The 53,701-nt window shown below is 38.6% G+C and carries 49 protein-coding genes, 1 tRNA gene and 1 pseudogene (1 of these 51 only partly in view); 29 read left to right on the plus strand and 22 right to left on the minus strand.

All coding sequences use genetic code 11. The features are described 5' to 3' along the window. A protein-coding gene (gene pyk, locus H5117_RS02835; RefSeq protein ID WP_024596643.1) for a pyruvate kinase crosses the window boundary here: on the minus strand, nt 1-806 show its 5' portion. Its footprint begins 631 nt before the window's first position; 806 of the gene's 1,437 nt are visible here — the first part of the coding sequence; the start codon lies at nt 804-806; the stop codon falls past the left edge of the window. A gap of 377 nt (nt 807-1,183) precedes the next feature. Between pyk and gndA the strand changes: the two genes are divergently transcribed. Then, nucleotides 1,184-2,557, plus strand: a complete 1,374-nt coding sequence (gene gndA / locus H5117_RS02840; RefSeq protein WP_024596644.1) for an NADP-dependent phosphogluconate dehydrogenase — start codon at nt 1,184-1,186, stop codon at nt 2,555-2,557. 68 nt (nt 2,558-2,625) lie between these two features. Here gndA and ansA read toward each other — a convergent pair whose 3' ends face one another. Then, on the minus strand, nt 2,626-3,636 hold the full coding sequence (gene ansA / locus H5117_RS02845) for an asparaginase (protein WP_002962901.1): 1,011 nt from the start codon (nt 3,634-3,636) through the stop codon (nt 2,626-2,628). A gap of 82 nt (nt 3,637-3,718) precedes the next feature. Further along, entirely contained in the window at nt 3,719-5,584 is a 1,866-nt protein-coding gene (gene sppA / locus H5117_RS02850; protein WP_182736095.1) for a signal peptide peptidase SppA, read from the minus strand. 219 nt (nt 5,585-5,803) lie between these two features. Here sppA and H5117_RS02855 point away from each other — a divergent pair, with 219 nt between their 5' ends. From H5117_RS02855 to H5117_RS02885, 7 genes are all read left to right on the plus strand, one after another. Beyond that, nucleotides 5,804-7,765 carry an FAD-dependent oxidoreductase gene (locus tag H5117_RS02855; protein ID WP_182736096.1) on the plus strand — a complete coding sequence of 654 codons (1,962 nt, stop codon included), beginning with the start codon at nt 5,804-5,806 and terminating at the stop codon, nt 7,763-7,765. Between the two features lie 93 nt (nt 7,766-7,858). Beyond that, nucleotides 7,859-8,542, plus strand: coding sequence for a DoxX family protein (locus H5117_RS02860; protein ID WP_182724310.1), 684 nt, complete (start codon nt 7,859-7,861; stop codon nt 8,540-8,542). Between the two features lie 129 nt (nt 8,543-8,671). Next, on the plus strand, nt 8,672-9,220 hold the full coding sequence (locus tag H5117_RS02865; protein ID WP_138489000.1) for an NAD(P)H nitroreductase: 549 nt from the start codon (nt 8,672-8,674) through the stop codon (nt 9,218-9,220). A gap of 203 nt (nt 9,221-9,423) precedes the next feature. Further along, nucleotides 9,424-9,801 (plus strand): hypothetical protein, encoded by a 378-nt coding sequence (locus H5117_RS02870; RefSeq protein ID WP_024596649.1) that lies wholly within the window; start codon nt 9,424-9,426, stop codon nt 9,799-9,801. A gap of 144 nt (nt 9,802-9,945) precedes the next feature. Beyond that, a tRNA-Ser gene (locus H5117_RS02875) sits at nt 9,946-10,036 on the plus strand. A gap of 53 nt (nt 10,037-10,089) precedes the next feature. Further along, on the plus strand, nt 10,090-10,476 hold the full coding sequence (locus H5117_RS02880; RefSeq protein WP_024597253.1) for a hypothetical protein: 387 nt from the start codon (nt 10,090-10,092) through the stop codon (nt 10,474-10,476). 69 nt (nt 10,477-10,545) lie between these two features. Then, the gene (locus tag H5117_RS02885; RefSeq protein WP_002962890.1) at nt 10,546-11,166 is read left to right on the plus strand and encodes an FKBP-type peptidyl-prolyl cis-trans isomerase; all 621 of its coding nucleotides are present in this window, start codon (nt 10,546-10,548) and stop codon (nt 11,164-11,166) included. Between the two features lie 361 nt (nt 11,167-11,527). On the opposite strand, the gene H5117_RS02890 is transcribed toward H5117_RS02885, so the two are convergent. Together H5117_RS02890 and H5117_RS02895 are read right to left on the minus strand one after the other, a co-directional pair. Further along, nucleotides 11,528-13,903, minus strand: coding sequence for a TonB-dependent receptor domain-containing protein (locus tag H5117_RS02890; RefSeq protein ID WP_182736097.1), 2,376 nt, complete (start codon nt 13,901-13,903; stop codon nt 11,528-11,530). 215 nt (nt 13,904-14,118) lie between these two features. Continuing rightward, on the minus strand, nt 14,119-14,508 hold the full coding sequence (locus H5117_RS02895; protein WP_182736098.1) for a YkgJ family cysteine cluster protein: 390 nt from the start codon (nt 14,506-14,508) through the stop codon (nt 14,119-14,121). 280 nt (nt 14,509-14,788) lie between these two features. Here H5117_RS02895 and H5117_RS02900 point away from each other — a divergent pair, with 280 nt between their 5' ends. Beyond that, a complete protein-coding gene (locus H5117_RS02900) occupies nt 14,789-14,968 on the plus strand; it encodes a hypothetical protein (RefSeq protein ID WP_002961145.1) in 180 nt (59 codons plus the stop codon). A gap of 199 nt (nt 14,969-15,167) precedes the next feature. Continuing rightward, nucleotides 15,168-15,596 (plus strand): hypothetical protein, encoded by a 429-nt coding sequence (locus tag H5117_RS02905; RefSeq protein WP_002961147.1) that lies wholly within the window; start codon nt 15,168-15,170, stop codon nt 15,594-15,596. Between the two features lie 137 nt (nt 15,597-15,733). Here the strand turns inward: H5117_RS02905 and H5117_RS20605 are convergent, their stop codons facing one another. The 3 genes from H5117_RS20605 to H5117_RS20615 form a co-directional block, all read right to left on the minus strand. Continuing rightward, nucleotides 15,734-15,895, minus strand: coding sequence for an alpha/beta fold hydrolase (locus H5117_RS20605; protein ID WP_259395030.1), 162 nt, complete (start codon nt 15,893-15,895; stop codon nt 15,734-15,736). After that, nucleotides 15,868-16,266, minus strand: coding sequence for a hypothetical protein (locus tag H5117_RS20610; RefSeq protein ID WP_259395932.1), 399 nt, complete (start codon nt 16,264-16,266; stop codon nt 15,868-15,870). Before H5117_RS20610 ends, H5117_RS20605 begins: the two co-directional genes overlap by 28 nt. Nucleotides 16,267-16,362: 96 nt before the next feature. Then, entirely contained in the window at nt 16,363-16,722 is a 360-nt protein-coding gene (locus tag H5117_RS20615) for an alpha/beta fold hydrolase (protein WP_259398710.1), read from the minus strand. Nucleotides 16,723-17,007: 285 nt separating this feature from the next. Between H5117_RS20615 and H5117_RS20620 the strand changes: the two genes are divergently transcribed. Continuing rightward, nucleotides 17,008-17,481, plus strand: coding sequence for a hypothetical protein (locus tag H5117_RS20620; RefSeq protein ID WP_182720845.1), 474 nt, complete (start codon nt 17,008-17,010; stop codon nt 17,479-17,481). Nucleotides 17,482-17,508: 27 nt separating this feature from the next. Next, nucleotides 17,509-18,096 carry a DUF1287 domain-containing protein gene (locus tag H5117_RS02920; RefSeq protein ID WP_182720846.1) on the plus strand — a complete coding sequence of 196 codons (588 nt, stop codon included), beginning with the start codon at nt 17,509-17,511 and terminating at the stop codon, nt 18,094-18,096. Between the two features lie 35 nt (nt 18,097-18,131). Here the strand turns inward: H5117_RS02920 and yfaE are convergent, their stop codons facing one another. The 5 genes from yfaE to ubiG all read right to left on the minus strand — a co-directional run bounded on the left by yfaE (nt 18,132) and on the right by ubiG (nt 23,681). Next, the gene (gene yfaE, locus H5117_RS02925; RefSeq protein ID WP_039489790.1) at nt 18,132-18,404 is read right to left on the minus strand and encodes a class I ribonucleotide reductase maintenance protein YfaE; all 273 of its coding nucleotides are present in this window, start codon (nt 18,402-18,404) and stop codon (nt 18,132-18,134) included. Further along, nucleotides 18,404-19,534, minus strand: coding sequence for a class Ia ribonucleoside-diphosphate reductase subunit beta (gene nrdB / locus H5117_RS02930; RefSeq protein WP_002961159.1), 1,131 nt, complete (start codon nt 19,532-19,534; stop codon nt 18,404-18,406). Before nrdB ends, yfaE begins: the two co-directional genes overlap by 1 nt. 65 nt (nt 19,535-19,599) lie before the next feature. Beyond that, nucleotides 19,600-21,882 (minus strand): class 1a ribonucleoside-diphosphate reductase subunit alpha, encoded by a 2,283-nt coding sequence (nrdA, locus tag H5117_RS02935; RefSeq protein ID WP_002961160.1) that lies wholly within the window; start codon nt 21,880-21,882, stop codon nt 19,600-19,602. 408 nt (nt 21,883-22,290) lie between these two features. Continuing rightward, entirely contained in the window at nt 22,291-22,971 is a 681-nt protein-coding gene (locus H5117_RS02940) for an HAD family hydrolase (protein WP_182736099.1), read from the minus strand. Further along, complete coding sequence (gene ubiG, locus H5117_RS02945) at nt 22,971-23,681, minus strand: bifunctional 2-polyprenyl-6-hydroxyphenol methylase/3-demethylubiquinol 3-O-methyltransferase UbiG (RefSeq protein ID WP_182736100.1); 711 nt, start codon at nt 23,679-23,681, stop codon at nt 22,971-22,973. The genes H5117_RS02940 and ubiG overlap by 1 nt, the downstream gene beginning before the upstream one ends. 176 nt (nt 23,682-23,857) lie before the next feature. Between ubiG and gyrA the strand changes: the two genes are divergently transcribed. From gyrA to H5117_RS02995, 10 genes are all read left to right on the plus strand, one after another. Then, nucleotides 23,858-26,557 (plus strand): DNA topoisomerase (ATP-hydrolyzing) subunit A, encoded by a 2,700-nt coding sequence (gene gyrA, locus H5117_RS02950; protein ID WP_002961163.1) that lies wholly within the window; start codon nt 23,858-23,860, stop codon nt 26,555-26,557. A 158-nt stretch (nt 26,558-26,715) separates the two neighbouring features. Continuing rightward, nucleotides 26,716-27,798 carry a 3-phosphoserine/phosphohydroxythreonine transaminase gene (gene serC / locus H5117_RS02955; RefSeq protein WP_024595544.1) on the plus strand — a complete coding sequence of 361 codons (1,083 nt, stop codon included), beginning with the start codon at nt 26,716-26,718 and terminating at the stop codon, nt 27,796-27,798. Continuing rightward, nucleotides 27,798-29,075 (plus strand): 3-phosphoshikimate 1-carboxyvinyltransferase, encoded by a 1,278-nt coding sequence (gene aroA / locus H5117_RS02960; RefSeq protein ID WP_182736101.1) that lies wholly within the window; start codon nt 27,798-27,800, stop codon nt 29,073-29,075. Before serC ends, aroA begins: the two co-directional genes overlap by 1 nt. A 106-nt stretch (nt 29,076-29,181) precedes the next feature. Then, nucleotides 29,182-29,892, plus strand: coding sequence for a (d)CMP kinase (gene cmk / locus H5117_RS02965; RefSeq protein ID WP_002961166.1), 711 nt, complete (start codon nt 29,182-29,184; stop codon nt 29,890-29,892). A 95-nt stretch (nt 29,893-29,987) separates the two neighbouring features. Beyond that, a complete protein-coding gene (gene rpsA / locus H5117_RS02970; RefSeq protein ID WP_002961176.1) occupies nt 29,988-31,655 on the plus strand; it encodes a 30S ribosomal protein S1 in 1,668 nt (555 codons plus the stop codon). Between the two features lie 67 nt (nt 31,656-31,722). Then, entirely contained in the window at nt 31,723-32,010 is a 288-nt protein-coding gene (gene ihfB / locus H5117_RS02975) for an integration host factor subunit beta (protein ID WP_002961178.1), read from the plus strand. 21 nt (nt 32,011-32,031) lie between these two features. Beyond that, complete coding sequence (locus H5117_RS02980) at nt 32,032-32,313, plus strand: lipopolysaccharide assembly protein LapA domain-containing protein (RefSeq protein ID WP_039489780.1); 282 nt, start codon at nt 32,032-32,034, stop codon at nt 32,311-32,313. Between the two features lie 2 nt (nt 32,314-32,315). Continuing rightward, the gene (lapB, locus tag H5117_RS02985) at nt 32,316-33,452 is read left to right on the plus strand and encodes a lipopolysaccharide assembly protein LapB (RefSeq protein WP_002961182.1); all 1,137 of its coding nucleotides are present in this window, start codon (nt 32,316-32,318) and stop codon (nt 33,450-33,452) included. Between the two features lie 44 nt (nt 33,453-33,496). Beyond that, complete coding sequence (gene pyrF, locus H5117_RS02990) at nt 33,497-34,201, plus strand: orotidine-5'-phosphate decarboxylase (protein ID WP_149602755.1); 705 nt, start codon at nt 33,497-33,499, stop codon at nt 34,199-34,201. Nucleotides 34,202-34,294: 93 nt separating this feature from the next. Next, nucleotides 34,295-34,669: a hypothetical protein gene (locus H5117_RS02995; protein ID WP_024595713.1), complete on the plus strand. Its 375-nt coding sequence runs from the start codon at nt 34,295-34,297 to the stop codon at nt 34,667-34,669. A gap of 39 nt (nt 34,670-34,708) precedes the next feature. On the opposite strand, the gene H5117_RS03000 is transcribed toward H5117_RS02995, so the two are convergent. Both H5117_RS03000 and H5117_RS03005 read right to left on the minus strand, forming a co-directional pair. Beyond that, a complete protein-coding gene (locus H5117_RS03000; protein WP_002961188.1) occupies nt 34,709-35,542 on the minus strand; it encodes a S1 RNA-binding domain-containing protein in 834 nt (277 codons plus the stop codon). A gap of 2 nt (nt 35,543-35,544) precedes the next feature. Further along, nucleotides 35,545-36,873 (minus strand): DEAD/DEAH box helicase, encoded by a 1,329-nt coding sequence (locus H5117_RS03005; RefSeq protein ID WP_182736102.1) that lies wholly within the window; start codon nt 36,871-36,873, stop codon nt 35,545-35,547. 208 nt (nt 36,874-37,081) lie between these two features. Between H5117_RS03005 and H5117_RS03010 the strand changes: the two genes are divergently transcribed. From H5117_RS03010 to H5117_RS03020, 3 genes are all read left to right on the plus strand, one after another. After that, the gene (locus H5117_RS03010; RefSeq protein WP_002961191.1) at nt 37,082-38,089 is read left to right on the plus strand and encodes a rhodanese-related sulfurtransferase; all 1,008 of its coding nucleotides are present in this window, start codon (nt 37,082-37,084) and stop codon (nt 38,087-38,089) included. Between the two features lie 148 nt (nt 38,090-38,237). Next, nucleotides 38,238-40,133 carry a DUF294 nucleotidyltransferase-like domain-containing protein gene (locus H5117_RS03015; RefSeq protein ID WP_182736103.1) on the plus strand — a complete coding sequence of 632 codons (1,896 nt, stop codon included), beginning with the start codon at nt 38,238-38,240 and terminating at the stop codon, nt 40,131-40,133. Nucleotides 40,134-40,136: 3 nt separating this feature from the next. Continuing rightward, nucleotides 40,137-40,847, plus strand: a complete 711-nt coding sequence (locus tag H5117_RS03020; protein ID WP_182693286.1) for a 3'-5' exonuclease — start codon at nt 40,137-40,139, stop codon at nt 40,845-40,847. An 80-nt stretch (nt 40,848-40,927) separates the two neighbouring features. Here the strand turns inward: H5117_RS03020 and H5117_RS03025 are convergent, their stop codons facing one another. Then, the gene (locus tag H5117_RS03025; protein WP_182693287.1) at nt 40,928-42,508 is read right to left on the minus strand and encodes a BCCT family transporter; all 1,581 of its coding nucleotides are present in this window, start codon (nt 42,506-42,508) and stop codon (nt 40,928-40,930) included. Nucleotides 42,509-43,402: 894 nt separating this feature from the next. Here H5117_RS03025 and egtB point away from each other — a divergent pair. After that, nucleotides 43,403-44,674: an ergothioneine biosynthesis protein EgtB gene (egtB, locus tag H5117_RS03030; protein ID WP_182736104.1), complete on the plus strand. Its 1,272-nt coding sequence runs from the start codon at nt 43,403-43,405 to the stop codon at nt 44,672-44,674. Further along, nucleotides 44,671-45,645: an L-histidine N(alpha)-methyltransferase gene (gene egtD, locus H5117_RS03035; RefSeq protein WP_182736105.1), complete on the plus strand. Its 975-nt coding sequence runs from the start codon at nt 44,671-44,673 to the stop codon at nt 45,643-45,645. Before egtB ends, egtD begins: the two co-directional genes overlap by 4 nt. A 283-nt stretch (nt 45,646-45,928) precedes the next feature. On the opposite strand, the gene H5117_RS03040 is transcribed toward egtD, so the two are convergent. The 6 genes and pseudogenes from H5117_RS03040 to pxpB form a co-directional block, all read right to left on the minus strand. Continuing rightward, the gene (locus H5117_RS03040) at nt 45,929-46,804 is read right to left on the minus strand and encodes a PhzF family phenazine biosynthesis protein (RefSeq protein ID WP_182736106.1); all 876 of its coding nucleotides are present in this window, start codon (nt 46,802-46,804) and stop codon (nt 45,929-45,931) included. Then, nucleotides 46,788-48,461, minus strand: coding sequence for an asparagine synthase B (gene asnB / locus H5117_RS03045; RefSeq protein ID WP_138489011.1), 1,674 nt, complete (start codon nt 48,459-48,461; stop codon nt 46,788-46,790). The genes H5117_RS03040 and asnB overlap by 17 nt, the downstream gene beginning before the upstream one ends. 153 nt (nt 48,462-48,614) lie before the next feature. Beyond that, nucleotides 48,615-49,283: a pyroglutamyl-peptidase I gene (gene pcp, locus H5117_RS03050; protein ID WP_182695009.1), complete on the minus strand. Its 669-nt coding sequence runs from the start codon at nt 49,281-49,283 to the stop codon at nt 48,615-48,617. Beyond that, nucleotides 49,276-49,556, minus strand: a pseudogene (locus H5117_RS03055) (5-oxoproline transporter, DUF979 family subunit); the annotation flags it as partial. The gene pcp and the pseudogene H5117_RS03055, both read right to left, overlap by 8 nt. 44 nt (nt 49,557-49,600) lie before the next feature. Continuing rightward, nucleotides 49,601-50,527 (minus strand): biotin-dependent carboxyltransferase family protein, encoded by a 927-nt coding sequence (locus H5117_RS03060; RefSeq protein WP_182720859.1) that lies wholly within the window; start codon nt 50,525-50,527, stop codon nt 49,601-49,603. Beyond that, a complete protein-coding gene (gene pxpB / locus H5117_RS03065; RefSeq protein WP_182736107.1) occupies nt 50,520-51,185 on the minus strand; it encodes a 5-oxoprolinase subunit PxpB in 666 nt (221 codons plus the stop codon). Before pxpB ends, H5117_RS03060 begins: the two co-directional genes overlap by 8 nt. Nucleotides 51,186-51,433: 248 nt before the next feature. Between pxpB and msrA the strand changes: the two genes are divergently transcribed. Together msrA and H5117_RS03075 are read left to right on the plus strand one after the other, a co-directional pair. Continuing rightward, a complete protein-coding gene (gene msrA / locus H5117_RS03070; protein WP_039489755.1) occupies nt 51,434-52,723 on the plus strand; it encodes a peptide-methionine (S)-S-oxide reductase MsrA in 1,290 nt (429 codons plus the stop codon). Between the two features lie 135 nt (nt 52,724-52,858). Beyond that, a complete protein-coding gene (locus tag H5117_RS03075) occupies nt 52,859-53,635 on the plus strand; it encodes an amino acid ABC transporter substrate-binding protein (RefSeq protein ID WP_182736108.1) in 777 nt (258 codons plus the stop codon). The last annotated feature ends 66 nt before the right edge of the window (nt 53,636-53,701 follow it).

The following is a 53,701-nucleotide window of genomic DNA, read 5'->3' on the forward strand; positions in this document are numbered from 1 at the left end:
CGACGAATAATTAGTTTTTGCTTGCCCATAAGAGCTGCATCACCAATTTCAACACCTAAATCACCACGGGCAACCATTACAGCGTCAGACGCTAGAATGATGTCATCAACAGCTTCTTGTGTTTCAACGGCTTCAGCACGTTCAATTTTTGCAAGTAGTTGTGCTTTTGAACCAGCAGCTTCAGCAAGTGAGCGTACGTAGCGCATATCGTCGCCACTACGTGGGAATGATACGGCAATGTAATCTACGTCAATTTCAGCGGCAGTTATTAAATCTTCTTTATCTTTTTCAGTAAATGCTGGAGCAGTTAAGCCACCACCTAAACGGTTAATACCTTTATTGTTAGATAAAACACCGCCAACAGTTACAGTACAATGTACTAAGTGCCCAGCTACTTCATCAACAGTTAGTTGAATAAGGCCGTCATTTAGGAGTAGTAAGTCGTTAGGGCTAACGTCGTTAGGTAATTCTTTATAATCAATACCTACAGAGTTAACATCGCCTTCGCCTTTTTCCATTTTTGCATCAAGAGTGAACTTTGCACCCACAGAAAGCGTTACTTTACCTTCTTTAAAAGTAGAAACGCGGATTTTAGGGCCTTGAAGGTCAGCAAGAATAGCAATATGCTTGCCTAATTTTTTTGCAATATCGCGTACAGCTTGCGCACGGTCTTTATGATCTTGGGCAACACCATGTGAGAAGTTTAAACGTACTACATTAGCCCCAGCGATAATAATTTTTTCTAAGTTGTTATCTCTATCGGTAGCAGGTCCAAGGGTAGCGACTATTTTCGTGCGTCTTAGCATCAATTTCTCCTGTTTGCTTGGTGAAAGCATGTTGACGTTATTTTGTTGAATTAAAATATCTATATTAGATTAAAATATTTTAATTATGTGCAAACTTCAAAGGTTTGCCACTATTTTATACAAAACTATTGTGTCATCATTATGACACCGGTGTCAGAATGCGTCAATGATCTTAATTTCAATTAGCGTTGCTTTTAGTCACCCCGAGAGCATTGATGTTTGATATAATTACGTAGCTTATTTATCTGTAATAAAAAAGCATGTTGTATGGGCTCATAGTTAGTATTTTATGACTGTATGAGTATAATGCACGCGGTATTATTTAATTTATACACTGAATTTTCTAACCAAATAGTTGTTACCGAGGAGGACACTAGATGCAAGTTGCATTAGTAGGGTTAGGCGTTATGGGAAAAAATCTTGCCCTAAACTTGATTGAAAAAGGGATAACGCTAGTCGCTTATGATAAAAACCCACATGCGGGTGAAGAGTTACTAAGTTGTGCCAAATCACAAGGCATGGCTGATAGGCTTCACATTGTCTCTGATTTAAGTGACATGGTAAGGCGTTTAGAGGCACCTCGTTCTATTTTATTACTTGTTCCTGCTGGTGAGTTAGTTGATACAGTTTGTAATGAACTTGTAGAGGCCGGCGTTAATTGTAACGATATGATAGTCGATTGCGGCAATAGTAATTATAAAGACGGTATAACGCGTAAACTCAAATACCAAAATAAATTTGAATTTGCCACTATGGGAATTTCTGGCGGTGCAGAAGGCGCTCGCCATGGTCCTGCAATGATGGCAAGTGGTTCTGAAGGTGGTTGGGAACGTATTGAGCCATGGTTTGAAAAAGTAGCTGCTAGCTATAATGGCGATTCATGTTTTGCACGTGTTGGCCAATCAGCAAGTGGTCATTTTGTAAAAATGGTTCACAACGGTATTGAATACGCACTGATGCAACTTATTGCAGAAGTGTACCAATTACTTCGTTTAGGTACTAATCGTTCTCCAAAAGAAGTAGCTGAGATATTTAATGACTGGTCAGAAGGTCAATTAAATAGTTACTTACTGTCTATTTCTAGCCATATATTGTCACTTGAAAATCATAATAATGTACCGCTTGCGGACTTAATTGATAATAAAGTTGGCGCTAAAGGCACTGGTCTTTGGACTGCGCAAAATGCACTCGAACTTGGTATTGCTGTCCCTTCACTTGTTGCTGCTGTTCAAGCTCGTCATTTAACTAATGCATGCAACACAACGGCTGCACAAGAGATGACATATGCATCTAAATCAACGAACAATGTTGAAATTGATTTAGAAGAGCTAAAAGACGCGTTCTTACTTGCAAGCTTACTTGCGTATCGTCAAGGTTTAGCGCTAATTAAAGGTGCATCACGTACTCATCAGTGGAAAGTAGATTTATCTAAAACGCTTCAAACATGGCGCGCTGGTTGTATAATCCGTGCTGACTACCTTGATAGCGTTGCACAAGGTGTTGAATTTATTGACACTCTTGAAAAAGAGTCTAACTCTTTGCGCAAAATTACCGGTCAAGCAATAATGACTGGTTTAGCATTCCCTGTATTGGGAGCTACACAAACGTATTTAGCAACATTAACTACACCGAGTAATGGGCATTTAGTTCAAGCCCAGCGTGATTACTTTGGTGAGCATGGCATAAAAACCCACAGTGGTGAAATGTGTCATTTAACTGATTTAGTAGATATAGACGCTAAAGTTAGATAAAAAACAGTTGTTTAAAACGATAAAGGCACGCTATTTAGCGTGCCTTTTGTATTTTTAGCCCGTAAAAATTAACGGCTTAACTCACCACGCAAGTTATCTTGCATTAAATGACGAATCGTTTCGACTTCAAGCTTTTGGCTAAATAAATAATGTAACTTAGTTAAACATGCTTCAAGGGTCATATCGTACCCACTTATTACACCAATATTTAATAGCGCATTACCTGTTGCATAGCCACCCATGTTTACATGACCTTTTAAACACTGAGTTAAGTTAACAATTACGACGCCACGTTTACTTGCTTCTTCGAGTATTGACAAAAAGCTCGGATCTTGTGGTGCATTACCTACACCAAAACTCAGTAGCACCAGTGATTTAATATTGCCATTGACCAAGCTTTTAACTACCTCTTGGCTAATGCCAGGATACAAATAAAGCACCCCGATAGGTTGAGGTGTAATAGGTGTAACTTGCAGCTCATTTTCAACATATGGGCTAAGCTGCCCCTTAATAAGTTGAATATTAATACCCGATAACGCTAAGGGGTCTAGATTCGGCGAGGCAAAAGCATTAAACCCATCCGCGTGTGCTTTAGTTGCTCTATTACCTCTAAACAGTTGGTTATTAAAAAAGAGACTTACTTCAGCAATAGGATAATTTGCAGCTAAATACATGGCATTAAGTAAGTTTACTTGGCCATCAGAACGTAATTGTGAGAGCGGAATTTGTGAGCCGGTTACAATCACTGGTTTAGTCAAATTTTCGAACATAAATGACAGCGCTGAGGCTGTATACGCCATAGTATCAGTGCCATGGAGCACCACAAAACCATCATAATCTTGGTATTTATCTTTGATATCATTAGCAATGAGTTGCCAATGCTCTGGTGACATGTCTGAAGAATCTATAAGAGGGCAGTATTCGTGAATATCAAACAAAGGCATTTCATCACGATTAAATTCTGCGTTATTCACTACGGTTTCTGTTAAAAAACCTTCAGCTGGAATATAGCCTCGACTCGATTTTTTCATACCTATAGTACCGCCAGTATAAGCGATATAAATGCGTTTACGTTTCATAAAAAAAGCCCAGTAAAAAAACTGGGCCTAGTATAACGTTAAGCAGCTTTAAATACAGCTGATTAGGTGAAGCTATGCACTTTTATTGTGCAACGTTACACACTAAACAGCGTGCGTATACACCTTGTGGATCGTTGTAATCTTTAAGGTTTTCAACTTCAGTACTTAATTGGTTAATAACACTTTGTAAATTAGCTTGTGTTGCTAACACAGATGTTTTTTGTGTTTGCAAACCAAGCATTGATTTAATAGACGCATTACCAAAAATGTTTTGAATCATTTTTTCTTGCGAGCTTAAATCTTGTTTAATAGTTTTAACTTCATAATGATTAAGCTTGGCAAGTGCAGCAGCGGCTTCAATCGCACCTTGTTTGTCGCCTAGCTTATCAACCAAACCTAGTTCAAGTGCTTGAGATGCAATCCATACACGGCCTTGGGCAATTTTGTCAACCTGCTCAGGCGTCATATTACGCGCATCAGCAACAACATTTAAAAAGCGACCGTATGCTTCCTCAACGTTCATTTGAATTACTTGACCCATCTTTTCATTTAGTGGACGAGTGATAGAAAAGCCAGCCATTTCGGTTGTTGCAACGCCATCTGAATAAACACCAATTTTCGATAAGGTTTTCTCAAATGTCATAAACGTACCAAATACACCAATTGAGCCTGTAATTGTACTTGGTGCTGCCCAAATTTCGTTTGCAGCAGAGGCAATCCAATAACCACCTGATGCAGCCACAGAACTCATTGAAGCAATAACAGGTTTACCAGCAGCCTTAAGGGCTAATACTTCAGCACGAATAACTTCAGAGGCAAACATACTACCGCCACCAGAGTCTATACGTAGTACAACCGCTTTAACTTTATCATCTAGGCGTGCTTTACGAAGTAGGGCGGCTGTAGAGTCACCCCCAATTTCGCCTGCTTTACGCTCACCATCAACAATCGTACCTTTAGCAACAACTACCGCTACTTTTTCGGTAATAGGGTTATCAATTTCAATAGGCGGTTTAATTAAGCTTAAGTATTCACGAAATGAAACTTGCTTAAATGTCTTACCATCTTCTTGTGTGCCTACTAAATCAATTAATTGTTTACGAACTTGCTGATTTGTTTTTAAAGAGTCAACCCACTGGTGATCAAGTGCATATTTACCTGCATCGCCATCGGCAGCTTTCATTTTTTCTAGATATACGTCCATTGTTTCGTCAAAATTTGACTCATCAAACGGGCGAACAGCGGCAACATCTTGTTTGTATTCGCTCCAAAGAGCGCCTAACCAAACGCGGTTAGCTTCTTTAGCTGCTTCAGACATGTCGTTACGAATAAAAGGTTCTACTGCTGACTTAAATGTACCAACACGGAAAATATGCTGCGTTACTTCAAGCTTTTCAAGTGCATCTTTAAAGTAAAGCGGGTACATGCCATAACCTTCAATACCTACGCTGCCGTATGGGTGCATAGCTATTTCGTCAGCATGCGATGCAATATAGTATTGTGCTTGAGTATAGTAATAACCCGATGCAATTACTTTTTTGCCAGCTTGCTTGAAGGCATCAATAGCCTTTGTAATTTGCTTAAGTTTATTTAAATGTGCTTTAGGCATCTCTTGTAAATCAAGCAATATCACCGAGATACGATCGTCTTTAGTCGCTTCGTTTATTACTTCAACAATATCGTCGAGTAATATTTCGCTTGGTGCTTCAGAACCAGAAGTTGCATCACTAATTGCGGCTTCAACTGGGTCTATATATGTTTTCTCTTCAACAATAGGGCCATTTAAGTTAAGCCTGAGTACAGAGCCATTTTCAACTATTATTTGATCATCGTCACTTGAGAGTGACACAAAGAAAACAATTACCAGTAATAAAAACAAAATGTTTAGTATTAAGCGACGAGAAAAATTAATTCCAGCCCAAATACCTTTAAATACCTTTGCTATCAAAATAGCTCCTTAATTTGGTACAGTTAATACATTAGTTCCATCTTAGCCTAGAATAAAAATAAATTTAACTGCTAAATCGTAACGAAGTGTTTATGAACCTATATAAACGTAAGTTTTTACAGCTATTTTTAATTAAATGCATGCACATATTGCTTATTACTTGCCATTAAAGCAGAATTAGCTAATGTATACAGGTTAGACCAGTTAACGGGGCACAAGATGTTAGAACAACAATTACAACTAAAACACACACAATTACGTAACCGCTTGGTTATGGGCTCAATGCATACAGGCCTTGAAGAGGGCTGGCATAACCGCAAACGCTTACGTGCATTTTATGAAGCACGTGCAAAAGGTGGCACCGCGATGTTAATTACAGGCGGATACAGCCCTAATTTACGTGGCAAGCTAACACCTATTTCTTCCTCATTTAATAGTTATTACGATGTGTTTAAGCATCGCGCTTACACAGATGCTGTGCATAAACACGGTGGAAAAATTTGTTTGCAATTATTACATGCTGGACGTTATGCATACCATCCTTTCAATCAAGCACCAAGTGCAATAAAAGCACCTATTAATCCTTATAAACCTAAAGCGATGTCGCTTGGCTCGATTAAAAAAACAATTAAAGACTTTGCGCATTCTGCCTATATGGCTGAAAAAGCCGGCTACGATGGCGTAGAAGTCATGGGTTCTGAAGGGTATTTGATTAATGAGTTTATGGCGCCTCATACCAATAAACGCGATGATGAGTTTGGTGGCAGCTTAGAAAATAGAATGCGACTTGCACTTGAAATAGTTAAAGCTGTAAGAGCAAAAGTATCTGAAAAATTCTTAATTATTTTTAGATTGTCGGTCATTGATTTGATTCCAAACGGTTCAACACCAGAGGAAGTTGTTATTCAGGCTACCGAACTTGAAAAAGCGGGTGTTGATATATTTAACACTGGTATTGGTTGGCACGAAGCGCGTGTACCGACTATTGCGAGTATGGTGCCACCGGGTGCATTTAAAGAAGCATCAAAGCGTTTAAAAGACGTAGTTAATGTCCCTGTGATTGCTGTTAACCGAATTAATACTCCAGAAATTGCTAACGATATTTTAAATGCAGGCGAGGCTGATTTAATTTCGATGGCACGTCCATTATTAGCTGATCCTGATTTTTTTAATAAGTACGTAAACAATCAATCTAAACAAATCAATATTTGTATTGGCTGTAACCAGGGTTGTCTAGATCACGTATTTAAAAATAAACGTGCTACGTGTTTAGTTAATCCACAAGCTGCATTTGAGCTAGATTACCCGCTAGAGCAAGCAGCTAAAGCTAAAAATGTATTAGTTGTCGGTGCAGGTCCTGCTGGTTTATCAGCAAGTTGTTACTTGGCTCAAAAAGGGCATAACGTCACGTTAATTGATCAAAAATCGCAAATGGGCGGTCAATTTAATTTAGCCATGCAAATACCGGGTAAAGAAGACTTTAACCATACACTTACTTACTTCACTAATGAGCTCGAGCGATTAAAAGTAACTGTGGAGCTTAGCAAAGCTTACGACGATTCAATGCTTAAAGATTATGATGATATTGTTTTTGCAACAGGCGTTAGGCCGCGTGAAGCCTCTATTAAATGTAGTGATGATAAGCGTGTGTTTGCTTATGACGAAGTCATACGCGGCGAAGTAGAACTGGGCAAATCAATCGCTATTTTAGGTGCTGGCGGTATTGGTTTTGATATGGTTGCTTTTTTAAGTGAACATAAATCACAATCTATTAGCGAGTTTAAAACGCAATGGGGGATTGAGTGTGATGCACAACCTCATAAAGACGAGCGCCAATTGTATATGTTAAAACGCAGTTCGGGTCGTTTTGGTAGTGAGCTTGGTAAAACCACTGGTTGGATACATCGCCAAGTTGCTAAACAGCATGGTGTTAAACAAATTGCTGACTGCCAATATCAAAGTTTTGATAAGAATGGGTTAACAATTAATGTTGCTGGAGAAGTTCAAGTACTGCCGGTAGATACTGTTATTGCGTGTATTGGTCAGGTTTCTAATAGCGAAGTGCTAGAAGGTTACACAGATAACACAAAAGTGCATGTGATAGGCGGAGCTAAATTGGCTGCTGCAATTGATGCTAAACGCGCTATTTTTGAAGCTCTACAAGTGGCGAGAAGTATTTAACCTTTGTAAATAAATTGAAATAGTTTATCAATCTATACGGTCTTTTTTGTTTATAGTCTATAACTTAATAAACATTGAACACACAGGATACGCATGAATAAACTAATCAGTTTTTATAACACAATATTGGGTAAACTATCGTTTTTAGATGGTTTACCTGCTTTACTATTTCGCTTAATTTTAGCTCCCGTTATGATCATCGCAGGTTATAACAAACTTGCTATAAGTACTGAAACAGAAGGCTTTCTAAATAACTTTTTAGCATCGCCTGATGTCGTTCAATGGTTTGGTAATAGTGAATGGGGTTTAGGCTTACCGTTTCCTGATTTACTAGCCTTCTTAGCTGGATGGAGTGAATTTTTAGGTGGTTGGTTGTTATTATTTGGCCTTTTAACTCGCTTAGTCAGTATCCCGCTTATGTTCACAATGGTTGTAGCGGCTACTTCAGTACATTGGCATAACGGGTGGTTTGCAATAGCGCCGACTAATCCAGAAACAAGTGCTGCGCAAGTACTTGATTGGTTATCTATCCCAGGTGCAAAAGAAAGCCTCGAAAACTCATTAGAAGTACAAGACAGGATAGGAAAAATTCGAGACTTAGTTGAAGAGCACGGCTTACCTGATTACCTATACGAAAAAGGTAAACCATCTATTTTAAATAATGGCATAGAATTTTCGGCAATTTATTTTGCTATGCTCTTAAGTTTATTTTTTATGGGCGGTGGGCGTTTTGTTAGTTTTGATTACTGGTTAAAGCGAAACGTTATAAAAAAATAGCGCATTAAATGTATTTTATTAACGGCTGCATAGTTGACCCTTTGCGGCCGTTTTGCATTTTAATTTCTCGGTATTTATTATTTAAGGTTTTAAATGTTACTCTATCGTTTTGAATTTTGAGGAATCGTTATGAACGCTATCGAGCTTTTACTTACTCGCCAATCAGACTCTAAACTAACAGAGCCGGGCCCTACGCCTGAGCAGCTCGACATAATTAAGCAAGCAGCATTACGTGTTCCTGATCATGGCTGTATAGCACCGTGGCAGTTCATCATTGCTCAAGGTGATGCACGCAATAAACTGGGTGAAATTTACCATCAAAGTGCAGTGGCAGAGCAACAGACAGAAAAAGTAATTAACCGTGCTAAAGAGCTTCCCCTTCGTGCGCCTATGATTGTAATAGCAATTGCTAAATATCAAGAACACCCAAAAGTTCCTCGTATCGAGCAGGTACAAAGTGCAGGCTGCAGTGTATTAGCAATGCAACAAGCTGCATTTGCTCAAGGTTTAGGTGGTGTTTGGCGCACAGGTTACTTTGCACAAAGTAGAGCAGTCAAAAAAGCGCTTAACTTACATGAGCAAGATGAAATTGTAGGGTACTTATACATAGGTACTCCTCAAGTCGAGTGTAAAAAGTCACCTCGCCATAAACCAGAACATTATTTTAGTAATTTGTGAAATAGTATGAACTTTATGCAATTTGCATAGTCATAATTCATTAAGGTTACTAAGAGTAATATAAAAGAGTTAGTGGTTTGGCTGTGAGAAGCGCTTGGAAGCACAAAAGTTAATAATTCTTCTTCAGTTTGTTTTTTAATCGGTTGTTTTTTGATACATTATGGAAAGTCTTAATAAAAATAACGATAAAGAAGACGAAAACAATGGGAAATTTATTTTTACAGGAAAAAGAAAACTGGCTTGCGTGGTCAATTTGGGGAATTGTTGGTGCTTTTGTAACCTTGTATGTTGCAATGAGTACAAATGCAGCGCATTTTATAGCAGGCTCTGCAATAGGTATGCTAATACTGTTAACTTTGTGGATGCAACAGTCTAAACGTTTTGACTTTGGACGGGCATTTAAAGTGTGTTGTTATGTTTTAGCGCTAAGTGTACTCCCCGCTTTTATGTTTGTAATAGTGCCAAGTGATGATTTAAATCGATTTGACTTAATTTTTCAAAGTGTAACATTCGCGGCATTGAGTTTATTGGCTTGTTTAATTTGTTCTTGGATTGCTCGCAGGCCTAAACAATATTATTGAGTATTGAATTAATAAGCGTGTTGAAGTAATTAGCTTAACAAAAGAGCAATGTGACTTGTTTTTAATCGTTTAATTATTATTTACGATTAATTTATATTTAGCTCTTTACAAGTAACACGTTTAACCATATTATTCGCGCCGTACGGAGAGATGGCAGAGTGGTCGAATGCACCGGTCTTGAAAACCGGCATGGGTTTATAGCCCATCTAGGGTTCAAATCCCTATCTCTCCACCATTATTTAAAAAAACCGCCTTATAGGCGGTTTTTTGCTTTGTGGAGTTTAATTAATGACTAAAGCAACGAACCTATCAACCTCACAGCTATTAATAAAACATCTTTTATTATGGGTGGTATTTGGTTACTGCTATCAAAGTGCTATTAGCTTGTTGGCAAAAATGGCGGTCGACGCACAGCCAGAATATCCATTAATTACCGCTTTTGCTTATGGTCTTGGTTTTAATATTTTGGCTGCCCATCTTATTACTAAATATGATAAACATTGGCCAGTAATTGGCTCTGCTTTTATTGGTTTAGTAGGCTTAGTTGCAGTGCCATTTTTATTGTCTGGTGAATCTGGATTATTAGCTATTCCTTTACTTGTTGGAATTTTATTCACTTTACCGCTTTGTAGTTATATTGTTGGCCTAATTAAGCTAAAACTCAGCAAAAACTAGCCCCAAACGGGGTTTATTTTGTGATAGCATATACGTGTCTTTTAACTAACAAAACGTGAAAAACACATTATGTCAGATAATTTTACTACAGATGCTGAAAAAGCAAGTTACGGTATTGGCTTACAAATGGGTGAGCAACTTAAGTCTAATCCTTTTGAAGGCTTAAACCTAAATTCAGTATTTGAAGGCATGAAAGATGCGTACGCTGGTAGCGCATTTCAAGTTGAGATCCCTGAGATTCAAGCTGCATTCGAAAAGATTAACGAAGAGATCCAAGCTCGTCGTGAAGAAGAATCTAAAGTACTTTCTGCCGAAGGTATTGCATTCTTAGAAGAAAACGCAAAACGTCCTGAAATCACAGTAACTGAGTCTGGTCTTCAATACGAAGTACTAGCGACTGGCGAAGGCGAAAAGCCAACAGCTGAGTCTACAGTACGCGTTGATTACCACGGTACACTAATTAACGGTACTGTGTTTGATAGCTCATACGAGCGCGGTCAACCAGCTGAATTTCCAGTTGGTGGCGTGATCAAAGGCTGGACTGAAGCATTACAAATGATGCCTGTAGGTACTAAATGGCGTATCTACGTTCCTCATGAGCTTGCTTATGGTGAACGTGGCGCAGGTGCTGCAATCGCACCTTTCTCAACGCTTGTATTTGACGTTGAACTACACGAAATCATTTCTTAATTTAAATAAATTTTAAAATTAAGAGTTTAAAAAGCCGTATTCAATCTGAATACGGCTTTTTTGTGTCTGTAATCTAAGTGTTTTATACCAATTCGATTAATTAAGTGATCTATTTTGCGCTAAGAAAATAGGGTTGATAACAAGGCAAAAACTTTTTTAACTAATTGTTATCACTAATTGCTCCTGCATTGCTCTACCTTTTGCATCCATGCAGTCGTATATCATAATTTTTTACGCAGTTAGCGCAAAGTTTAATCCCTTGAATTGATCAAGTATTATTGCCGATCGATATTATATATTCTAAAAATAAAAAAACCGCATTAATAAAATGCGGTTTATAAACTAAAACTACTTTTAATTATTAAAAATAGCCACGAACACCAAAGCGGAAGTTTCTGCCTGGTAGTGGGGCTTTATCTTTAATAAATGAGCTATGTACAAAACCTAACTCATCAGTAATGTTATCAACGTTTATATACAGCTGTGCATCGACACTGCCTAAACCTAATTGGTAATTAGCTTGTGCATCAAATAACGTATAGCCATCAGTTTGAGTTTCAAAGGCAGTTACATCGTTTTGATCAAAGTAATGAGTACCCGTTAATGTTAGTTGTAAGTCACCTAAATCGTACTGTAACTCAGAGCCTAATTTATTGGCAGGGATACGTGGTAAATTACCTTCGTCGTCTTTTAGTTTTGCACGAGTTGAGTCACCAAATACTTTAACCATAGCGCTTGGTGTTACTTGGTAATGCGCGTCAAACTCAATTCCATAAAGCTCTGCGTCTTTACTTGTAAATTGATAAACCGCAACAGCATCGTCATGTGCACCAATAGCTGATTCTAAACCATCTTCTTCATCGTAAACTAACCCCGTATTTTCTTGAAAATAAAAGTTTTTGATATCGTTATAGAAAAAGTTAACGGTGTAACCAAAATCACCGCTAAAGCGTCTAAAGCTTAAATCTAAGTTTGTTGAAGTTTCCTGCTTGATATTTTCTGGCTCAAAATGCGCTTCATTATCTTCAATATTGTAACCAAGGCCTAGCTCGTAAGTGCCAGTTGCAATGTGTAAACCGTTAGATAAAAGCTCTGCCGAAAGTGGTGCTCGTTCTGAATGAGAAATACTCGTAGCGATACTATGACCCGGCTTGTATTGCCAAATGGCACCAGCAGAGGCACTTAAATTGGTAAAACTTTCATTATACCCAATGGTTTCTTCGTCGCTGTGATCTATTTCTACTTCATCGTGGCTATGCTCGTGTGCCGTGATTTGGCTTTCAATTTTGTAATCTTCAACACGTGCGCCAAGTTCAATTGTAATGTCGCCAAATTCACGCTCTTCTAGTAAATATAATGCGTTAGTTGTAGTTACACTTGCGGGTGTAAAGGCTTCTTCACCAATTGCATCGTAGTCAGAATCGCTGTAGTGATAGCCCATCATTCCGTGCCAATCAGCAAACTTATGCTCTACATTTAAACGTGCTTCAGTCGTTTTATTTTTAAAAGTAGTACCAATTTCGCCATCTTCAATTTCGCTGTGCGAGTAATCTGTGTAGCCAACACGTAGGTTAATGGTTTCAATCCAATTGTTATGCAGTGCATAGCTTATTAAACCCTGCCAACGGTCTTGCTCTAAATGTGCATAAACGGCTTCTTCAGCCTCTTCATCTTCATGCTCTTCATGTTCTTCTTCAGTTTCGCCTTCGTGATCATGCTCGTGGTGATGTTCATGTCCCGGAATCCCGTAATCGGTATCAATGCTACCGTAAGAAAAACCAACCGTTAGGTGCTCTCCAACATAGCTAGTACCAAAGTTAAGCGTTTCGCTATCAATAAAGGTGTTCTCTACTGAATCTTCTTTTTCGACATCGCCATCATCATCGGTGATAGTAAAGTTTGGTGTTTGGTAATCATCGCCGCTGCGTTTTGTACCATCAAAATGAAAGTTAAAACCCTCATTACCGGTTTCAAGTTTTGCAGCAACTGTATTTGCGTTAGATACAGTATCGTGGCTGTATTCAGCTGCACCTGTAAGCTCGTCGATATTGCTAGTAGGAATACGGTTATCAACCACGTTTACAACGCCACCAATTGCACCAGAGCCATAAAGTAGGGTGCTTGGACCACGTAATACTTCAATTTGTTCTGCTGCTAGGCTATCGCTTGATGTCGCATGGTCTGGGCCAATACGTGATGCATCGCTGGCATCTAATCCGTTTTGTGTGATTTTAACGCGAGGGCCATCTAAACCACGAATAATTGGGCTTGATGATACAGGGCCAAAGTAACTTGCATTTACGCCTGGTAAACCTTTTAGCGTTTCACCAAGAGTTGGTTTAGATTTATTTCTTAATTCATCACCTGAGAGCACGCTTACTGGCGATATCATCTCGAGGCTATTTTTATGAAGTGCAGAGGCATAAACAACCACTGTCTCAACTGATGTTGGTTTAAGTGACACAGACAGATTATTTGAAGATTCGCTTACAGCAATACGAGAGTCTACGTAGTTGTCTTTACTAATATGTAATTGGCTATTTGCATCGATTTCTATAGCAAATTCGCCTAAATCATTACTTTTAACGCTTTGGTTTTTGCCATGCACATGAATTGAGGCATTTTTGATTGGTTGATTTTTATCATCCATTACTTTACCAGTAACAGTGGCAGCCAAAGCTGATTGAGAACATAAAACAGAAAAAATAGCAGAGGAGATTAATGTTAACTTTGTCATGGATATATTGGTTCGCGGTTATCATGTTGTGATATAATATAACACCGCAAAATCAGTGAATCAACAATGTTATAGTATAACTTTGTGTTTTGCGATGAATGATCTAAAAATGACGATTAAACCAATTTTATAAAAATTATAATAATAGGTATGTTAATAGAAATACTTATTTATTTAAGTGCGAGACTCATAGCGCTGCAGGTTTATCTGGGTATTTAAGAGCGGCTATCTATCTTTATCAAATCTAGTTTATGCTGCGCTCTTGTCTGGTTTGTTATATCTATAGATTCAATCATTTCGCATTCGTCGCGGATCATCTCTGAAATAAGGCTAGGGTAGTGACGGCAGTCTTCTGGACGGTCAAGGTAAATACTGCAGGTATACATATTTTTAGCGAGAGGCTCCTTTTTAGGCGCAATTTCTAAAAATGGGCACACTTGAAGTCTTAAGCCTGTTTTTGGGTCAAACCAAATTTCGTTGTTTTTAACGTACTCATAAATTTCGGGGTTAAAGAGCTCCCATAAACCTATTTCTTCTTTCGTTGCGCTTAAGTCGCCGCCACCATATTTAATACAGCATTTACCACACTGGTTGCACTCTTTCATAATTTGCTAATTTAGTTGGCTGTTAACACATTTAAGTTAGGTATTAGTGTAGCACCAAATTTATTATTAACGCTCTACTGAATTGCCCCAGTGTTTGCTTTTTGGGTGTGTAAAAAAGTTAGATACAATAACTTAAGTTAAAACCCCTTGTTACATTTTATATAGTACAGGCTTTATTTAATGCTTTACTCTAAGGTGGCGAAAAATATTATGAAACCTGCTTGGGCAGCTTTGTAGTTATTAAATGTTGCTGAGCGGGATCCCTAAGTAGGATGTAATTATGAAAGAAGCTGTTACTAAGTTAAAAACAGAATTTAATGCAAAGTTATTATATTGGAACAACCTCAAAAGTAGTAAAGCCAAAGCGGCAATCATCTTATTATTTATAGTTGTCATTGCACTTAAAGTGTTTACGACCATCTTTACGTTGGATTGGGTTGCAAGTTTATTCAGTGTGTGAGGTTACTAAGAGTAATTGCGATAAAGTTTAATTACAGTGTGTTTAACGCCTACGCGATGTTCATTATTAATGTATTATTACGCTATACACCAAATTAAATAAATCAGTTGTTTAAATACATTTTATAATGACTGTAATGATACATTTTAGCTAAATTGAGTCAGTAAATTAGTTTAGTTGCACTAAAGGATAACCAGTGATGATGAATACAAAAATATATAAAGCGGTACATGACCTAGCAGAAGATTTAATGGCGGCGGCTAACAAAAATAACCGAGAAAAATTTGAATCTTTATTTGCTCAATTAAAAGCGATTTGTATTGAAAACGAAAATACCTCAAAAGATCACCCAGTACAATGGGAAACTTTGGCTGATTTTACCGAAGAGCTAGAAGAGGCAATCACGACTTATGAAAAAGCATTAGAAAAGTCTGTTGCGATTAATAACAAAGATCACATGTCATCAGTTTCTTTTTCAATGGCTACACTGCAGCTAGAACTTGGTCAAAAAGACGAGGCTATTAAAAATCTTCAAAATGCTAAGGTTAGTGCTAATAAAATTGAAGATAAAGAGCTTAAAGCTGAAATACACGATCTACTAGAGTCACTTATTGAAGAAGAAGGTTAAATACTTAAAATTTACTAGCTCAGACTTGATCTGACAGTTACCCATATTAAATACTATTTCTTTGGATTTAGCTTAAGTTAGTACAATTTAATGAAACGCTGATGGTTTATACCCTCAGCGTTTTTTATTTCCGCTATTTATAGCTTATCCATAAAGTTCACAATGTACTTTGCAATCTCAACTGGTTTTTCTTCAACACTAAAGTGTCCTGAATCGAGTAAATGTATTTCAGCGTTCGGTACATCTTTTAAATATGCTTTAGCGCCTGCGGCTATAAACGCAGGGTCGTTTTTACCCATACAATTAATGTTGCTGGTTGGTACTTGCGTAAATAAGCTTGCCATTTAGGGTAGTCGAGAAGGTTATTGTAGTAATCTTGTAGCAATTGTACTTGAATTACTCTATCGGATTTAGTTTGTAAAAAGTGAAGATCGTGCGTCCAGCTATTAGGGCTCATTACTTCTGGGTTACTTTGTACGTCTCGTAAATATTGCTTATTAATAATGGCTTTATTAGACGTGAACGAATAAATTTTATCACTCTGCGCTTGTGATTTGTCCTCATTCGCGGCTTTAAAAAAAGCTTGCCTCGGTAGGGTTAGCCCCTCTAAATACGCATTACCATTTTGTACAATAAGTGCATCAAGTTTATTTGGGTTATTTAACAACATTCTAAAGCCCACAGGAGCTCCAAAGTCCTGTATATAAAGGCTGTAGTGCTTTACTTTAAGTGTTGTTAGTAATCCTTCAACGTATTGAGCTAGAAATTAAAAAGTATATTTTTGAGTTTTTGGGTTTGGGCGTGCGCTATAACCAGAGCCTAAATAATCAGGTGCAATCACATGATAACGACCTGATAAGAGTGGGATGAATTCTCGGTAGCTGTGTGAAGACGACGGATACCCATGTAAAAGTACAATGGTTTGCTTATGCTGCGCGCCAGCTTCTCGGTAAAATATCTTTTTACCATTTACATTTGCATATTTGTAAGTGGTTTTTGAAGGCCATACAGCATCAGCGGCATATACTTGAGCGGTAAACGTAGATATTGAAACTAATAAAAACACAATAAATGAGACGATGTGAGCAGGTTTTACTTTAAGAATTTTTTGTATATCTGGGTGCATAAGTAAACTCGTTATTTTTGGTAATGACGTTTTATTAATTTACCAGACCCGTTATTTACACAATTGCATTCAGTTAATAATTACAAGTTATTACTAATAAGGACACAGTAACAATACCTGTGTTTTTAAAGCACATTACCAAATATATAGTTGATTAGAGGGTAAGTGGTTTTTTAGCAGCTTTTTGTAATTTAAAAAAGAGATTCGTTAATTTACTTTTGTTATTATTAATTTGTTAGCTTACAGAATGTGTACAGCGTTAAGCTAGTATTTTGGAGAAAGGACGTGCTCGAACAAATAGAACAATGGATTGATGCAACAAATATTAAATATAAAACCCAAAGAATTAGCTGTGAGAAATTTGCTAGTGAGTTTGCAGGGTTTTATCCTGTCGAATTTTTAAAAAATGCCTTTTACGTTGTTGTTGATAAAATACCAAAACCTGACTTTGCGGGTCTGCGAGAAATGGGTCTAGGTGATTTTGTCGATATGGACGCGGCGGGTATAACGTATAAAAATACCTATTACCTACTTCCTGAGGTTGCAAAAGATTTGAGGGTTCATTTTCATGAGCTTGTGCATGTAGCGCAGTGGCTTAAACTTGGTCCTGACGCGTTTATGATGCGTTACATTAGCGAAATCCAACATGTAGGATATAACGACGCTCCGCTTGAAAAAATGGCATATGCGCTGGATACGCAATTTGCAAGTAAAGGCAATAAAATAGACGTGCTTAGGCACGTAGCCCAAACGCTGTAACTCAATTTTAGGTTGAAAGGAGTTTATATGTACAGAATTATTGGGTGTTTACTTACTTTAGCGTGTATTAATAGTAATGCAGCATCGTTTGAAGAAGATATTGTTTCAGCTCTGCTTGAGCGTACAACTCATGATGTGACTTACGACGGCGCTTATCGCTCTATTGGCTACCCTGGTGGGGATGTACCTAAAAATATAGGTGTGTGCACCGATGTAATAATTAGAAGTTACAGAAAGTTGGGAATCGATTTACAGAAACTCGTGCATGAAGACATGCAAAAAAACTTTGCGCTGTATCCATCTAAACGTATTTGGGGCTTAACTAAGCCTGATAAAAATATAGATCACCGACGTGTTCCAAATTTACAAGCTTACTTTGAGCGCCATGCAAACGTATTGAGTAAATCCAACAAAGTGAGTGATTATAAAACCGGCGATATAGTAACGTGGATGTTACCAGGTAATTTACCTCATATAGGTATGGTGATTAATGAGTTATCTCAAGATACGGGTAACCCACTTATTGTGCATAATATAGGGCGTGGTCCGCAAAAAAGCGATATGCTTTTTGATTATAAAATTACCGGACATTACCGGTTCGTTCCACACTATTGATAAGTTTAATAAACGATGGATGTAAGTATTGATTTTTATTTCAGATCAATACTTACATTGCCATTGGGTTTACAGCAGCACAACAGTATTTCGCCTTCACGTACAAACGCAAGTGGCTCTTCGTTATACTCAACACTGCCTGATACTAAAGTTGCTCTACAAGCGCCGCAATAGCCTTCACGGCATTGGAATGCGACGTCTATTTTCATGGATTCTAAGCAGTGTAGAAGAGAAGGGCAGCCAGCGATAAATTCTATACACTGGCTGTTTTCTGCAAGCGTTATGCTTGCAGTAGACTTGTCACTCATTATAAATCAAAATCACCAAATTCTGATGCATCAACTTGAGAGTCTATTTGACCAACAAGGTATGAGCTTATTTCTGCTTCTTGTGGTGCTACTTGCACGTTATCAGACACTAACCACGAGTTTATCCACGGGATAGGGTTACTGTTATTTTCAAACTGTGCTGGCAAGCCAATCGCAGTCATACGTGCATTGGTAATGTATTCAACGTACTGACATAAAATATGCTTATTTAAGCCAATCATTGAACCATCTTTAAATAAATACTCAGCCCACTCTTTTTCTTGCTCTGCAGCATCAACAAACATTTTAATCGCTTCGTCGCGGCACTGGGCAGCAACAATCGCCATTTCTGGATCGTCCTTACCGTCTTGCATAATGTTTAAAATATGCTGAGTACCAGAAAGGTGAAGTGCTTCATCGCGTGCAATTAGCTTGATGATTTTAGCGTTACCTTCCATTAGCTCGCGCTCAGCAAATGCAAACGAACATGCAAAACTTACGTAAAAGCGAATCGCTTCAAGAATATTTACCGACATCATAGCCAGGTAAAGTTTCTTTTTAAGCTCAAATAAATTAATGATAACTGTTTTACCGTTAATCTCGTGTTTGCCTTCACCGTATAAGTTGTAAAGCGATACAGAGTTAATTAAGTCATCGTAGTATTTAGTTACGGCATCAGCACGTTCGCTAATTTTATCGTTGCTAACAATGTCATCAAAAATAAGCTCAGGTGCTTGTGTTACGTTACGGATAATATGCGTGTATGAACGGCTGTGAATTGTTTCACTGAACGCCCATGTTTCTATCCATGTTTCAAGCTCTGGTAGCGATACAATTGGAAGTAGAGCCACGTTTGGCGAACGACCTTGTACACTATCAAGCAGTGTTTGGTATTTTAAGTTGCTTAAAAATATATGCTTTTCGTGATCTGGTAATGCTTGAAAGTCTAAACGGTCTTTACTTACATCTACTTCCTCAGGACGCCAAAAGAAAGACAGTTGCTTTTCAATTAACTTTTCAAAAATTGGGTATTTTTGTTGGTCGTAACGAGATACGTTTACAGTTTGGCCAAAAAACATTGGCTCTTGCATTTGGTTATTATGGTTTCGGCTAAAAGTAGTATAAGACATGTTTATCACTCAAAAAACTATCAGAAAAAGCGGGCTAAATGCCCGCTTAAAATAAAAATCAGCAGTTATATTTTACACGCGCCGCCTTCACAATCGTCATCTTCCACTTCTGGAGCATCTTCTTGTGAATCTGAGGCGCCATCGCGAGTATTGTGGTAATACAAGGTTTTAACACCTAGTTTGTACGCGCTTAGTAAGTCTTTTAATAAGACTTGCATAGGTACTTTACCGCCTTCGAACTTGTTTGGATCATAATTTGTATTTGCAGAAATTGTTTGGTCAACAAATTTTTGCATTATGCCAACAAGCTGTAAATAACCATCGTTTGATGGAATGTCCCATAGTAGCTCGTACTGATCTTTTAAACGCTCATACTCAGGAACAACTTGTTTTAAAATACCGTCTTTACTTGCTTTAACGCTAATATGTCCACGTGGTGGCTCAATACCGTTAGTTGCGTTAGAGATTTGCGACGATGTTTCTGATGGCATTAATGCACTTAGTGTTGAGTTACGCATACCGTGCTCTTTAATACTTGCACGTAGTGTATCCCAATCAAGATGAAGTGGCTCATCACAAATTTTATCTAAATCACGTTTGTACGTATCTGTTGGCATAATACCTTGTGAATACGTTGTCTCGTTAAACTTAGGACATGCGCCACGTTCTTTAGCAAGCTCGTTTGATGCTTTCATCAAGTAATATTGAATAGCTTCAAAGGTTTTATGCGTTAATGCATTAGCGCTGCCATCAGAATAACGCTTACCGTTTTTAGCTAGGTAGTATGCGTAGTTAATTACGCCTATTCCTAGTGTACGACGACCCATAGTTGCATTTTTAGCAGCCGGTACAGGGTAGTCTTGGAAATCAAGTAAGTTATCAAGTGCGCGTACTGCAAGTTCAGCTAGCTCTTCAAGCTCATCAAGTGACTCTATTGCACCTAGGTTAAACGCAGAAAGTGTACAAAGGGCGATTTCGCCTTCTTCGTCATTTACGTTATTAAGTGGCTTAGTTGGCAATGCAATTTCTAAACATAAGTTAGATTGGCGAATTGGCGCAACTTTAGAAATAAATGGGCTGTGTGTATTACAGTGATCCACATTTTGTAAATAAATACGACCAGTACTTGCACGCTCTTGCGCAAACATTGAGAAAAGCTCAATGGCTTTAATGCGTTTTTTACGAATAGACTCGTCTTGTTCGTATTTAACGTAAAGTGCGTCAAACTCAGCTTGGTCTTCAAAAAATGCATCATAAAGGCCAGGCACATCTGATGGGCTAAATAACGTAATGTAGTCGTCTTTAATTAAACGAGAGTACATTAGTTTATTAAACTGTACGCCGTAATCTAGGTGGCGAACGCGGTTGTCGTCTACACCACGGTTATTTTTAAGTACAAGTAGGTTCTCTACTTCTAAATGCCAAAGCGGGTAGAATAATGTTGCTGCGCCGCCACGTACACCACCTTGTGAACAACTTTTAACCGCTGTTTGAAAGTGCTTATAAAAAGGGATACAACCTGTGTGATACGCTTCGCCGTTACGAATATGGCTACCTAGCGCACGTATTCTACCTGCGTTAATACCAATTCCCGCACGTTGTGAAACGTATTTAACAATAGCTGACGACGTTGCATTGATTGAATCAAGGCTGTCGCCACATTCAATCAATACACATGAGCTAAACTGGCGAGTAGGCGTACGTACACCCGACATAATTGGCGTTGGTAGAGATATTTTAAATAATGATACCGCGTCGTAAAAACGTTTAATGTAATCAGTACGTGTTTCACGTGGGTAATCTGAAAATAAGCTTGCTGCAACTAAAATATATAAAAACTGTGCACTTTCGTATATTTCACCCGATACACGGTTTTGAACGAGATACTTACCTTCAAGTTGCTTTACAGCAGCGTAGCTAAAGTTAAGATCGCGAGAATGATCAAGGTATGCATCAAGCTCATCTAACTCTTGCTCTGTGTAATCTACTAGTAAATGAGCATCATAGCGTTTATCGCCAACCATTTTTGTTACGTGGTCAAATAAACGTGGTGGCTCAAATTGACCGTACGCTTTTTTACGTAAATGGAATACAGCTAAACGTGCAGCTAAGTATTGGTAATCAGGCGATTCTTTTGAAATCTGATCCGCTGCTGCTTTAATGATGGTTTCGTGAATGTCTTTAGTACGAATACCGTCGTAAAACTGAATGTGCGACTTTAATTCAACTTGCGAAACCGAAACGTTATTTAAACCTTCGGCGGCCCACTCAATAACGCGATGGATCTTATCCAGATCAAGAGGCTCTTTACGCCCGTCACGTTTGCTTACAGATAACTGTTGGTTCATTTGCCTGTATTCCTTGGGAATTATGTATTTTGACCAATGCTTTATACCTCGCCGGGGCAAGGTATATACTCATTTATTATAAGTTTCGCCATATTTGCGAATTTAATTGAATAACATTTGGCCACAATATCTGGTGTTGTTCAATTTAGAGATCACAAGATAGTGTGGTCTGAGTTGTTTTGCAAGGGACATAATTGCCCCTATTTGTGGATAACTTCGGGATAACGTATTTGTGTTAGTAGACACTCACCTTCGAACAATCATTTAAGTTGAAATATGCAAAAATCAACTAATGATCTGCTAAATTTACGCATTTTAAAAATAAATTTTGACTGCTTTTTTTATCAGCAAGCTTTGCGTAAAAACTAACACAATCACAATATATAGTGTTTATTAATTAACATGGCACTATATATGGTTAAAACCATCAATTGGGCTTTGCCAGTTAAAATCAGCATTCCAGCTGTTGGCTTCATCAATACTTGGTATGTAACCCCAAAGTGCCGTTGCTGTGCGCATACCTGCGGCTTTGCCTGCTTGTATGTCTCGCTGTGCATCACCAATGTACAAACAGCGTTTTGGTTGCACTCCCATAAGCTGTGCACAGTGTAGCAGCGGTAAAGGGGATGGCTTAGCTTCAGCTAAGGTGTCGCCACTTATTACTACACTAGCATTTTTCAATGCGGGAATTGCTGCCACTAAAGGATCAGTTAAAAACCCTGGTTTATTAGTCATGATCCCCCATTTGATCTTTTTCTGATCAAGGGCAATAAGCAACGATTCAACACCGCTGAAGCAATGCGTGTGATTTACTATGTTTGCAGCGTATTCGTCAACTAATTGCTTAATAAGCTCGCTTTGAGGTTGTGTGTCCCATAACTCTTTAAAACCAGCCTCTAATAATGCGCCTGCGCCGTTAGATGCCGCAGGACGGTATATGTCACTACTAACAGGCTCTATTTTATTATTAATAAGAACTGCATTTAAAGCCGCACCTAAATCATCAGCGGTGTCGAGTAGAGTGCCGTCTAAATCAAATAAAAATGCATCGTACTCAATAAGGGGGAGGGGGGCTTGAGAGTTAGCCATTAAGCTAACTTCTCAAAGTACAGTATGTAATTTACGCTAACGTCACTATTGAGCGTATATTGCTTTGATAGTGGATTATAAGAAAGGCCTGTACTTGCACGAACTTTTAAACCCGCTTGCTCTGCCCATGTAATAAGCTGTGCAGGTTTTATAAACTTTTTATGGTCGTGTGTATCTTCAGGCACCATTTTTAAAAGCTTTTCAGCACCAACAATAGCGTATAAATATGCTTTAGGTGTTTTGTTTAGGGTTGAAAAAAACACGTCTGCGCCTGGTTTGGCAAGTGCAGCTACGGCATGAATGATAGATGCTGGGTCGGGAACGTGCTCAAGCATTTCCATACAGGTTATTACATCAAAGCGCTCTGGGTGTTGCGATGCAAACTCTTCTGCTGGCACTTTTATGTAATCTACATTTACGCCAGTTTCTAAACTGTGCAACTTAGCAACAGTTAAAGGCTCTTGCCCCATATCGATGCCAGTTACTTTTGCGCCCATGCGCGCCATGCTTTGGCTTAAAATACCGCCACCACAGCCAACATCGAGTGTTTCTTTATCGAATAAGCCTTGCGTTTTGTTTGCTATAAAGTCTAAACGTAACGGGTTAATTTCGTGAAGAGGTTTGAATTCTCCGTCTAGGTCCCACCAACGCTCGGCGATGGCTTCAAATTTTGCTATTTCTGCGTGATCTACATTTTGATGTTCGGTCATAAAATACTTCCTCGTCAATCTGAGGCCATTATATAGGGCTAAATTGATAAATCGCAAAGTTTTGCGCCTGTAAATTAAAATTAATTGTGATAGCATGGCTGTTAGAAATAATAACAATACTCTTAATACCCAATACCGGGTTGTTGAGAGCTGATACTGAAGGAATGTGATATCAAATGACTGATCTCGCCAATGAAATTCTGCCAGTCAATATTGAAGACGAGTTAAAAAACTCCTACTTAGATTACGCAATGAGCGTAATTGTAGGACGTGCATTACCAGACGTACGTGACGGCTTAAAACCTGTTCATCGCCGCGTTTTGTTTGCAATGAACGAGCTTAGTAATGACTGGAACAAGCCTTACAAAAAATCGGCCCGTGTGGTCGGTGACGTAATCGGTAAATACCACCCACACGGCGACAGTGCAGTTTATGACACGATAGTTCGTATGGCTCAGCCATTCTCACTGCGTTATATGCTAGTAGATGGCCAAGGTAACTTCGGTTCGGTTGATGGTGATTCAGCAGCGGCAATGCGTTATACAGAAGTACGTATGGCTAAAATGTCGCATGAGTTATTAGCCGATCTTGAAAAAGAAACGGTTGATTTCGTTCCTAACTACGATGGCACTGAGTTCATCCCTGATGTTTTACCAACGAAAGTTCCTAATTTATTAGTGAATGGTTCGTCAGGTATTGCAGTAGGTATGGCTACAAATATACCACCACATAACTTAACTGAAGTTGTAAATGGTTGTTTGGCACTTATTCAAAATCCAGATTTAACTATTTTAGAGTTAATGGATTATATCCCTGGTCCTGATTTCCCAACGGCTGCAATTATCAACGGTAAGAAGGGTATTGAACAAGCCTACTTAACTGGCCGTGGTAAAGTGTACATGCGTGCACGCGCCGACATCGAAACCGATGAAAAAACAGGCCGTGAAACAATCATCGTTCACGAAATTCCTTATCAAGTTAATAAAGCTCGTTTAATTGAAAAAATTGCTGAGCTGGTTAAAGATAAGAAAATTGAAGGTATTAGTGCGCTACGTGATGAATCAGATAAAGACGGTATGCGTATCGTTATTGAAATCAAACGTGGTGACGTAGGCGAAGTTATTTTAAACAACTTGTATTCACAAACTCAGTTACAAACTGTGTTTGGTATGAATATGGTTGCGCTAATTAATAACCAACCTAAATGTTTCAATTTAAAAGAAATGTTAGAAGAGTTTATTATTCACCGTCGTGAAGTAGTAACTCGTCGTACAGTATTTGATTTACGTAAAGCCCGTGACCGTGCACACACGCTTGAAGGCTTAGCGATTGCGCTTGCGAACATTGACCCAATTATCGAACTTATTCGTAAATCCCCTACACCTGCTGAAGCTAAAATTGCTTTAACAGCGCGTCCGTGGGAATTAGGTAATGTACAAGGTATGCTTGAAAAAGCAGGTGAAGACAATGTTGCTCGTCCAGATTGGTTAGCAAGCGAACTTGGTATTCGCGATGGTCAATATTATATCTCTGAGCAACAAGCTCAAGCAATTCTTGATTTGCGTTTACATAAGCTAACAGGTCTTGAACACGAAAAAATCTTGACCGAATACCAAGCGTTATTAGAACTAATTGCTGAACTACTTTATATTTTGGCAACTCCTGAGCGTTTAATGGAAGTTATACGTGACGAGCTAGTTGAAATTAAAGAGCAATATGGTGATGAGCGTCGCACTGAAATTAATGCAGCTGCTCACGATATCAGCCTTGAAGACTTAATTACCGAAGAAAACGTAGTAGTAACGCTTTCTCACGAAGGTTATGTGAAGTATCAAGCATTGTCTGATTACGAAGCACAGCGTCGTGGTGGTAAAGGTAAGTCAGCAACGAAGATGAAAGATGAAGATTTCATCGAACGTCTATTAGTTGCAAATACACACGATACTATATTGTGTTTCTCTACGGCCGGTCGTTTATATTGGCTTAAAGTATATCAGTTACCACTAGCGAGTCGTGCAGCGCGCGGTAAGCCAATTGTTAACTTGTTACCACTTGAAGCTGATGAACGTATTACTGCTATATTGCCAGTACGCGAGTACGCAGAAGATAAATACATCTTTATGGCAACAGCATTTGGTACAGTTAAGAAAACACCATTAACGGCTTACAGTCGTCAACGTGCAAGCGGTATTATTGCTGTTAACTTAAATGATGGCGATAGCCTGATTGGTGTTGATATTACCGATGGTAGCAACGAAATTATGTTGTTCACTGATGCAGGTAAAGTTGTACGCTTTAAAGAAGCTGAAGAAACAACAGTTGTTGATGAAAACGGTAACCCAGTATTAGACGAAGAAGGTAACCCTGAGATTCGTTTCAAAGGTGTTCGCCCAATGGGTCGTACTGCTACAGGTGTTCGTGGTATTAAAATGGCCGATGATCAACGCGTAGTATCGTTAATTGTACCAAAAACTGACGGTGCTATTTTAACGGTAACTGAAAATGGTTACGGTAAGCGTACACAACTAGAAGATTACCCATCTAAGAGCCGTGCAACACAGGGTGTTGTATCTATCAAGGTGAGTGAGCGTAACGGTGCTGTTGTTGGCGCTGTACAAGTTGATGATAACGACGAAATCATGATTATTTCAAATCGTGGTACCTTAGTACGTACTCGCGTTAATGAAGTTTCTACGGTTGGACGTAACACCCAAGGTGTTATTTTGATCAGAACTATTGACGAAGAGCAAGTAGTTGGTTTACAACGTATAGAAGAGATTGAAGTTACAGAAAGTGACTTGATTGATATTGAAGACGTTGAAACTGTAGATACGGTTATTGATGAAGTAGCGGATGATAATCCTCCTTCAGAATAATTGATATTGAAAAAGCGGCCTTGGCCGCTTTTTTTAATGTTGTTGAAAAAAATTAATAGGGTGTGAAGTTATATTCATTCACTAAAACTCAAAGGTTTAGTGGGTGGGTATTGAGCATTCATGCTAAGTAGTTAAATTACTGGAATGAGGCAAAGGTAATGAGTAAATATAATTTTTGTGCGGGGCCAGCTATGCTTCCGCAAGCGGTTATGAAAAAAGCACAAAAAGAGTTTCTAGATTGGCAAGATTTAGGTGTGTCTGTGATGGAAATAAGCCATCGTAGCAAAGAGTTTTTAGCCCTTACAGCTAAATGTGAAGCCAGCCTTCGTCGCCTAATGAATATCAGTGATGAATTTGAAGTGCTGTTTATGCATGGTGGTGGTCGTGGTCAGTTTAGTGCTGTGCCATTAAATTTACACCAAGAAGGCAAAGCTGCGGTTTATTGCGAAAACGGCGTGTGGTCAAAAAGTGCAACAGACGAGGCCAACAAGTTTACTCAAGCAACCTCTATTGATGTGCGTAATGATGCCAATGGCGAGTTTTCTATTAAACAGGTTGCTGATTGGGTGTTACCAGAAGATGCATCTTACATTCACTATTGCCCTAACGAAACGGTTGACGGCTTAGAAATTTTTGATGTACCAAGCCACCCAACTGCACCGATCGTTGCTGATATGTCGTCAACTATTTTATCACGCGAAATAGACGTTAATAAATTTGATTTAATTTACGCTGGTGCGCAAAAAAATATCGGCCCGTCGGGCATATCAATCGTTATTGTTCGTAAAACATTACTTGAGCGTGAAGGCTTACCTAAGCCAGGCATTTTAGATTACGCATTAGAAGCAAAACAAGGCAGCATGTTTAACACGCCTCCCACATTTGCTTGGTATTTAGCTGCTGAAGTATTTCAATGGCTTGAAAGTAATGGTGGCGTAAAAGCGATGGAAGTTCAAAATATTGCTAAAGCGCAGCTACTTTATGACTTTATTGATGAATCGAGCTTTTATACCAATAAAGTAGCTAAACATTGCCGTTCACGTATGAATGTTCCGTTTTGGCTTAACGATGAAAGCTTAAATGATAAGTTTGTTGCTCAGTCTAAAGATGCAGGGTTACTCGCTCTTGAAGGCCACAGAATTGTGGGCGGTATGCGCGCAAGTATTTATAACGCAATGCCTATTGAAGGTGTTCAAGCACTTGTAGACTTTATGGCTGCTTTTGCAAAGGAGCACAGCTAATGGAGCAGCTTCGTTTAGAACCTATTTCTAGAGTAAATGGCACAGTAACCCTACCAGGTTCAAAGAGTCTATCGAACAGAATTTTATTATTAGCAGCACTTGCAAGCGGTACTACCGTTGTAGAAAACTTACTTGATAGTGACGATATACGCCATATGCTGGGCGCCTTAAAGTTATTAGGTGTAAATGTAACTTTAAATGATGACCGCACTGTAGCGACCGTAGAGGGTGTTAGTGGTGTGTTTAATACACCGACTGAGCCATTGTTTTTAGGTAATGCGGGTACTGCTTATAGACCTTTAACGGCAGTACTTGCTGGCGTTGCTGGTGAATACGAGCTAATAGGCGAGCCACGTATGGAAGAGCGCCCGATAGGGCACTTGGTTGACGCGCTGCAAGCATTGGGTGGTGATGTTACTTATACAAAGCACAAAGACTACCCACCACTTAAAATTGTCGGTGGCCAAATAAAAGGCGGTGAGGTTGAAATTGACGGCAGTATTTCAAGTCAATTTTTAACCGCTCTATTAATGGCAGCGCCATTATTTAACGGTGATACAACAATAACTATTAAAGGTACTTTAGTCTCTAAACCTTATATTGATATTACACTTGATGTAATGGCACGTTTTGGAGTTAATGTTGAGCACATTGATTATGCAACTTTTAAAGTTAAAGGTGGTCAACAGTATCAATCATTAGATCGCATAATGGTTGAAGGCGATGCATCTTCTGCCTCTTACTTTGTTGCTGCGGCTGCAATTGCAGGCGGTGAGATTGAAATTAAGGGCGTGGGTGCCAAGTCGGTGCAAGGTGATATAGGCTTTGCCAAAGTAATGGAGCAAGTAGGCGCAAAAATTGATTGGTATGATGAGCGTTTAGTTGTTCGCAAAGGCGAACTAAAAGGTGTGGATATTGACGCCAATGCAATTCCTGATGCAGCTATGACTCTTGCAACTGTTGCTCTTTTTGCCAAAGGCCCAACAGCCATTCGTAACATTTATAACTGGCGAGTAAAAGAGACAGACCGTTTATATGCAATGGCAACTGAGCTTCGTAAAGTAGGCGCACAGGTTGTAGAAGGTGAAGATTTTATAGAGATCACCCCACCTGAAACATTTAATGATGTTGCTGTTGATACTTACGACGATCACCGTATAGCCATGTGTTTTGCAATGGTTGCTGTTGGTGGAAAGCCAATAACAATTAATGATCCAAAGTGTACCTATAAAACATTTCCTACATTTTTCAATGTTTTAGCGTCAGTCAGTGAATAAGCTAATTAGAAGTAATTACAAAAGTTACACACTAATAGCAGATATATTTTAATAACTGACGTATAATGTCGCGGTTTATTTAGGTGTGCATTGCAGGAGGTTTTAAATGCAGGCGTTATTAATGCCCGTGATCACCGTTGATGGCCCAAGTGGTTCAGGTAAAGGAACTGTTTGTCGCTTGTTAGCCGACAAGTTAGGGTGGGATGTATTAGATAGCGGTGCGATTTATCGTGTTTTATCTTTAGCTGCACTTCATCACCAAATTGCATTAGACAATGAAGAAGGGCTTGTCCCGCTTGCTGCAAATTTAGATGTGCAGTTTTTGGTAGATAGCCAAACTAATGCAGGAAAAGTTATTTTAGAAGGCGAAGATGTAACCACTACTATTCGTAATGAAGAAGTAGGCGCTGCGGCTTCAAAAGTTGCAGCATTACCTCGCGTTCGTGAAGCGTTATTACGTCGCCAGCGTGCATTTCGCACTGAAAATGGCTTAATTGCCGATGGCCGTGATATGGGCACTGTGGTTTTTCAAGATGCGCCGTTAAAAATATATTTAACAGCCAGTGCACAAGAGCGTGCTCGTAGACGCTTTGTTGAGTTGAATACGCGCGGCCTTGATGTTACACTAAGTGGTCTATTACAGGACATTCAAGCTCGTGACGAGCGCGATATGAATCGCACCGTTGCTCCGCTTGTACCTGCAGAGGATGCTATTGAGATCGATACTAGCGATCTTAATGCACAGCAAGTGTTTGATAAGGTAATAACTTTATTGGATATTGCTATCTCTGAAGGTAAGCTTCCTAAACGAAGCTAAACACATTTTATGCGCCAGCAGGATGCCAGTGCTATTTTAACAACCCCATGCAGCATGGTTGCTTATTGGTATTAATATATGAGACGTATATTCGTATGTCAGAAAATTTTGCGCAGTTATTTGAAGAAAGCTTAAAGGGTTTTGAAGCAGAGCAAGGCTCTATCGTTAAAGGTACAGTAATCTCTATCGAGAATAACATTGTACTTGTAGATGCTGGTCTTAAATCAGAAAGTGCTATCCCTGCAGAGCAGTTCAAAAATGCTGCTGGTGAACTAGAAGTTGCTGTAGGCGACGAAGTAGATGTTGCACTAGATGCAATTGAAGACGGTTTCGGTGAAACTATCCTTTCTCGTGAGAAAGCTAAGCGTCACGAAGCATGGATCCGTCTTGAGAAAGCATGTGAAGAGCAAGAGACTGTTACTGGTGTTATCAACGGTAAAGTTAAAGGCGGTTTCACAGTTGAAGTTGATTCAATCCGTGCTTTCCTACCTGGTTCACTTGTTGATGTTCGTCCAGTACGTGACACAACTCACCTTGAAGGCAAAGAGCTTGAATTTAAAGTAATCAAGCTTGACCAAAAACGTAACAACGTTGTTGTTTCACGTCGTGCAGTTATCGAATCTGAAAACTCACAAGAACGTGAAGAGCTTCTTGCTAACCTTGTTGAAGGCCAAGAAGTTAAAGGTATCGTTAAGAACCTTACTGACTACGGTGCATTCGTTGACCTTGGTGGTGTTGATGGTCTACTACACATTACTGATATGGCTTGGAAGCGTGTTAAGCACCCTTCAGAAATCGTTAATGTTGGCGACGAAATCGCAGTTAAAGTTCTAAAATTCGACAAAGATAAAACTCGTGTTTCTCTAGGCCTTAAACAGCTTGGTGAAGATCCATGGGCAGCTATCGCTGGTCGTTACCCAGAAGGTTCTAAACTTTCTGGTCGTGTTACTAACCTTACAGATTACGGCTGTTTCGTGGAAATCGAAGAAGGCGTTGAAGGTTTAGTACACGTTTCTGAAATGGATTGGACTAACAAGAACATCCATCCTTCAAAAGTTGTAAGCCTTGGCGACACTGTTGAAGTTATGGTTTTAGAAATTGACGAAGAACGTCGTCGTATTTCTCTTGGTCTTAAGCAATGTATTGCTAATCCTTGGCAGGAATTTGCTCGTCTACAAAACAAAGGCGATCAAGTTACTGGTAAGATCAAATCAATCACTGACTTCGGTATCTTTATCGGTCTTGACGGTGGTATTGACGGTCTTGTACACCTTTCAGACATTTCTTGGAATACACCTGGCGAAGAAGCTGTACGTGAATTCAAGAAAGGCGACGAAATCACTGCTATCGTATTGCAAGTTGACCCAGAGCGTGAACGTATCTCTCTAGGTGTTAAGCAAATCGAAGCTGACCCATTCAATAACTACCTTGATGCAAACAAAAAAGGTGCTATTGTTAAAGGTAAAGTGACTGAAGTTGATGCGAAAGGCGCAACTGTTGAACTTATCGAAGGCGTTGAAGGTTACATCCGTGTAGCTGATATCGCTCAAGAGCGCGTTGAAGATGCAACTACTGTTGTTTCTGTAGGCGACGAGATTGAAGTTAAATACGTTGGTGTTGATCGTAAGAACCGCACTTTAAGCTTATCTGTAAAAGCTCTTTTCGAAGCTGAAGAGAAAGAAGTACTAGAGAAGCTTAAGAAAGAAGAGCCAGTGTTTGAAAACGCAATGGCAGCTGCTTTCGCAAATGCACAAAAAGACTAATATATAATTAGTTTTTAGTTGGAAGGGCATTTTTTGCCCTTCCTATATCTCTTTTTAAGGAAACGCTATGACTAAGTCAGAATTGATAGAAATACTTGCGGAACAACACGCACACGTTCCAGTGAAAGATGTTGAGAATGCTGTAAAAGAAATTCTTGAACAAATGGCCGGCTCATTATCTACTTCAGATCGTATTGAGATCAGAGGTTTTGGTAGTTTCTCTTTGCATTTCCGCGCTCCTCGCACAGGTCGTAATCCTAAGACTGGCGATACAGTTGAGCTTGAAGGAAAGCATGTACCTCATTTTAAACCAGGCAAAGAATTACGCGACCGCGTGAATGAAAGCATTGCCTAGTTAACTTAGTGGAGTAGTTACTTGTTCAAGGTATTAAAAATTATTCTGGTTGCACTATGCCTTATCAGTGCATTTGTATTAGGGTCACAAAACCCACAGTTAGTACAAGTAAATTACATTATAGCCAGTAATACACTACCTTTAGCTGTAATAATAAGTATCTGCTTTTTATTAGGTGTTTTGATTGGTTGTTTTATTAGCTTTAAATTGTTTTCGCAATTAAAGTGGCAAAACTACCGCTTAAAAAAGCAATTAGCGCCTGAAAAAGATAAAAAAAAGCTTGCCGCGAATAAAGACACCTAACTATGATTGAGCTTTTGTTTTTACTATTACCTGTTGCCGCTGGTTACGGTTGGATTATGGGTAAAAACAGTGCTAAAAACCAAGCTCATCAACTTAATCGTCAGATCACTTCTGAATATAGCAAAGGCTTAAAATTTCTACTCGATAGAGAAGAAGATCAAGGCTTAGAGCATTTAATCAACTTACTTGAAGTTTCAGCCGACTCTGTTGAACACTATTCTACACTTGCCACCATGTTTCGCCGTAGAGGTGAATTAGACCGCGCAATAAAAATTCACGAACTTCTATTAAAACACCCAAGCTTAAATGAACAACAAGCTGCAACTAGCCGTTTAGAACTAGCCGAAGATTATATAATGGCCGGACTACTAGATAGTGCGGAAGAGCACTTAGTTTGGTTAGTTAAAGCAGGGCATGTAGAAGCGCTGGACCCTATTATCACTTTATATTCGCAAACCCGTGAGTGGGAAAAAGGCATCAACATGTTTGAAGCCCATAGCGAACTATTTTCAAAAGAACAGCAATTTAAAGCAATTGCTAATTTTTATTGTGAGTCAGCTTTAAGTGACAATACACCCCAACTAATGAGAAAAGCGATTAGCTTAAATTATAAAGCCGTGCGTCCGCTTTACGAGTTAGGGTTAGTTGCTTACGCAAAAGAAGATTACGTTAAAGCTATTTATTACTGGCGTGAACTTGTCTCTCAATTTACCTTGTTTGCTCCGTTGTTTATTGATGAGCTTGCACACAGTTATAAACAATTGAATTTGACGCATCAATTTCACGAGTTAGTCAGTGACTTGTTAGAGAAGGGCGGTGTATTAATTAAAATAAAGCATTGCCAAGCATTACTTGAGCAAGGTCACACCAAGCAAGCCTTTGAATTTTTAACTGATAGCTTAAAACGTCAACCTACTATTCGTGGTTTTAGTTTTTTACTGCAATTAATGGGTGACCAAAATAAAAATACTAAAGAAGTACTTAACGAAATTGATAAGCTTGTAACCTCTTATATTGCTACAAAACCAGATTTCCAATGCCAGCATTGTGGTTTTACAAGCTACACCATATATTGGAACTGCCCTTCTTGTAAGCATTGGGAAACCATTGTTCCAAGTCGAGGCTTAGACGGATTTTAATAACCCCATAATTAATAACTTTACTGCCATTCACTAGGATAGTTATGTCTTTCGAACACTCAAAAAAAATTCTTATTGCATTAGATTACGATGATCAAGAAGTTGCTTTAAACTTTGTTAAACAACTTTCTCCTGATACTTGCCGTCTCAAGGTCGGCAAAGAAATGTTTACCTATTTTGGACCTGCATTTGTTAAAGAGTTAATTGATTTAGGTTTTGATGTTTTCTTAGATTTAAAGTTTCATGATATTCCTAATACAGTAGCTAAAGCGGTTACTGCAGCTGCTAAAATGGGGGTGTGGATGGTAAACGTTCATGCTTCTGGTGGCTTTGAAATGATGAGCAAAGCTAAATCGGCTCTAGAGAAATTTGGTGACAAAGCGCCATTACTTATCGCTGTTACTGTGTTAACAAGTATGGATGAAACAGAGCTTAAGCGTTTAGGTGTTGATAAATCAGCTCAAGAGCAAGTTATTTATTTAGCTAAGCTTGCAAAGGAAGCTGGGCTTGATGGTGTTGTGTGTTCTGCACAAGAAGCAAAAGCTTTAAAAACAGAGTTAGGTGATAGCTTTAAGCTTGTTACGCCTGGTATACGCCCTGAAGGGAGTGATGCGGGTGATCAAAAGCGTATAATGACACCTAAGCAAGCTATAGATTCAGGAAGTGACTATTTAGTTATAGGCAGACCGATTACTCAAGCAGATAATCCAGTAAAAGTGCTTAGTGATGTTAATAACTCTATAGCTTAATTTAACAATAAGCAGTCATATAGTGCTAAAACCCCTTACCTTATGTGAGTTTTATGTTACATTAATAAAATCAAAATGTAGTAGGGGTTTGTTTTGAAGTTATTTTTTGGTTCTATAGTAATTGTTATTGCGGGTTTTTCAGTAAATAAGTACGTTTTTTCTAATAAAGCATATGATGGTGTAACAACCGTTACAGATATAATTCCAACGTACCCAGTCGATATGTTTGATTTTAAAAAAACAATGCAAGATTATGCTCACCATCTGTGTTACAAAAATGAAGATACACTCATATCTCAGCATGTAAGCGTTAGTGAATGTATATCAAAGCTTGATGATAAAAAAACAGAATGTGAAAAAAAGGTTTTTCGTTTGGCGCCGCTCAATCTTGAGTCGGAAGTTGAAGTGCTTGATTATTCAAGGCAATATACGCAATGTACATTGCCTTATAAATATATTTTAGGTTAATTACAAACAGGTATTATTAGTAATTACAGCCAATTATAATTAAGATCTTAAGCGAATGGATTTCGCTTCAATATCTATTAACTCTTGTTTAAATAAGCCACCAATTGCTTTTTTATAATTAGCCTTACTTGTAGAAAACATCTTTTTTATTGCTTCAGGATCAGACTTATCACCAAGTGGAATAACACCGCCTTCGTTTTTAAGCTTTTGCATAATAGTTTCACCAAGGTCACTTACTTTTCCCATACCTGGCTTTTCTAGTACAACATCAATTTTTCCGTCGTCACGTACTTTTTGAATATAGCCTTTAAGCTTTTGACCCACAAATAAGCTTTTAAATACCATATTGTAAAAAACAACACCGAAGTGCGACTCTTCAATTAATACTTTGTAGCCAATATCTGTTTTGCCAGCAACAATTAAATCCACTTCTTGTAAGTGAGTATATTGCGGCTCATCTTTTGATAAGAAACGATTAAAATTGTTTGAGGCACAAATACGTTGGCTTGCATTATCAAGGTACAGGCGTACTAAATAAGAATGGCCTTCTTGCATGCGTGGCTTTTGTTCATTAAAAGGTGCAAGCACATCTTTCTCAAGCCCCCAATCTAAAAATGCCCCAATACTATTTATTTCTTTAACGCGTAGTAGGGCATACTCGCCAACTTGAGCATGTGGTTTCTTTATTGTTGCTGTGGCTAAATTAGCATTGTCTAAAAAGATAAATACACTAATACTATCGCCCGCTTCAAGCTCATGTTTTATTTCTTGTTTTGGTAAAAATACTTCACCTAAATCATGGCCGTCTAAGTAAGCACCTTCGTTACTCACTTCTTTTACAAATAATGTTTGTGTGGTTCCTAGGTAACTCATAATTATTCCTGCTCAGGCTTTTTTTTACGGCGCATTGGTGTATCGCCATCAATGTTCATCGGTGCTTTAATTGGTGCTGTAGGCTTTTTAGGTTTAGCTTTGCGTTTAAATGCAGGCTTTTTAACAGCGGCGGCTTTTTCTTTAGATTTGTCCCACGCTGCCTCAGGTTTTTTCTCTTTTAAACCTTTAAACTTAGCTTTTAAGCTCTCTATGCTCGCAAATTTTAATTCGTCATTTAAAAATGCTTTAATAGCTAAATAACTTGCCCAATCTTTTGGGCCAACTAATGAAATTGCATTTCCTTTAAAGCCAGCACGTCCTGTACGACCTATGCGGTGTACATATTCTTCAGCGTGTTTTGGTAAATCAAAGTTAATAACGTGCGTTACGCTCAACAAATCTAAACCACGAGATGCAACGTCGGTGGTGATCAATATTTTAAAGTTTTCGCGACTAAACGAATCCATGATATCTAAACGTTTGTTTTGCGTTAAATCACCAGCAAGCGCTACAGATTTGAAGCCTTTAGCATTAAGCGCTTCACTCAAACGGCTCGTGTCAAAACGCGTTGCTGTGAAGATAATACATTGACCAACATCATCTTGGTTTAAAAAATACTCTAATAACGCTTCTTTATGATCAAGGTGATCGGCAAGGTATAACGTTTGTTTAATATCACTATGTTGCTCATTTGCTGCACTTAGCGTAATTTGCTTTGGTTTTTTTAATAGGTTACGTGATAGTGCATCTACTTGTGCATGGTCAAGTGTTGCAGAAAACAATAACGTTTGACGTAGACGGTGATTAGCTTGCTCGTTAATCATTTTTAACTGCTCGGTAAAGCCTAAATCTAAAATACGGTCGGCTTCATCAAAAATAAGCAGTTCTAGTCCACTCAATTGCAATGAGCGTTTTGTAATGTGATCAGCTAAACGCCCAGGTGTAGCAACTACGAATTGTGGGTCGTTTCTAAGTGCTTTTATTTGGTCATTAAAGTTTTCGCCGCCAAGTATTTTAACTGCCTTAATAGCTGTACCAGCAATTAATAAACGCAGCTGAGTAAATACTTGCGTAGCAAGCTCACGCGTAGGAGCAACAATAAGTACACGAGGATCGCGTTTACTGAGTGCTTTTTGTTTCATAACCCTTTGTACAGCAGGTAATAAAAACGCCAAGGTTTTGCCCGACCCAGTTTTAGACTGAGCGAAAATGTCATGCCCTGCAAGTGCGGTAGGCACTGCATGCGCTTGAATATCGGTGGGCTGGGTGATCCCTTGATGTGCTAGTTGTGTTTCAAGGCGTGTATCAATCCCAAGATCAGTAAACTGCAATGTGTGTTTCTCCAAAATGAGCAAATTAACTCTATAAATTTATCAGCGCATTATAGCTTACACAGCTAGGTCGCTAACAGTAAAAACCAATCTATAGCGCTATTTTTTGCAATTAAACTAAAAAAGCGTAAAATACACGCCCCATATGCGCCGGATTTACGATTCGGTAGACGCCAATATTGGCTAACAAGGCAAAATAGGAAATATAATGACTGTTGTTCATAAAGATAATGTAACGGGCGATCACTTTGTAGTGTGTGCGCTGTATAAGTTTGTAGGTTTACCTGAATTTGAAGCTATCCGTAAGCCATTACTAGAAGTGATGGAAGCAAATGAAGTACGCGGTACTTTATTGCTCGCTGCCGAAGGTATAAACGGCACTGTTTCTGCAAAACGAGAAGGGATAGACAACTTATTAGCATGGCTAGATGAGCAACCAAATTTAAAAAACATCGTTACAAAAGAATCTTACGACGATGAATGTCCGTTTTACCGCACTAAAGTAAAACTAAAAAAAGAAATTGTAACGATGGGCGTTGAAGGCGTAGATCCGCTTAAAGTTGTGGGTAGCTATGTAAAGCCAAATGAGTGGAACGCACTTATATCTGACCCTGAAGTAATTTTAATTGATACACGTAATGATTACGAAATTGAAATTGGTACATTTCAAAATGCGGTCGATCCAAATACTAAAACCTTTCGCGAATTTCCACAGTGGGCAAAAGAAAACTTAGACCCTGAGAAACACAAAAAAGTGGCGATGTTTTGTACCGGCGGTATCCGCTGCGAAAAATCGACAGCCTACATGAAAGAGCAAGGTTTTGATGAAGTTTATCACCTTGAAGGCGGTATCTTAAAATACCTAGAAGAAGTGCCAAAAGAAGAAACCATGTGGGAAGGCGAGTGTTTTGTATTTGATAATCGCGTTGCGGTTGATCATGACCTACAAAAAGGCTCTTATGATCAATGCCACGCGTGTCGTATGCCAATTACAGAAGACGAAAAGTTAAAGCCTGAATACATGGAGGGCGTCTCTTGTCATCATTGTATTGAAGAAGTAACGGACGAACAACGCGCACGTTTTGCAGAGCGCCAAAAGCAAATAGAATTAGCGCAAGCGCGTGGTGAGGGCCATATTGGTAATGAAGCACAAGCTGTTTTACAGCAACGTAAAGAAGCTAAAAAAGCCCAAAAAGACGCTCAGCGCGGTAAATAAATTTATACAATAAATATTACATTTAAAGAGTCTATTTAGGCTCTTTTTTTGTGCCTAAATTTGTACAGTAATTGTTTTCACACCCCGATGATAGTGTTAATCTGCAAAACAGATTTAGTCATTTTAATGCGCATACAGGAAGGGATTTATGCAAGCCGAACAAGTTGAAATCGCACAATTTTTAGCACAACATCCTCCTTTTGATGACTTACCTCAAAAAGCGCTTAATGAGTTAGCTCAACAAGTAGAAGTGGCTTATTTTAGAGCAAAAACAGATATCTTGAGTTTTGGACAAGACATTTCTGATTTGTATGTAATTAGAAGTGGCTCTGTAGAAATGTACCGCCGAAATGGCGAGCTGTATAATCGTTTGGCTACCGCAGGTATATTTGGTCAAATGGGTTTATTGATGAACCGTAAGGTACGTTTTCCTGCAACTGCTCTTGAAGATACGTTAGTATATTGCATAAATGTCGAGCTATTTAATCGTTACTGTGATGAGTTTGATGCGTTTGCTGATTACTTCGAAACAGACGGTAACGTGCGTTTGCATCAAGCTATTGTCGAACAAGCCGATGGCAATGACCTGACAACCGCGAAGGTAAAATCATTAATTCACAGAGATGTAGTCACCGTAGATGCAACCTCTACGATACAAGATATCGCTAAATTAATGACCGAAGAGGCGGTATCGTCAGTGTTGGTAACCGATGTAAATAAACCCATAAATGATGACCCAGAAGAAGATGATGGACAAGTAGTTGGTATAATAACCGATAGGGATTTACGCACTAAAGTAGTGGCTAAAGGGCTTGCCTTTAACACGCAAGCAAAAGACATTATGTCCACTAACTTAGTACTATTAGATGCTAATGACTATATTTTCGAAGCAGTACTTGCCATGCTTAGAGATAACTTACATCATTTGCCAGTAGTACAGAAAAGACGCCCAATAGGCGTTATCTCCCTCTCTGATATTTTGCGTTATGAATCCCAAAGCAGCTTATTACTTGTACGTGGCATACTGGCTCAACAAACAATAGAGGATTTGGCGCATTATGCACGCCAATTGCCCAATGTGTTTGTTCGTATGGTGAATGAAGATGCAAACTCACACATGGTTGGTACAGCCATGGCTGTTATAGGGCGTACATTTAAACAAAGACTACTTGTATTAGCAGAAGAAAAGTTTGGGCCACCTCCTGTGCCTTACTGTTTTATTGCTCTGGGCTCAATGGCTCGAGACGAGCAACTTATTGTAACCGATCAAGACAACGCGCTTATTTTAGATGACAGTTATGACGATGAAAAACATGACGCGTATTTTCAAAATATTGCCGATTTTGTGTGTGATGGTTTAGCGCAGTGTGGTTACACCTACTGTGATGGAGAAATTATGGCGTCGTTTAAAAAATGGCGTAAAACTCGCTCACAGTGGTTCGATCAATTTGCAGATTGGATAGCGCAGCCAAAACCACAAGCATTGCTTAATAGTTCTATATTTTTTGACTTAGACGGTGTGTGGGGTAAAACCAAGTGGGCCGACGAGCTTAAAATATTTATAGCAAAACAAAGTAAAGTAAATCGCGTATTTTTAGCTAATATGGCAGCAAATGCTAGAAATAGAACACCTCCACTAGGTTTCTTTAAAGGCTTTGTTATGGAGCATAATGGCCAACATAAGCGTTCAATGAACTTAAAGCGAAGAGGGACTGCACCTCTTTCTGATGTTATTCGCGTGCACGCATTGGCTATTGGTTCGCGTAAACAAAATTCGTTTGAGCGACTAGAAGACATTATTGAAGCGAAACTTTTACCACAGGGTAAAGCGCAAGATTTACGTGACGCACTTGAGTATATTGCCATGATGCGAATTCGCCATCAAGCGTGGCAAATAGAGAAGGGCGAAGAGCCCGATAACGACTTAGATCCACATTTACTTTCTCCGTTCGAGCAACGAAACTTAAAAGAGGCATTCGCCATTTTAGAAAAAGCACAAAGCTATTTAAAATTTAGCTACACAGCAAACTCTGGTGTAAAGTAGCCTATGAATCCGCGTAATCATAAAGCAATTGATTGGCAAGCTAGGTATAACGAGCTTGCCAATAGCACCAAAAATAAACTCCTAAAACACTTTTATGCGGGTGCTTATAATCAAAACAAAGCTGCAATAAAAGACGTGCCTTTTGTAGCAATGGATTTTGAAACAACAGGCTTAAATAGTCAAAACGACGATATAGTGAGTGTTGGTTTGGTGCCGTTCAATTTAGAGCGCATTTATTGTAAGCACAGTCGGCATTGGGTTGTGCAGCCTAGGCGAAACCTTCATGAAGAGTCTATTTTAATACATGGAATAACGCACTCTGAGGTGGACGACGCCCCCGACTTTAATCAAATTATAGAGCCTTTACTTGAAGCGCTCAGTGGTAAAGTTGTCGTGGTGCATTATGCCGCAATAGAACGTCACTTTTTAAATAATGCGTTATTGTTAAGGCTTAAAGAAGGTATTGAGTTTGCACTTGTTGATACAATGGAAATAGAAAAAAGAGCACTAAAAGCAAGGCAGGGTTTATTAGGGCGATTGTTTAACACAAAATTAGGTTCTCTTAGGCTAACAGATTGCCGTGCGCGTTATTCCCTACCAGCATATCAAAATCACAATGCGTTAACGGATGCACTTGCTACAGCAGAACTTTTACAAGCGCAACTGAGTTATCATTATCGTGTAGATACTCCAATCTCAGAGCTGTGGTTCTAGCTTTTAATGACCAAACAAAAAAACGCCGCAAAAATTGCGGCGTTTTCGTTACTAATTAAAAGTGTTACTTACTAAAAGTATTATTTAACTGGGCGAGGCTCAGTTCGTAAACCTAAAACTAAACTTAAACACATAAATAATAATACAATAGTAAATGGCAAGCCTGTGGAGACAGCGCCTGCTTGTAGTGCTTCAATTGCTTGTGTGCCACCAATCCAAAGTAAAGCAGCTGCAATTGCGCCCTCAACCGATGCCCAAAATATACGTTGTGGTACCGGTGCATCAATTTTACCGCCAGCTGTAATTGAATCAATTACTAATGAACCAGAGTCAGATGACGTAATGAAAAATACCAACACTAATAAAATTGCAATAAACGATAAAATATTAGATAAAGGTAATTCATCAAGCATTTGGAACATAGCTAAAGGTACATCAGTTAAACCATTAGTGCCTAACGCACCAACACCATTAACTACTTGATCAATCGCAATACCGCCGTAAATAGACATCCATAAAACAGTAACTAGAGTAGGGATAAGTAAAACCGCAATTAAGAATTCACGAATTGTACGACCACGTGATACACGCGCGATAAACATACCTACAAACGGTGACCAGGAAATCCACCAAGCCCAGTAAAACACAGTCCAACCATGCATCCATGTTTCGTCTTCACGACCGTGAGGATTACTCAATGGAATAATATTTTCTACATAGCCCATCACGGTAGTGGGTACATTACCCATTGCTACAGCAAAGCCTACTAAACATACAAACAATAATAATGAAAACGCAATTAGCATATTTACATTACTTAGTAGTTTCACACCACCGTCAATACCACGAACCACAGAGACAATGGCTAAAAGTGTTACACCCGCAATAACTAGAATTTGAGAGCCAATGCCACCTTCTGTACCAAATACATGGTTAATGCCTGCAGAAGCTTGCTGCGCACCTAAACCTAAAGATGTTGCAAGGCCAAATAACGTAGCAAGTACAGCTAAGATATCAATGATATGACCAGGCCAACCCCAAGCTCTATCACCTAATATAGGGTAAAAAATAGAACGAATTGAAAGTGGTAAACCTTTGTTATAGGTAAAAAATGCAAGAGATAAACCAACAACAGCGTAAATAGCCCAAGGGTGAAGACCCCAATGAAACATAGTTGCGCCCATTGCTAATTTTGCAGCTTCTGGTGTATTAGCGGCTACATTAAGCGGTGTTTCGTACCAACCAGTAAAGTAAGCAACTGGTTCAGCAACGCCCCAAAACATAAGGCCGATACCCATACCGGCAGCAAATAACATAGCAAGCCATGAAACGCGAGAGTGAGAAGGTTTAGCGCCATCACCACCAAGGCGAATATTACCGTAAGGAGAAACAATAAGTGCTAAACAAAAGAGTACAAAGAAGTTAGCAGCCCACATAAATAGGGCATCAAAATTATTAATAATATCGGTCTTGATACTATCAAGCGCTGTTTTTGCAGTTTGTGGGTCGGTAACAAGTATGGCGATTAAAAAGATGACAATCAGGCCCGCACTAGTTCCAAAAACAGGGTTGTGAATATCAAACCCCCACTTTTGTACGTTGTCCTGACCTACGGTGTAATCCGTGTTGTCAATACTATATTTGTCATGATTTTCCTTCATGCAATACCTCTTTAGTTGTCCTAACAAGCCAAAATAAATTCGGCGTCATATCGAATTACATTAGTCTTTAAATATTAAGTAAAAAGTAATACCGTAATTATTTGAAGACTAACTAATTTGAAGCGTGATCATACAGCTAGTAGTGTATGAGTTAAATATTAAATGTAAATGAATTTGTATTTAAAACGCTGTTTATATGGCCAAATTCATGATTTTTTCATTTAAAAGCCCTAAATTTAAAAATTCAGTGAACGTTAAAATTTAGTTTGCTATTAAAAGTATTAATTTACTTGGTTAAGTAAAAAAAGATCATTTTTAAGTAGCTTAATTAATGCTTAAATATTAGGGCTTGTTAGTCTTTTAGGATTGAAATTTGTTAAGTCTAGTCGCGATTTAATCGCTCCTAGATTTATAGCTTAGCGGTTCGGTAACAGCTTATGCGTTATTTTTCATGCTTGCATGCACGTAAGAATAATCAAAAACCGGCTAGCGAAGAGCAAATTTCTCTTCAAGGCTATTATAAATTTATAAGCCGATAAGCACCTTTAATCAAGTTGTAATATGAATATGATTTAACACAACATTAGGGCATGTTGAATTTTGGCGATTGAATTTACAGTAGTATGTTTGGTTTTTAGGCAAGGCAGAGCCTATGTAGTGTGGTCATTCCCCATAAATAGGCGATAACGCAGCATAAATACCAAACATACACTGCCCTTTGGGTTCTTTCTAGGGACGATTAACTCTTTGTTACTCGGTTTTTACTTAGCCCACTAGGTTACAAACCTCGTGCCGCGATTTAATCGCCCCTAGATTGAACAAATTTCAATCCAAAAAGCTCAGCATGCCCTAAGCTATATTTTATAAATAGATAGGCAAAGGATTAATACTATTATGCGTGAAAGCGTTACAAACGATACCAATCAAAATGTACTTGTTAAACGCTTTTGCAGCGTTAGAGACGAAAGCCTAGCTATTATTGAGCCACTCACTGTAGAAGATTGCCAATTACAAGCTATGGCTGATGCCAGTCCTACTAAATGGCATTTAGCGCATACCACGTGGTTTTTTGAAACATTTTTACTTAGTGTTCATTGTAAACAGTACGCAGTGTTTAACCCTCACTATAAAATGCTTTTTAATTCTTACTACAATGGGATTGGAGAGCAATTTAAACGGGCAAACAGAGGAAGCTTATCTAGGCCAGGTTTAGACGAAGTGCTAGCTTACAGAGAACATGTAGATAGCCGCGTGATTGAATTACTTAAGACTGACGTTAACCCGCACATTAAAGATATTATTGAACTTGGGTTACACCACGAGCAACAGCATCAAGAACTAATGCTTATGGACATCAAATATAACTTTTCAGTAAATCCATTATTTCCTCAATATAAAACATCGCTTTTAAATAGCCAAAAAAAATCAGCTGATATTAAACCCCTTAATTTTATCAATTTTGAACAAGCCATTATTAATATTGGCACAAATGCCGACGATGAATTTGCATATGATAACGAGTGCCCCAAACACCAAGTACTAATTCATCCATTCAGTTTTGCTAATAGATTGGTCACTAATGGTGAATATTTAGACTTTATAAATGCCGGTGGATATAGCAATCCACAATATTGGTTAAGCGACGGTTGGGCGCATATTCAAAACACTCGTTTAACGCATCCATTATATTGGCATTACATAAATAACGAATGGTTTGAGTTTACACACTATGGATTGCAGCCTTTAAATTTAAGCGCTCCCATCAGCCATGTTAGTTATTTTGAGGCCAGCGCCTACGCTAATTTTGTAAAGGCTCGCTTGCCTACAGAGTTCGAGTGGGAATATGCAGCTAAAAATACACCTTCAACAGACACTAATAATAACTATCTAACACCACAACAAACAAAAGATGATACTGAAATAAACCAGTTAACGGATTCATGTTGGCAATGGACAAACAGTGCATATTTGCCATACCCCGGTTTTAAGCCTATTGAAGGAGTAGCAGGGGAATACAATGGTAAATTTATGAATAACCAAATGGTGTTACGGGGTGGGTGTGTGTTTACCCCTCAAAACCATTTACGACAAACATACCGAAATTTTTATTACCCACATCAAGCGTGGATGTGCAGCGGGATAAGACTAGCTAAGGATATAGTATGAGCCAAGTAACAGCGATTAAACAAAGTAACATAACCGACACTGAATTTTTAAACGACGTGATAAGCGGATTAACTCAACAACAAAAAACGCTTCCGTGTAAGTATTTTTACGATGATAAAGGTGCTGCATTATTCGAGCAAATAACATCCTTACAAGAGTATTATGTTACACGTACGGAGTTGTCTATTTTAGAGCAATACTCGCAGTCGATTGCTCAAATGCTACCTGAAAATCTCTCTATTATTGAGCCTGGGTGTGGTTCGGGTAAAAAGGTCGCGTATTTATTAGCGCACATGGCAAAGGTAAAAACCTTCGTACCGTTTGAAATTTCTGAGGAGATGCTCAGTTATTCACTTGCACATTTGTCACCATTATTCCCAGATTTGGCCATTTCGCCATTACTAGGAGACTTTACACATAGCCAAATGGTTAAACAGCTAACCAAAGACACCGCTTTAGATAGTCAAACCAATTTAGTGTATTTTCCAGGCTCTACTCTTGGTAATTTTGCCCCAGTTAAAGCTATAGAAATTATGAATAATTTCCATCGCTTATGTGGTTTAAACGGTTATGTATTAATTGGGGTTGATTTACTAAAAGAGCGCCAAGTGCTACTTGATGCATATAACGATAAAGCGGGAATCACCGCTGCATTTAATAAAAATTTACTACAACGTATTAATAACGAGCTAAACGGCACATTTAATTTAGATAACTTTAGCCACGAGTCACGCTTTAACGAGCAACATAGCCGTATTGAAATGCATTTAGTAAGTAACTGTAATCAAAGCGTGGTTATAAATGATCAGCAAATAGACTTTATTGAAGGCGAAAGTATCCATACAGAAAACTCTCATAAGTACACGCTCGAATCGTTTAAGCAGCTTGCAGCGCAAGCTAATTTAAAGTTAGAGCAAACATGGCAAGACGATAGTAACTATTTTGCATTGTGCTTATTAAGACCGCTATAAACGTTTACTTAATATGTTTAGGGCGTGTTGATCTTTGATAGTTGAATTTGCAGCAATATGTTTGGTTTTTAGGCAAGGCAGAGCCTATGAAGTGTGGTTATTCCACATAAATAGGCGATAACGCAGCATAAATGCCAAACATGTGCTGCCCTTCGGGTACTGCCTAGGGGCGATAAACTATTTGTTGCTCGATTTTTACTTAGCCCACTAGGTTACAAACCTCGCGCCGCGCTTTAATCGGCCCTAGATTGAACAAATTTCAATTCGCAAAGATCAACACGCCCTAGTAAATGACAACTTTAGCATTGCTAAACTCATAGCTTAGCAATGCACCATTATTTGATTGCTGTATAAGCTTAGCTTTATTTAAACCATGTAGTCTAAATAGCAGGGGGGCAATAACAGATACCGCAGAGCCCGTTGCACTGTCCTCATTTACTCCAAACTGGGGTGCAAAATATCTAAAATGCGCTATAGCATTTTTTTTGTCCATATTTTTTATACTAAGCGCTATAACTGCATTTTTGTGGAGTTTACTCAAAGCTTTAAAATCAACGTGTAAGCTTTTTAAATCGTCTTTTTCAACGTCTTTACTAAATCCTTTATTAAATTCTTCATTAAATAATACAACCGTATAACCGTTTTTATCACCGGTACTGTAGGCTACTTTTATTGCTAATGAAAACACACTTTTTAACTCACCTTTAGCTAATTCGCTTTTTTTAGGCTCTATACTTTTTAGTAACAACTGTGCGCGTTGTTTTTTTACTCTTATAGTAAAGCGCTCATTACTCATTGATATAAATACTTCAGGGCAATAACCAAAATACTTTATTAAAAAATTAGCGGCCGCTAAAGTACCATGCCCACAGCGTTTAATTTCACTTGTTTGGTTGAACCAGCGAATATTACAATGGCGTTTAGTTATCTCATTTTGATTTAAAAATACGGTAGCAGGGTGGTTTGATTGTGATGCAATATATTGCATTGTTTTTGATGTTAACCCAATTTTATAAATAACAATTAAAGCACTTGAGCCTTTTAAGTTATTTGCAGGGCTATAAAAAACAGATTCGGTGGAAGTGAGTTTTATACAGCGAAGCGTAAGCCATTTGGGCTTACGCTTCGTTAAACAAAGAGTGTTATCCTTTGCTTGCATACGCGTCGTTATGAACGCCCGCAGCACGACCTGATGGATCTGCATTGTTTTGGAACGATGCGTCCCATGCAAGTGCTTCAGGAGTCGAACACGCTACCGATTTGCCATGTGGTACACATTTAGCTGATGCATCTCCAGGAAAGTGCGATTCAAAAATAGTACGGTAGTAGTAAGCTTCTTTTGAATCTGGCGTATTAATAGGGTATTTAAATTTAGCATTTGCAAGCTCTTGATCGCTCACTTGCTCATTTACAAACTCTTTTAACGTATCAATCCAACTGTAACCAACACCGTCTGAAAATTGCTCTTTTTGGCGCCATAAAACTTCATCAGGCAAGTAGCCATCAAAACCTTCACGTAAAATGTGTTTTTCGATTTTGCCATCTTTACACATTTTGGCTTCAGGGTTGATACGCATAGCAACATCAACAAATTCTTTATCAAGGAACGGTACACGTGCTTCAACGCCCCATGCTGCCATTGATTTATTAGCACGTAAACAGTCAAACATATGCAGTTTTGATACTTTACGGTTTAGCTCTTCATGAAACTCTTGTGCGTTAGGGGCTTTATGGAAGTATAAGTAACCACCAAATAGCTCATCAGCACCTTCGCCAGATAACACCATTTTAATGCCCATTGCTTTAATTTGGCGAGCCATTAAGTACATAGGTGTAGAGGCACGAATCGTTGTTACATCATACGTTTCAATATGGTAAATCACTTCACGCAGTGCATCAATACCTTCTTGAATGGTAAAAATGATAGGGTGGTGAATAGTACCAATCATGTCAGCTACTTTTTGGGCAGCGGCTAAATCAGGTGAGCCCTCAAGGCCTACTGAAAAAGAATGCAGCTTAGGCCACCATGCATCGCTCTCATCGTTATCTTCAATACGTTTTGCAGCAAAACGCTGGGTAATAGCAGAGATAACCGATGAGTCTAAACCACCAGAAAGTAATACACCGTAAGGCACGTCACACATTAGCTGGCGTTTAACGGCCGCTTCTAATGCATCTTTAACGTCTTGCGCTTGTGCGCTGTTATCTTTAACTGCATCAAATGTTTCCCAATCACGCTTGTAATAAGGCGTCATTTTGCCATCTTTGCTGTACAGGTAATGCCCTGGTGGAAATTCTTCAATATGCTTACAAATTGGAGAGAGTGCTTTTAGCTCTGAAGCAACGTAAAAGTTACCGTGCTCGTCGTGACCAGTGTAAAGAGGGATAATACCAATATGGTCACGGCCAATTAAGTAAGCGTCATTTTCTTCATCATATAAACAAAATGCAAAAATGCCATTTAGATCATCTAAAAAGTCAGGCCCTTTTTGTTTATAAAGCGCTAAAATAACTTCACAGTCTGATTGAGTTTGAAAAGTAAAATCAACATCTAGCTCTGCTGCAAGTTCTTTATGATTATAAATCTCGCCATTAACCGCTAAAATATTTGTTTTTTCAGGATTGTATAAAGGCTGTGCACCGCTTGATACACCAACAATAGCTAAACGCTCATGTACTAAAATAGCTTTTTCAGATGCATATACACCAGACCAATCTGGGCCACGGTGTCTAAGCAGCTTTGACATTTCAATTGCTTGGGTACGCAATTGAGCGGGATCAGATTTAATATCTAATACCCCAAAAATTGAACACATAGTAACTCCTCATTCCTATTATGTGTGCAGCAAAGCCAATTTGCTGTGCTGCGAAACCTTGTTTTATCAGAAAAAATTACTCAAGTCACATAGCTTTTACAATTAATTAAGAATAATTTATGCACCAAGTTATATGTAACCGCACCAAAGTGGTCAATGCGTGGTGCCCGCTGCTATTTTTACGTCGTTATTATTGTTCAAAGCTTGTGCAATCATCACTTTTAGCGCGTTAATAACAGTGTCTTCACACATGCTTGGTGCGCCATTGTGGTGCACAGCTTGGCTTGGTAAATAAGGAATATGCACAAAGCCACCCTTCATTACAGCGTAGTGATCATTTATGTAATGCATAAGACCATACATAACGTGATTACACACATACGTACCTGCCGTATTGGAAATGGCAGCAGGTATATTGCTGTTGTGCAGTGCTTGTAACATACGCTTTATTGGCAAGTTAGTGAAATAGGCATCAGGGCCATTTTTTTCTATTGGTGAATCGACAGGTTGCTTACCTGCATTGTCTTTAATGCGTGCATCGTCAACGTTTATTGCAATACGCTCAATTGATATTTCGCTGCGCCCACCAGCTTGACCTATACATAAAACAACCGCCGGATTATGTGACTCAATGGCGTTTATAAGCTGACTAATAGACGTATTAAACTCATAGGCAAGTTCTAGTGTATATATTTTATGTTTCATGATGATAGTTTCATCAAGTTTTTGCACTGCTTGCCAAGAAGGATTGATAGTTTCGCTACCAAAAGGCGCAAAGCCGGTAATTAATACACACGCCATAGAAGAAGTTGATTTAGTCATTACACACCAAGCTATACATTAAAATAATATTAACGGCGAGTAAGGTAACTGCCGTCTGAATTTGAACCTTTATTACATGGTACTTATCTTTTAAGTCTAAAAGAGCTGTAGGAATAATATTTAATTTGCTGTCATAGGCGTCATTAACGTACCGCAATTGCCGCTATACATGCAGAGCGCAACTAATGGAGCAGGGCTTGCGCAATGACCTTCAATTAAAAATATACCTACACAATACAAAACAACCAGTATTAAACGATTATCAGGGCCAATAATTTAAGTCGAACATAGTTTTCCTATTTATTTTTAGAATATTTTTATAGGTTATTTTTAAGTGCAAGGCTCAATTGATGTAGGTGTCCGTCAAGTTTCTGCTTCGCCTTCGCTGCTTCTTCAAACGTTACATATTTAAACTCAACAGTATCTAAAGGTCTAAACTGTGCAAATTGACGTAAGTCGGCTTCAATAACAGTCCCTAGCAGAGGGTAGCCCCCTGTAGTTTGGCCATCATTTAGTAACACAATTGGCTCTCCACTTGGTGGGAGTTGAATACTCCCAGGGCTCACCCCTAATGATGGCAAAGAGTGCGAATGCCCCAAATTATTTTTATGCTCAAGCCTTACACCCATTCGGTTACTATTATTGCTGACTTTAAAAGCGGTAGACACAAAGTTGCTTAGTAAAGGCTCGCCTAATAAGTCGGCATGAGGGCTTGGATGCAGGCGTATAAGTTTGCGCTGGGCGGGAGCAATTGCGCCTACCTTTATAAACTCTCCATAATAAGGAGTAATAGGTATTTCATCACCAGTGGTGAGAGATCTACCTTCAAAACCACCAAAACATGCGTTTAAATCTGTAGATTTAGAACCCATAACCTCAGCATTTTGTATACCGCCTTTCACTGCTAAATAAGCTCTTAAGCCTGCTCTACCAGTAGCAAAACTTAGGACTTGTTTGTTTTTTACTGCGTATGTCCAACCAGGATAAATTGCATGTCCATCAAGGGTTGCTTGCAAATCTGCACCATGAAGCGCAATTACTGTGTCGCAGGTAAATTCCAGTTCGCACAAACCCACAGTTATTTCTAAAACGGCATCATTGTCGTTATTGTTAAGTAATCTATTAGCAATGATTTGTGCAATAGGGTCTAAGCTACCCGCTTTGCTTACACCTAAATGGCGGTAGCCCTCACGGCCAAAATCTTGAATTGTAAGTAATACACCACTTTTAAGTACTTTAATCATGATTTGCTCCTTTATTAACGAGCGGAACAAATTCAAGCGTATCGCCTGGTTGAATTAAACAAGGTTGCTCAGAGGTCGAATCAAACAAAGCAGTATCTGTATGACCTATTATATGCCAACCACCTGGGGTATCTGCGGGGTAAATTCCGGTTTGTGCAGCACCTATCGCAACAGAGCCTTTAGGAACTTTAATGCGTGGCTCATCACGTCTTGGTGTATGTAATTGCTCATTTAAGCCATGTAGGTAAGCAAAACCGGGCTGAAAGCCTAAAAATAAAACGTGGTACTTGGTTTTACTATGAATATTAATAACTTCATCGGCACTTAAATTATGATAGCGAGCCACGTAATTAATGTCCCCACCCTTGTATGTGGTTTTGATTAAGTGATGCTGCCCCTTAAAAGTACTCGTTTTAATATCATTCCACAGCGAAGGTAGCACTCGTAACCACTTATTTAAGTGTTTATCTGATTTTAAATAAAGAGTGAGCGAGTTCATGGCCGGCACCAAATCGCTAAATTCATCAGTGCTTTTACAGTGGCTAGCTAGAGCCCAAATTTTCTTTTGAATAGAGAGTATATCTGTAGCGTCTAAATGCGATGCATCAAACAGTAAACTACTGTTTGTTAATGCATAAATATGAGGAGCTGGCTTCATTAAATAAACCTATTTGTACAACATAATTTAAACGTAACACAGTTTTATTAATTTATTTACACCATTGCGACTAAGTGGTTATGTTTATTGCCCAACTTACTTTAAGAGTAGTTTTATATTCAATTAATCGTATTTAACTTATTGAAGACCAAAACTTAATACGCTTCGTACTAAATAAGTAATTAGGTTGAAATGAAAATTAGGATAAGGAGGTCTTAGTTAGCACGCACTTGTTTAAGAGGTACTTTATGAAACACCAGCATTTATTATATTTATCAGGCGCTGCTATTATATTTAGCGCAGGCAGCTTTGCTTTATCTATGGAAAAGGTTGAGCACAGTAATGTAGAAGCCACCATGCATGTAGAAACCATTGTACTTGGATCGGGTTGTTTTTGGGGAGCCGAAAAACGCTACGAAGCGCTTAATGGCGTTATTGATGCTGAATCGGGGTACGCTGACGGCAATGGCTTTAAAGCTACCTACAGAAACATTACTGATCAGTCTCGTCGTTTTGACGAGAACAATTATGCTGAAGTTGTACAAGTTATGTATAACAGCAATATAATTTCAGCAGAAGATCTCTTAAAAAACTATTTTGAAAGTCACGACCCTACACAAAAAAATCGCCAAGGTAACGACATTGGTACTCAATACCGCTCAATTGTATTAACGACCACTGATGCGCAAGCTAAAGTAGCTGAGCAAGTTAAATCGCAATATCAGCAGCTTTTAACTGATGCGAGCTATGGCAAAATTGAAACAGTTATTAAACCGCTTCAAGGTTTTGTATCGGCAGAAGAGTATCATCAAAATTATTTAGAAAAGAACCCTAATGGCTATTGCCCAGATCATTCTACCGGTGTTGTTTTTAATAAAACACCTGTAGAAAAAGTAGATAACACGGCTTTATTATCAGGAAAACAAATCGTAGTTTTAGATTCACGTGAATACTGCCCATACTGTGAAAAATTCAAAAAAGCAGTCGCAAATGATTACAAAGGGACAATACCAATGTCGTTTCGCCATGCTGACCAACTTGATGATTTAACTATTAAGTCAGCCACGTGGGCAACACCGACCATTTTATTTTTAGAAAATGGTATTGAGGTATATGGCCGTCAAGGTTACGCAACGCCTGAAGAGTTTTATAAAGCATTAGGCGCTTTTAAATTAGGCAACAGTGATGCTTATAAAGTTGCATTTGATGCACGAACAGATAGACCTTACTGTAAAGAGTACAAAGAGTTTAAAAATACACCAGACGGCACTTTTGTTGATAAATTAAGTGGCGAGCCACTATTTGATACAAGCGATAGATTTAACTCAGGTACTGGTTGGTTGTCCTTTACTCATCCTGTAAAAAACAACGTAACACAGCACGACGATAGCAGCTGGGGCATGACACGCATTGAGCTTCGATCTAAAAGTACAGGCATACACCTAGGTCATTTATTTCCTGGTGAAGGTCCAAGAGGTCGCGATCGTTACTGTATTAATGCAACAGTCCTTGATTTTGTACCGAGAGATAAAAGCTAAACCTCTTCTTTGCGAAGCCTGATTTTAATCAGGCTTTTTTTTTTGCTTAAAACAAAATAGGTTTATCATAATCTTTGCAATTTTGTTAAAATTAAAGCGTGCAGCTAATTGTCAATAATATTACTTAGGTTATTAATGAATCAATTTAAAAAAATAGCAACGCAGTTAATATATTTGCCATTCGCTTTACTGCTTTTAATAAACAACGCTAAATCAGCGACTCATTACGTAGTAGGCGTAGAGAATATAGAATACCTTCCATACTACGATGGTAGTGGGGCTGATAACCGCGACTATTATGGTTTCAGTCAAAAGTTACTTACCTTGTTTGCCCAGCAGCATGAGTTTGAGTTTGAGTTTTACACACTACCTATTAATCGACTTTACAAAGAATTTGTGGAACATCGCCATGTCGACTTTAAGTATCCAGATAACCCTAGCTGGAAATCAAGCTACAAAGCTTCATTTATTGATGTAAATAAAATTATTTATTCGCAGCCAACCGTTGTGACTAAAACGGGCATTGCGAGTTTAAATATAAATATCACTATTGATGAATGCATTAGTTTTGCAACGGTAAGAGGGTTTACGCCTCAAAGCTTTAAACCGTTAATGAATAATGAAAACGTTGAGTTAATAGAAACAGCTAACGTAATTGAATTAATAGAGTTGCTTTTAAAAGAGCGGGTGGAGTGTATTTACATATCTAACGATGTATTAAATTATAACCTCCTAAAATACTTTAAATTAACCCGAGCTGTTTATTTTCAAAACGAATTGCCGACAGATTTACAAGCCTTTTTATTATCGTCGATTGACTACCCTGACATAATCAAGAAATTTAATACCTTCTTGATTTCACATAAAGTGCAAATAAGTAAATTAAAAAAAGAATATCAAATTAAAAATTAACTAAAAAAGCCCCGTAAGTTATAACTTACGAGGCTTTTAAAAGTATTAAACTTATATTACATATCA

Source organism: Pseudoalteromonas sp. SG45-1 (assembly GCF_014164135.1).
Classification (GTDB): domain Bacteria; phylum Pseudomonadota; class Gammaproteobacteria; order Enterobacterales; family Alteromonadaceae; genus Pseudoalteromonas; species Pseudoalteromonas distincta.

Coding starts and splice junctions, on each gene's coding strand:
- gndA (WP_024596644.1), top strand. CDS start 1,184: ATGCAAGTTGCATTAGTAGGGTTAGGCGTTATGGGAAAAAATCTTGCC.
- ansA (WP_002962901.1), bottom strand. CDS start 3,636: ATGAAACGTAAACGCATTTATATCGCTTATACTGGCGGTACTATAGGT.
- H5117_RS02855 (WP_182736096.1), top strand. CDS start 5,804: ATGTTAGAACAACAATTACAACTAAAACACACACAATTACGTAACCGC.
- H5117_RS02860 (WP_182724310.1), top strand. CDS start 7,859: ATGAATAAACTAATCAGTTTTTATAACACAATATTGGGTAAACTATCG.
- H5117_RS02865 (WP_138489000.1), top strand. CDS start 8,672: ATGAACGCTATCGAGCTTTTACTTACTCGCCAATCAGACTCTAAACTA.
- H5117_RS02870 (WP_024596649.1), top strand. CDS start 9,424: ATGGGAAATTTATTTTTACAGGAAAAAGAAAACTGGCTTGCGTGGTCA.
- H5117_RS02880 (WP_024597253.1), top strand. CDS start 10,090: ATGACTAAAGCAACGAACCTATCAACCTCACAGCTATTAATAAAACAT.
- H5117_RS02885 (WP_002962890.1), top strand. CDS start 10,546: ATGTCAGATAATTTTACTACAGATGCTGAAAAAGCAAGTTACGGTATT.
- H5117_RS02890 (WP_182736097.1), bottom strand. CDS start 13,903: ATGACAAAGTTAACATTAATCTCCTCTGCTATTTTTTCTGTTTTATGT.
- H5117_RS02895 (WP_182736098.1), bottom strand. CDS start 14,508: ATGAAAGAGTGCAACCAGTGTGGTAAATGCTGTATTAAATATGGTGGC.
- H5117_RS02900 (WP_002961145.1), top strand. CDS start 14,789: ATGAAAGAAGCTGTTACTAAGTTAAAAACAGAATTTAATGCAAAGTTA.
- H5117_RS02905 (WP_002961147.1), top strand. CDS start 15,168: ATGATGAATACAAAAATATATAAAGCGGTACATGACCTAGCAGAAGAT.
- H5117_RS20605 (WP_259395030.1), bottom strand. CDS start 15,895: ATGGGTAAAAACGACCCTGCGTTTATAGCCGCAGGCGCTAAAGCATAT.
- H5117_RS20610 (WP_259395932.1), bottom strand. CDS start 16,266: ATGTTGTTAAATAACCCAAATAAACTTGATGCACTTATTGTACAAAAT.
- H5117_RS20615 (WP_259398710.1), bottom strand. CDS start 16,722: ATGCACCCAGATATACAAAAAATTCTTAAAGTAAAACCTGCTCACATC.
- H5117_RS02920 (WP_182720846.1), top strand. CDS start 17,509: ATGTACAGAATTATTGGGTGTTTACTTACTTTAGCGTGTATTAATAGT.
- yfaE (WP_039489790.1), bottom strand. CDS start 18,404: ATGAGTGACAAGTCTACTGCAAGCATAACGCTTGCAGAAAACAGCCAG.
- nrdB (WP_002961159.1), bottom strand. CDS start 19,534: ATGTCTTATACTACTTTTAGCCGAAACCATAATAACCAAATGCAAGAG.
- nrdA (WP_002961160.1), bottom strand. CDS start 21,882: ATGAACCAACAGTTATCTGTAAGCAAACGTGACGGGCGTAAAGAGCCT.
- H5117_RS02940 (WP_182736099.1), bottom strand. CDS start 22,971: ATGGCTAACTCTCAAGCCCCCCTCCCCCTTATTGAGTACGATGCATTT.
- ubiG (WP_182736100.1), bottom strand. CDS start 23,681: ATGACCGAACATCAAAATGTAGATCACGCAGAAATAGCAAAATTTGAA.
- gyrA (WP_002961163.1), top strand. CDS start 23,858: ATGACTGATCTCGCCAATGAAATTCTGCCAGTCAATATTGAAGACGAG.
- serC (WP_024595544.1), top strand. CDS start 26,716: ATGAGTAAATATAATTTTTGTGCGGGGCCAGCTATGCTTCCGCAAGCG.
- aroA (WP_182736101.1), top strand. CDS start 27,798: ATGGAGCAGCTTCGTTTAGAACCTATTTCTAGAGTAAATGGCACAGTA.
- cmk (WP_002961166.1), top strand. CDS start 29,182: ATGCAGGCGTTATTAATGCCCGTGATCACCGTTGATGGCCCAAGTGGT.
- rpsA (WP_002961176.1), top strand. CDS start 29,988: ATGTCAGAAAATTTTGCGCAGTTATTTGAAGAAAGCTTAAAGGGTTTT.
- ihfB (WP_002961178.1), top strand. CDS start 31,723: ATGACTAAGTCAGAATTGATAGAAATACTTGCGGAACAACACGCACAC.
- lapB (WP_002961182.1), top strand. CDS start 32,316: ATGATTGAGCTTTTGTTTTTACTATTACCTGTTGCCGCTGGTTACGGT.
- pyrF (WP_149602755.1), top strand. CDS start 33,497: ATGTCTTTCGAACACTCAAAAAAAATTCTTATTGCATTAGATTACGAT.
- H5117_RS03000 (WP_002961188.1), bottom strand. CDS start 35,542: ATGAGTTACCTAGGAACCACACAAACATTATTTGTAAAAGAAGTGAGT.
- H5117_RS03010 (WP_002961191.1), top strand. CDS start 37,082: ATGACTGTTGTTCATAAAGATAATGTAACGGGCGATCACTTTGTAGTG.
- H5117_RS03015 (WP_182736103.1), top strand. CDS start 38,238: ATGCAAGCCGAACAAGTTGAAATCGCACAATTTTTAGCACAACATCCT.
- H5117_RS03020 (WP_182693286.1), top strand. CDS start 40,137: ATGAATCCGCGTAATCATAAAGCAATTGATTGGCAAGCTAGGTATAAC.
- H5117_RS03025 (WP_182693287.1), bottom strand. CDS start 42,508: ATGAAGGAAAATCATGACAAATATAGTATTGACAACACGGATTACACC.
- egtB (WP_182736104.1), top strand. CDS start 43,403: ATGCGTGAAAGCGTTACAAACGATACCAATCAAAATGTACTTGTTAAA.
- egtD (WP_182736105.1), top strand. CDS start 44,671: ATGAGCCAAGTAACAGCGATTAAACAAAGTAACATAACCGACACTGAA.
- H5117_RS03040 (WP_182736106.1), bottom strand. CDS start 46,804: ATGCAAGCAAAGGATAACACTCTTTGTTTAACGAAGCGTAAGCCCAAA.
- asnB (WP_138489011.1), bottom strand. CDS start 48,461: ATGTGTTCAATTTTTGGGGTATTAGATATTAAATCTGATCCCGCTCAA.
- pcp (WP_182695009.1), bottom strand. CDS start 49,283: ATGACTAAATCAACTTCTTCTATGGCGTGTGTATTAATTACCGGCTTT.
- H5117_RS03060 (WP_182720859.1), bottom strand. CDS start 50,527: ATGATTAAAGTACTTAAAAGTGGTGTATTACTTACAATTCAAGATTTT.
- pxpB (WP_182736107.1), bottom strand. CDS start 51,185: ATGAAGCCAGCTCCTCATATTTATGCATTAACAAACAGTAGTTTACTG.
- msrA (WP_039489755.1), top strand. CDS start 51,434: ATGAAACACCAGCATTTATTATATTTATCAGGCGCTGCTATTATATTT.
- H5117_RS03075 (WP_182736108.1), top strand. CDS start 52,859: ATGAATCAATTTAAAAAAATAGCAACGCAGTTAATATATTTGCCATTC.